Below are 54,859 nucleotides of genomic sequence, written 5' to 3'. Positions count from 1 at the left end.
GTCATGCCCTGGAGCATCATGCCCGCGGCCGTCCGGTCGTCGATGGCATCGGGCAGCTTCACCAGGCGGTGCGCGGGGATCAGGCGTGCTTCGGAATAGGAGCCCGGCGGGTTGGCCGCATAGGCCACGCGGTCGCCGGGAGCAACCTCGTTCACACCCTCGCCCACGGCCTCCACGACCCCGGCACCTTCCATGCCGATGGGGTGGGGCAGCTGCAGCGGATAAAGGCCGGTGCGGTGATAGACGTCGATGTAGTTGAGCCCCACCGCGGTGTGCTTGACCCGGGCCTCCCCGGGACCCGGCTCACCGACGGGGAAATCTTCCCACTTCAGGACGTCGGCGCCGCCGAACTCGTGGATGACAATGGCTTTGGACATGGATTGGCGGCTCCTTATGAGAGGTGCTGTTTGAAGAAGTCGAGGCTGCGGCGGTTCGCCTGCTCTGCAGCCTTGGGGTCGTAGTGCTGCCCGCCCTCGCGGGCGAAGGCGTGGTCGTTGCCCTGATAGTCGTGCAGGGTGACCTGCGGGTTGTCATCCAGGGTGGCGTGCACCTTCGCCTGGGCCTCCTTGGGCACGAAGCCGTCCTCAGTGGGAATGTGCAGCATCAGCGGCTTGGAAATCTTGCCGGCTTCGCCCATGAGCTCGTCCAGCCCCACGCCGTAATAGCCGACGCTGGCGTCCACATCGCTGCGCGTCGCCATCAGGTAGGCAAGTTTGCCGCCCAGGCAGTAGCCCACCGATCCGACCTTGCCGGTGCTGGCTTCGTGGCTGCGCAGCGCGGCCAGGGTGGCTTTCAGGTCCTCGATGCCGTTGTCCACATCGAAGGCCTGGAAGAGCTCGAAGGCCCGCTTCCACTCCTCGTCCGTCTTGTCGGTGATGTCGATACCGGGTTCGATGCGCCAGAAGATGTCGGGGCAGCAGGCGACGTAGCCTTCGCGCGCCAGCCAGTCGCAGGTGTCGCGCATCACCTGGTTCACGCCGAAGATCTCCTGGATCACCAGGATCGCGGGCGCGGGTGTCTGGGCGGGCAGGGCGAGGTAGGACGAGAAGCTGCCGCCGTCCGGCGCCTGGATCGTCAATTCGGGCATGGTCATGACCCTCCTGTCGTCATTGGGTTATATCCTTCCCGCGCGCCGCGGCTTTCGAGGTGGAGGAACGCAGGTGGTGTTTCGGATCGAAGTCTAGCTGCAGCAGCGGCGCGCTGTCATCCGCCGGCCTCGGGTTCTGTCGCCGATTCAGCCAGCGCCCGGGTCAGGGCGTGCGCCTCCGTCATGGGCAGCGAACAGGTGACCCCGCGACAGAGAAAGGCCGTGGCCTGGCCGGCAAGCGCGTCCTTTCCGGCCGCCGGATGTCCGGCGGGCAGGGCGCTGGTGTCGTCCACCACCTGGAGCACCAGGTCGGGGCGACCGCACTGGGCAGCCTGGATCAGGACATGCGTATCCTCGGCATCGCGCCGGCCGACAATGACCAGCTGAAGCGCGTCCTCCAGCAGCGCGCTGGACAGGATGATGCCGGGAAAGGCGAAGAGGCTGCGTTCCATCTCGCCGGAGAAGGCGGCAAGGCTGTGCTCGGCCGCCTCGCGCCAGCGCGGCTCGCCCGACAGGTGCCAGAGACGCGCCAGCACCGCGGCCATCGTGCCGTTGCCTGCCGGGGTCGCGTTGTCCTGGGCATGCTTCGGCCGCACGACGAGATCGCGCGCATCGTCGGCGGTGAGGAAGAAGCCTCCCCTTTCCTCATCCCAGAAGTGGGCCAGCGCCGTCTCGACCCAGACCAGCGCTTGCTCGCGATAGCGGGCCTGGCCGGTGGCCTCTTCCAGTGCCAGGGCGGCTTCGGCCATCTGGGCATAGTCGTCCAGGGTGGCCGCATGCTTGCGCTGTCCGTGGCGCCAGGCATGAAACAGCCGTCCGCCTTCATCCATTTCGCTCACCACGAAGTCGAAGGCTTCTTGCGCCGCCTGCAGCCATTCCGGCTGCTGGAAGGGGCCGGCCACACGGGCCAACGCGGCTATGGTCAGGCCGTTCCAGTCCGCAAGCACCTTGTCGTCCCAGGCCGGCCGCGGCCGGCCTTCGCGTGCCTCGAACAGGCGCGCGCGGCATTCGGCCAGCACCGCTTCCCCGGCCGGATCCAGCAGGTCGGGGCGGTGCGAACGGTTGAGGATGACCTTGCCCTCCCAGTTTCCAGCGGCGCTCACATCGTAGTGATCCTTGAATAAGGCCGCCTTCTCGCCGAGCAGGACGTCGATCTCCGCCTCGCTCCAGACGTAGAAACGGCCCTCTTCCCCCTCACTGTCGGCATCGAGGCTGGCGGCGAAGCCGCCGCTGGGCACCCCGCCGGGCCGGTCTTCGGCGCGCATCTCCCGGAAAATCCAGTCCACGGTCTCCTTGGCCCGCTGCTCGAACAGCGGATCCTTGCCGGCCTGCCAGGCCCAGTTCAGCAGGTCGAGCAGCTGCGCATTGTCGTAGAGCATCTTCTCGAAGTGTGGCACCAGCCAGCGATTGTCCGTGCTGTAGCGGGCAAAGCCGCCGCCCAAGTGATCGTAGATCCCGCCCTGGCTCATCTTGCGCAAGGAGAGTTCCACGGCCTGGCGGAAGGCCGGGTCGCCGCTGGCATGCCAGGCGTACCAGAGCAGCTTGAGGATCATCGGCTGGGGAAACTTGGGCGCCCGACCGAAGCCGCCTTCAAAGGGGTCGATCTCGCGCAGCAGCCGCCGGGCCTGCGCCATGCGCTGCTCGGCGGTGATCGCGGACCCGCCTTCGGGCTGCGCCAGGCGCTCCAGCGCCTCGGTGAGCGCCTCGACGTTCTGGCCCACGGCCTCCGGTCTTTGGTGAAAGGCCTCGGAGACGGCGTTCAGCACCTGGGCGAAGCCCGGCCGACCATAGCGCGGCTCGCGCGGGAAATAGGTTCCGCCCCAGAAGGGCGCGGCGCTGGGCGTGAGAAACATCGTCAGGGGCCAGCCCCCTTGCTCCCCAAGCAGCGCGAGGGCCTGCTGGTAGAGATGGTCGAGGTCCGGCCGTTCCTCGCGATCGAGCTTGATGTTGACGAAGTGGGCATTCATCAGCGCCGCGATCTCGGGGTTCTCGAAGCTTTCGTGCGCCATGACGTGGCACCAGTGGCAGGCGGCATAGCCCACCGAGAGCAGGATCGGTTTGTTCTCCTTGCGGGCCAGCGCCAGGGCCTCCTCGCCCCAGGGATACCAGTCCACAGGGTTGTCGGCGTGCTGCTGTAGATAGGGGCTGCTTTCCCATGCGAGGCGGTTGCGGCTCATGGCGACATCCCTTCGGCGGCTGGTGATTGGGTCGCCGGGCTTTGCCGACGGATCGCTAGAAGGTTATATGAGGGGCGGCACCGCCCGCTCTCAAGCCCGGGAGGCATCTGGTCATGAAGATCACCATCGATATCGACTGCACCGCCCAAGAGGCCCGCTCCTTTCTCGGTCTGCCGGACGTGGCGCCGATGCAGGAGGCCTTGATGGAGGAAATCCAGCAGCGCATGCGCAAGGCCCTGCAAGCCAGCGAGCCGGAAACGCTGCTCAAGACCTGGCTGCCGGCCTCGTTGCAGGGATGGGAAGAGTTGCAGAAGAACTTCTGGAACCAGATGGCTACGGCCGCCACGGGGGGCGGTGGCGGCGGGAAGGGTGGCAAGAGCGGCAAGAGCGGGGAGTGATCGCGCCTCTCTCCCGCGGTCAGTTTCCTGCTGCACCACCTCTGTGAAGTGCCGTGAGCGCTGAGGAGACGCTCTTTGCGCTGTCGAGCGGGCAGGGGCGCGCCGGTGTGGCGGTGGTCCGCTGCTCAGGACCCGCCACGGCGACTGCCGTCCGCGCGCTGGCCGGTGCCTTGCCGGAAGCGCGCCGGGCGAGCCTGCGGGCGCTGCGCCACCCCGGCGACGGGCGCGTGATCGATCATGGCCTGGTTCTCTGGTTTCCGGCGCCGGGTTCCTTCACCGGCGAGGATATGGCGGAGTTTCAGGTCCACGGCGGCCGTGCCGTTCTCGCTGTCCTGCTTGAGGCTCTGTCCGCCATGCCAGGATTGCGGCCGGCAGAGGCGGGCGAGTTCACCCGCCGCGCCTTCGACAACGGCCGGCTCGACCTGGCGGCGGTGGAAGGCCTGGCCGATCTCATCGACGCCGATACCGAAGCCCAGCGCCGCCAGGCCCTGGCGCAGGCGGAGGGGCTGCTGGGACGGGCGGTGGCCGACTGGTCGGAGCGTCTGACCCGCATCCTGGCCCGGGTGGAAGCGGCCATCGATTTCGCCGACGAAGAACTGCCGGACGACCTGCTGCCGGAGGCCGCGCGTGATGCCGAGGCGTTGCGGCGCGAGCTGGTCGCGCTGTTGGAGGCACCGCCGACGGGCGAGCGACTGCGCGAGGGGCTGCGCGTCGCCCTGCTGGGCCCGCCCAATGCCGGCAAGTCGAGCCTGCTCAATGCCCTGGCCCGGCGCGATGCCGCCATTGTTTCAGAACGGGCTGGCACCACCCGCGATGTGGTCGAGGTGGCCCTGGATCTCGGCGGCTATCCGCTGCTGCTGGCCGATACCGCCGGGCTGCGGGCTGCGCCGGAAACAAGCAAGCTGGATCCGGTGGAAGCCGAGGGGATCCGCCGCAGCCTGGCCCGGGCCGAAGCCGCCGACATCAAGCTGCTGGTTTTCGACGCCGCCGAGGCCGCGGCACCGGATCCGGCAAGCTTCGCGCTGCTCGATCGCGACAGCCTGGTGCTCTGGAACAAGGTCGATCTGGTCAAAGGGACACTGCCGGAGAGCCTGGACGGCATTCCCGCGCTGTCGCTGTCGGCGCGCAGCGGCGCCGGCCTGGCCGAACTGGAAAGCCGCCTCCTGGCCCTCGTGGAGGCTCGTTTCGAGCATGCTGGCGAGGCGCCGCTGCTCACGCGGGCGCGCCAGCGTGCGGCGGTGGCGGACTGTGCCGAGGCCCTGGCCCGGGCGGCGCAGGCGGGCGAAACCGCGCTTTTTGCCGAGGATCTGCGCCTGGCCTTGCGCGCACTGGGCCGCATTGTGGGTCGGGTCGATGTCGAGGCGCTGCTCGACATCATCTTTCGCGATTTCTGCATCGGCAAGTGATGCCCGCACTCACAGGCGTACGCACTGGCTGCCGGAATCACAATTCCGCCTTATTCGGAGCAAATGGGCACCACAATCGAGACCTAGCTTTAATCCTACGGAGACTTCCCCTCTCTGTCAGAGGTTTGCCGGTCGACCTCGAAATGCCCCCCAAGCATAGACCGGCTCGAGCGGCCGCCGGCTCCGACCCCCGGCGGCCGCTTTTTTCTTCAGCGCCTTCTCCCTTCCCAGCTGCAAGTTGCTCGGCGCTGCCCTCGAAGGGCGTCCGCCCCCTTTGGCCCAGGCCTTTGATCTGTTATCAGGCGCCGACGCGCGGCCAGAGTTTCCTGGCCAATGCAGCAAGGAGCCCGACGTGAGCCAGTTCGAAGGCTATGACCTCGGCTGCCTGCGGGGTGGCTGGCCGGTCTTTGCCCAGCTCGATTTTGCCCTAGAGCCCGGGGATGCGTTGCTGCTCGTCGGGCCCAACGGTTCGGGCAAGTCGAGCCTGCTGCGGCTTCTGGCCGGCTACATTCCGCCGGCCGTTGGCGAGCTGCGCTGGCAGGGCGTTCCCGTGGCCAAGGATCCCGACCTGCATCGCGCCCGCACGCGCTATCTCGGGCACCAGGATGCCATCAAGGCACCGCTCACCCCGCGCGAAGATCTGGCCTTCTGGACGAAGCTACATGCACAGCCCGGCCGTCTGGTGGAGGAGGCCTTGAAAGCCTTCGCCCTGGAGGTTCTGGCCGAGCGGCCCGGGCGTCTGCTCTCGGCCGGGCAGCGCCGCCGGCTGGCGCTGGCGCGCCTGACCGTATCACCCGGACCTTTGTGGCTGCTGGACGAGCCGACCGTGGGCCTCGACACGGCGTCCCAGAAGGCGCTGGTGGCAGCCATCTCCCGGCATCGGGCGGCCGGCGGCAATCTCGTCATGGCGACGCACCAAGCCCTGCCGGGCGTGACCGACCGGGCGCAGCGCCTGGATCTGGCCCACTATCGCCCCCAGGCCCCCGACGCCGAGGCGCTGCTGGCATGAGCCCCTGGTTTGCGCTCGTCGCCCGCGATCTGCAGCTTGCCTGGCGTCAGCGCGGCGATCTCTTCCTCGCCCTGTCCTTCTTCCTGCTGGTGGCAGCACTCTTTCCCTTCGCCCTGGGCCCGGAGCCCAACCTTCTGCTGCGCATCGGGCCGGGCGTGGTCTGGGTCGCCGCGCTGCTGGCCCTGCTGCTCTCGCTTGAGCGACTTTTTGCCCTGGAACAGGAGGACGGCAGCCTCGACCTGCTGCTGCTCTCGCCTCTGCCGGCGGAAGCCCTGGTGCTGGCCAAGGCCACGGCCCACTGGCTGACCACGGGGCTGCCGCTGGTGCTGGCGGCGCCGCTGGTGGGGCTGCTCTACACCCTGCCGCCGGAAGGCTATCTCGTGCTCCTGGCCAGCCTGCTCCTGGGAACGCCGGCGCTGTCGCTCTTCGGCGCCACCGGGGCCGCGCTCTGCCTCGGGGCGCGGCGCGGCGGCGTGCTGCTGCCCCTGCTGGTGCTGCCGCTTGCCGTGCCGGTGCTGATTTTCGGCACCGCAGCGGTGGATGCCACGCTTGCGGGGCTGCCGGCGCGTCCCCACCTGCTCTTGCTGGGTGCTCTCTTGCTGATCGCCCTGCCGGTGGCCGCCGTCGCCGGAGGGGCGGGGTTGCGTCAGGCGGCGGAATGACGCGGCCTTTTCTGCGGCATTTGGCTGGACCTGAGGGGTACAACAGGCCATTTTACGCCCCGAATGCGAAGCCCGATCCCCGGTTGGCCCGGACGGCTCCTCTGAGGAGCCTGCGATCGGGCCGGCTGCCGCCACGCGCTTGCAGGACTTCGGCTGAAAAGCAGTGACCGATACCACCACCGCCAGAAGCGCCAATCTGCACCGCCTCGCCAATCCGGGGCGCTTTTTGCGCTTTGCCAACCGCATCTATCCCTGGTGTTTCGGTGCCATGCTGGCTGCGCTGACCATTGGGCTGGTGGGAGCACTGTTTATCTCACCTGCCGACTATCAGCAGGGCCAGTCCGTACGCATCATGTACGTGCACGTACCCGCGGCCTGGATGGCGCTTTTCGTCTATCTCAATCTTGCGCTCGCCAGCGCCTCGCTGCTGATCTGGCGCCATCCCCTGGCCGGGGTGGCAGCCCAGGCCAGTGCGCCCATCGGCGCCGCCTTCACTCTTCTGGCGCTGGCCACCGGCTCCCTCTGGGGCAAGCCTATGTGGGGCACCTGGTGGGTCTGGGACGCACGGCTCACCTCGGTGTTGATCCTCTTTTTCCTCTATCTGGGCTACATGGCACTCTCTAACGCCTTCGAGAACGAGGAGCGCGGCCGCCGGGCCGGGGCCGTGCTGGCCCTTGTGGGTGTGGTCAACCTGCCGATCATCAAGTTCTCGGTGGACTGGTGGAACACGCTGCATCAGCCGGCCAGCGTCAGCCGGATCGGCACGCCGGCGATCCACAGCTCGATGCTCTGGCCGCTGCTGGTCATGGCGTTGGCCTTCACGCTGTTCTATGTGGTGGTGCTGATCCTGCGCATGCGCAGTGAGCTGCTCGCCGCGCGCCTGCGTGCACTGGGCCGCCTGGCCGTGGAGGGACGCTGATGAGCGGCTACCTCGCCATGGGCGGCTATGCGCTCTACGTCTGGGGCAGCTATGCCCTGACCGCCCTGGTCCTTGGGCTGTTGTTCTTCGGCGCGCGCCAGGGATTGAAACGGCGGGAGCGGGAACTGGACTCTCTGCGCGCCCTGGCGCCGCATCGCCGGCAGCGAACCGGCAGCGAGAAGGGGGAGGGCGCATGACCCGCAAGCGCCGCCGCATGATGGTCGTCGGCCTTGGGCTGCTGTGCCTCGGGGCCGCCTCGGCGCTCGCGCTGACCGCCTTCGAGGACAACCTGCTCTTTTTCTACTCGCCGTCCGACCTGCACAGCGAGGCACCGCCGCCCGGTCGCATGCTGCGCATCGGCGGCATCGTGGAGGAGGGCTCGCTCGAGCGGGACGGGGAGGGCAGCGTGGCCTTCCGGGTCACGGACTTTGCCGAAAGCGTGCCGGTCGCCTATCGCGGCATCCTGCCCGATCTCTTCCGCGAAGGGCAGGGCGTGGTGGCCCAAGGTCGCATGACCGATGGCGGGCTGTTCCAGGCGGAAGAGGTGCTGGCGCGTCACGACGAGAACTACATGCCCTCCGAGGTGGCCGATGCGCTGGAGCGCGCCGGGGTCTGGCGCCCGGAATCCGGCGAAGGCCCGCCCCGGGGCAGCGGGGGCTGAGCGGTGATTCCTGAACTGGGTCACTTCGCCCTGGTGCTGGCGCTGCTGGTGGCGCTGGTGCAGGGAACCCTGCCCATGCTCGGGGCCGCGCGCGGCCGTACTGACTGGATGGCAGTGGCCCGCCCGGCCGCTCTCCTGCAGTGCGCGGCGACGGTGCTGGCCTTCGCGGCACTGACCTGGGCCTACGTGGTCAGCGACTTCACCGTGCTGAACGTCGTGCAGAACTCGCACTCGGCCAAGCCGATGCTCTACAAGGTCACCGGCGTGTGGGGCAACCACGAGGGTTCCCTGCTGCTCTGGGTGCTGATCCTCACCATCTTCGGAGCGGCGGTGGCGGCCTTCGGGCACAATCTGCCGCCCAGCCTGAAGGCGCGGGTTCTGGGCGTGCAGGCCTGGGTCGCCATCGGCTTCTTCACCTTCATGCTCTTCACCTCCAACCCCTTCGAGCGGGTCTGGCCGGCGCCGCTGGACGGCAACGACCTCAATCCGCTGCTGCAGGACCCGGGCCTCGCCTTCCATCCGCCGCTGCTCTACCTGGGCTACGTCGGCTTCTCCATCGCCTTCTCCTTCGCCATCGCCGCCCTGCTCGAGGGGCGGGTCGATCCGGCCTGGGCGCGCTGGGTCCGGCCCTGGACGCTTGCGGCCTGGACCTTCCTGACCGGCGGGATCGCGCTGGGCAGCTGGTGGGCTTACTACGAGCTGGGTTGGGGCGGCTGGTGGTTCTGGGATCCGGTGGAGAACGTCTCCTTCATGCCCTGGCTGCTGGGCACGGCGCTGCTGCACTCGGCCATCGTGGTGGAAAAGCGCGACGCCTTGAAGGTCTGGACCATCCTCCTGGCCATCCTGACCTTCTGCCTGTCGCTGCTTGGGACCTTCGTGGTGCGCTCGGGCTTGCTGACCTCGGTGCATGCCTTTGCCGTCGACCCCACGCGCGGTCTCTACATTCTGCTGCTGCTCGTGATCGCCGCCGGCGGCTCTCTGGCGCTCTTCGCCTGGCGGGCACCCAGCCTGAAAGCGGGCGGCCTCTTCGCGCCGGTCAGCCGGGAAGGCGGGCTGGTGCTGAACAACCTGCTGCTGGCCACGGCCACGGCGACGGTGTTGCTCGGCACCTTCTACCCGCTCTTCGTCGAAGCCTTCGCAGGTGGGCGCCTCTCGGTGGGCCCGCCCTACTTCAATGCCACCTTCCTGCCGATCATGCTGCCTTTGGTGGCGGTGATGGCGATCGGGCCGATGCTGGCCTGGAAGCGCGCCGATCTGGCCGGGGTGCTGGGGCGGCTCAAGTTCGTGGCGCTTGCCGCCGTCCTGGCCGCGGCTGCCACCTGGTATATTCAGGAGGGCGGGCCGGTTCTGGCCGCCCTGGCCATGGGGCTGGCGGTCTGGCTCTTCCTCGGCACGCTGTGGGAACTGGCTGAGCGCCTGCGCCTCTTCCGGGTGCCCGCCGGGGATTCCTGGCGCCGGGCGCGCGGCCTGCCGCGCGCCGCCTGGGGCATGAGCCTTGCTCACGCCGGGCTTGCCGTGGCCATGGCCGGGATGATCGGCTCCTCGGCCTGGAAGCTGGAGGAGGTGCGGGTGGTGCGTCCGGGCGATGAGGTGGCGCTCGGCGGCTACAGCTTCCGCTTCGACGGCACCCAGCGCATCCAGGGCCCCAACTATCTCAGCGACACCGCGCCGCTCACCCTGCTGCGCGACGGGCGAGAGCTCGGCACGCTTTATCCGGAGCGCCGCTTCTATCCCGTGCAGGAAATGCACACCACCCAGGCCGCCATCCGCACCAACGGCCTCTACGATCTCTATGCTGTCATCGGCGACCCGCAACCCGGCGGCGCCTGGACCCTGCGGCTCTACCTCGAGCCGCTGGTGCCCTGGATCTGGTTCGGTTCGGCCTTCATGGCCCTGGGTGGGCTGGTGTCGCTCAGCGACCGTCGCCTGCGGGTCGGCGCGCCGCGCAAGGCGGCCAAGGCAGCGGTCCGGCCGGCGCCGGCGGAGTAAGGGGCTGACATGCTGGCACGACTGCTTTTCATTCTTCCGCTGCTGATCTTCGCCGTTGGCGCCTACTTCTTCTATCTCGGGCTCGATCCCGACCGTGATCCCTCGACCATTCCGTCCGTGCTGATCGACCAGCCGGCGCCGGCCTTCGAGTTGCCGGCGATCACTGGCGGCGACCAGGCGGGCTTCTCCACTGGGGATTTGGGCAATGGTGAGGTCACCCTGGTCAATGTCTTCGCTTCCTGGTGCCTGCCCTGTCGCGCCGAGCATCCCCTGTTCATGGAACTGGCCGCCGAAGACCGCGTGCGCATTCTCGGGATCAACTACAAGGACGAGCCGGAGGAAGCCCTGTCATGGCTGGAGGAACTGGGCAACCCCTATGAGCGCATCGGCGCCGATGAGGAGGGGCGTGTGGGGATCGAGTGGGGCATCTCTGGCGTGCCCGAGACCTTCGTCGTCGACCGCGAGGGCACCATCCGCTACCGGCACGTGGGGCCGATCCATCCGGTCGAGTTGGAAGAACTGATCCTGCCGATCCTGGAGCGGCTGCAGTGAAGCTTCTGCTGACCCTGCTGCTGTTCTGTTTCACCCTGCCGGCGCTGGCTCAGGAGCTGCGGCTCGAGGATCCGGAACTTGAGGAGCGGGCCCGGGCCCTGCAGCGCGAGATCCGTTGTGTCGTCTGCCAGAACGAGTCCATCGATTCCTCCCAGGCCGGCATTGCGCGGGACCTGCGGGTGCTGGTGCGCGAGCGCCTGGAGGCCGGGGACAGCGACGAGGAGATCAAGGCCTACCTCGTGGCCCGCTACGGTGACTATGTGCTCTTCCGCCCGCCCATGCGCCCGGAGACCTGGCTGCTCTGGTTCGGGCCGGCGGTGATCCTGGCCCTGGCCGGCGGCGGCCTGGCCCTGGCCGTGGTTCGCCGCCGCCGTCGGGCCGAGGGCGGCCCGGCAGCCTTGAGCGATGAGGAACGCACGCGCCTGCAGCGGCTGCTGCATGAGGACTCCGGAAAGGGTGGGCCCACATGAGTTGGCTCTTCTGGGCGGTGGCCGCCGTGCTCACGGCGCTGAGCGTCGGTGCTCTGCTGCACCCCTTGCTGCGCCGGCCGGCGGAGGCCTCCGGGGAGGCGGCGCCGGAGGACCGTGAAGCCTACGACCTGCACATCTATCGCGACCAGCTGTCGGAGATCGATCGCGATCTTGCCCGCGGTGTGCTGACCGAACGCGAGGCCGACGCCGCGCGGCTGGAAGTTCAGCGCCGGCTGCTGGCGGCTGACCGACGCCGCGAGGGCGGCAATACCAAGTCCGCCGGGGCTGCACCGCGCCGCAGCACCGCATCGCGAATGGCTGCCCTGGCGGTGGTCGTCGTGGTGCCGCTGGGCGTGCTGGCGACCTATCTCTCCGTCGGTCAGCCCGATCTGCCGAGCCAGCCGCTGGCCGAGCGCAGCGCCGAGGTGGAGCGCGAGGGAGAGATGCGCGAGATGGTCGCCGACCTGCAGCGCCGCCTGGCTGAAAACCCCGATGATGTGCGTGGCTGGCAGTTGCTGGGACGCGCACGCGCCGAGATGGGCGACTGGGAGGCGGCGGCGGAGGCCTATCAGGAGGCCGTGGCCCGCGGCGGCGCCGAACAGGCGGACCTGCAATCGGCCCTGGGCGAGGCCCTGACCGCTGCGGCCGGCGGCACCGTCTCACCCCGCGCTGCTGCAGCCTTTGCCGCTGCCCTGGAGGCCGATCCGCAGGAGCCGCGGGCGCGCTACTACACCGCTCTCGCTCTGAAACAGGGTGGCCGGGTGCGCGAGGCGCTGGATCTCTGGCTGGAGCTGGCGGAAACCACGTCGCGCGATGCCGGCTGGCGCCCGCTGCTGCGCGAACAGATCGTCATGGCGGCGGAGGACCTGGGGCTGCCGCTGGCGGAGCTGAGCATCCCGGCCGGTCCCGAGCCGCGCGGCGGTCCCATGGCGGAGCAGGAAGCCGCGGTGGAGGACATGAGCCCGGAGGAGCGCGAAGCCTTCATCCGCTCCATGGTCCAAGGCCTGGCCGACCGCTTGGAGCAGAACCCCGAGGACATCGACGGGTGGCTGCGGCTGGTCCAGGCCCGGCTGGTGCTGGGTGAGACCGATGCGGCTCTCGAGGCGTTGGAGCGGGCCGAACCTCTGGTGGCAGAGCTTCCGGCAGACGACCGTCGGCGCCAGGCCGTGGAAGAAGGCCTGCGCCTCCTGGGCGATGGCTCATAGGCTGGGCGCGGAGGCCGTGCAGCGGCTCGCTTTTCCCTTGTCGCCGGCCGTCCCTGGCGACTACCGTCGGCCTGATGCCCGCGCGCAGGCCAAGCGGCACGCAACGCGGACATCAGAGCAGGCGGAGCTTGCTCTCTGGATTGACGAGGGGGCTTAGGGGGATGGCGCAGACAGCGCCGGCGTTGGTCGTCGAGGACATTCACAAGGCCTTCGGTCCGCTGGAAGTGCTGAAGGGCGTGTCGCTTTCCGCCGCGGAAGGGGACGTGATCGCTCTGATCGGCGCCAGTGGCTCCGGCAAGTCCACACTGCTGCGCTGCATCAACCTCCTCGAAATCCCCGATTCCGGACGCATTCGGCTGCGTGGTGAGCTGCTGGAGATGACCCGGGATCGGCGCGGGCAGTCGCGGCCGGCGAACTGGCGCCAGGTTGACCGCATGCGCAGCCGCCTGGGCATGGTCTTCCAGTCCTTCAATCTCTGGACCCACATGACCGTGCTGCAGAATGTCGTCGAGGCGCCGGTACACGTACTCGGCAAACCCAAGCGCGAGGTGAGCGAGCAGGCCATGGCCCTGCTGGAGAAGGTTGGCATAGCGGATAAGGCGAGCGCCTATCCCGCGCACCTGTCGGGCGGCCAGCAGCAGCGCGCCGCCATCGCCCGGGCGTTGGCGATGGAGCCGGAGGTCATGCTGTTCGACGAGCCGACCTCGGCGCTTGATCCGGAGCTGGTGGGCGATGTCCTGCGGGTGATGCGCCAGCTGGCCGAGGAAGGCCGCACCATGATCATCGTTACCCACGAGATGGGCTTTGCGCGGGAGGTTTCCAGCGAGGTGATCTATCTCCACCAGGGTCGCATCGAGGAACAGGGTCCGCCGGAACAGGTCTTCGGATCGCCGCGATCCGAACGCTGCCGGCAGTTCCTGGCATCGCATTTGAGCCGGGACCGCAATGGTCCCACGGCCCCCGCAATGGCGGCGGCCGAACAACCAACGGCGTCGTGAAGACGTCCAAGAAGGGGGAGTAGGACAATGAAGAAACTGGTTCTGGGTTTGGCGGCGGCGGCGTTCGGCTTCGCTGCTGCGTCGGCCGCGGCCGACGAGCATACGGTGCGCATCGGCACGGAGGGCGCCTACCCGCCGTTCAACTACATCGACGCCGAAGGCAACCTCGTCGGCTTCGACATCGATATCGCCAATGCGCTCTGCGATGCGGCGGACTTCGAGTGCGAATTCGTGGTGCAGGATTGGGACGGCATCATTCCGGGCCTGCTGGCGCGGCGCTACGACGCCATCATCGCCTCCATGTCGATCACCGAGGAACGCAAGGAGGTGGTGGACTTCACCGACAAGTACTACGCCACGCCGGCGAAGTTCGTGAAGGCGGATGACCGCGATCTCGAAATTCCCGGCGAGATCGCCGAGGCGAATGACACCCTGTCCGACATGGCGATCGGCGTGCAGCGCGCCACGGTTCACGAGAACTTCCTGCGCGACAACTTCGGCGATGCGGACATCCGGGTCTACGCCACCCAGGACGAAGCCAATCTCGATCTGGTCAATGGCCGTGTCGATCTGGTGATGGCGGATTCCGTGGTGCTGCTGGAAGGCTTCCTGGAGACCGAGGAAGGCGAGGGCTACAGCTTCGTCGGCCCGGATTACATCGAGGAGCAGTGGCACGGGGAAGGCATCGGCATCGCGGTGCGCAAGGGCGAGGATGACCTGCGCGAGGCGCTGAACGCGGCAATTGAGGAGATCCGCGAGGAAGGCACCTATCAGGAAATCAACGCCAAGTACTTCGACTTCGACGTCTACGGCGACTGAGTGACCCGAGGCCGGGCCGTGGGCGTGTTTTCATTTGCAGCCGGTGCGGCCCGGCTTTCGTGGAGCCGGCAGCCACAGCATTCACCGACCGTGTTCAGCGGGAGGGCCTGAATGCTGCCCGACCTGCGCGGCTACGGCTGGATGCTCTGGGAAGGGCTGCAGCTCACCCTTCTGGTTGGCTTGGCATCGCTGCTGATGGCCATCCTCCTCGGCCTGCTCGGCGCCTGGGCCAAGCTGGGTGCTTCGCGGATCGCCCGGGGTGTGGCCGGGACCTATACGACCGTGGTGCGCGGCGTGCCCGAGCTGCTGCTCATCCTTCTGATCTTTTACGGCACGCCGACGCTGATCCAGAACACGGCGGCGCGCTGGGGCTACCCCGTCTACATTGACCTGAACCCGTTCGTGTCGGGGGTCCTGACCCTGGGCTTCATCTACGGCGCCTTTGCCACCGAGGTGTTCCGCGGCGCCTTTCTTGCCGTGCCGGCGGGGCAGATCGAGGCGGCGCGCGCCTGCGGCATGAGCCGGCGTCTGACCTTCCGGCGCATCGTGTTGCCGCAGGTCTGGCGCTTTGCCCTGCCGGGCCTGGGCAATGTCTGGATGGTGCTGATCAAGGCAACGGCGCTGATCTCGGTCATCCAGCTCGACGAGCTGATGCGCAAGACGCAGATCGCCGTGGGCGCCACCAAGCTGCCCTTTACCTTCTACTTCGTGGCCTCGCTCATGTACCTCGGGATCACCGTGGTCTCCATGCTGCTGCAGCAGCGTTTCGAGGCCATGGCCAATCGCGGCGTGCGGAGGGCCTGAGGCGGTGAACCTGGCGCTGGTGCTCGATTCCCTGCCGCAGCTGCTCTCCGGCCTGCTCGTCACCCTGGAGATCACCGCCTGGGCGCTGGCGCTGGGCTTTGCCGCCTCCATTCCGCTGGCGCTGATGCGGATCTCCACCAACCCGCTGCTGCGCCTGCCGGTGTTTAGCTTCATCTTCTATTTTCGCGGCACGCCGCTGCTGGTGCAGCTCTTCCTGATCTACTACGGCTCGGGGCAGTTCCGCACGGAGCTGGAGACCCTCGGGCTCTGGGTCTATTTCCGCGAGCCCTACTTCTGCGCCGTCCTGACCCTGACACTCAACACCGCGGCCTACACGGCGGAGATTCTCCGGGGCTCGATCCAGGCCGTGCCCTACGGCGAGGTCGAGGCCGCACGGGCCTGCGGCATGAGCCGCGGCCTGCTTTATCGCCGGATCATCCTGCCCAAGGCCTTTCGCCTGGCGCTGCCGGCCTATTCCAACGAGGTGGTCTTCCTCTTCCAGGCCACCTCCCTGGTCTCGATCATCACGCTGCTGGATCTCACCGGCGTGGCCCGGGTGATGGTGGCGCGCACCTTCGCGGTCTACGAGCTCTATATCGCGGCGGGCCTGCTCTATCTCGCCTGCACCTACCTGATTCTCTGGGTCTTGCGGAAGGTGGAGTATCGCCTCTCCGGGCACCTGCGCCCGCGCGAAGCGGAGCCGGCCCGGCCGGGCCTGTCGCCGGCGGGATTGCCCTAAGCATAGCTCCAGAAACGCAAACGCCCCGCCATCACGGATGATGACGAGGCGCCTGCGCAGGGAGAGACTTTGAAAAGGGCGTTTCGGCCCGGGGCTCAGGCGGCAGCCTGCTGGTCGGCCGGAAGTGCGGCTTCGCCGTCGAGCACCGCGGCGACCGCATGGATCACGCCGGCAATGCGCAGGGCGTCCTGCACGCCTTCCTTGGAGACACCCTTGGCCAGCACTTCGCGCTCATGGGCGTCCAGGCACATGCCGCAGCCATTGATGGCGGAGACGGCCAGCGACCAGAGTTCGAAGTCGACCTTGTCGGCACCGGGGTTGGCAATGATGTTCATGCGCAGGCGCGCCGGCATCTTGCCGTACTCCTTGTTGGAGATCAGGTGCACCGAGCGATAGTAGATGTTGTTCATCGCCATGATGGCGGCAGCAGCCTTGGCTGCCTGCTGCTCCTCGGCGCTCAGCTTGCCGGCGGCATCCTCGGCCACGGCGGCGATCACCTCGGCGTTGCGGGTCGCCAGCGCGGCGGCCAGGACGGCGCCCCAGACCTGCGATTCGCTGAGCGCGGTGGACTGGAAGATGTTGGAGAGGTTGAGCTTGATATCCTTGGCGTAGGCCGGGATGCGGGCCTTGAGGGCGTCGACAGCCATGGCGCGCCTCCTTTCTTGAGCGATCTGGGGAAAGCGGACAGCAACCCGGGGGCAGGGGCGCTGCCCCCGGGGCTGAGTGTGAGAAGGTGGCTCGCCTTAGGCGACCTTCAGGACCTCTTCGCCCTGCTGCCAGTTGCAGGGGCAGAGTTCGTCGGTCTGCAGCGCGTCGAGGATGCGCAACGTCTCCTGCGGGTTGCGGCCGACGCTCAGGTCGTTGACCGAGACGTGGCGGATGATGCCTTCGGGATCGACGATGAAGGTGGCACGCAGGCACACGCCCTCATTGACGTCGAGGATGCCGAGCGCCTCGGACAGTTCGCGCTTGAGGTCGGAGAGCATCGGGAACTTCAGGTCGCGCAGGTCTTCGTGGTCGCGCTTCCAGGCCAGATGGACGAACTCGTTGTCGGTGGAGAGACCCAGGATCTGCGCGTCGCGATCCTCGAAATCCTCGTTCAGCGCGGAGAAGGCTGCGATCTCCGTCGGGCAGACGAAGGTGAAGTCCTTCGGCCAGGCAAAGAGCACCAGCCACTTGCCGGGATGGGACTTGTCGTTGATGTCGACGAAGGCCTCGCTCGGCGACTGGGGCTGTCCGGCGGGAACGGCCTGGAGATTGAAGGAGGGGAGTTTATGACCAACGGTAAGCATATGAGAGATTCCCTTTGTGCTGCGTCAAGTTGGGCACCTGTCGGCGCCCACTGGGTTGGGCTCGCAAGCCCATTGTTTGGAACGCGTCTAATCTGCGTTGATACTGATGTAGTGTGGGGTCGCACCGCGGTCAAGGCGGTTTTAGAAATTCTTTAAGAAGCGCTCGCAACCCCAGCTCGCAGCGCACCTGAAGCGGGCCGAGAGCAGTGCAGCAGATCCAGCGCCCTCTTGCCTCATCCTGGCCCCTGGCAGAGCGGCACGCGCGGCACTACACTTCAGCTATGTCCGAAACCGCCACTTTCCACCCCCTGGGCGGGGCCAATCGTCCTGCCCTGCCCGATGGTCTCGAAAGCGCGCCGCCGCTGCGCATCCAGTCCGAGTACGAGCCGGCCGGGGACCAGCCCCAGGCCATTGTCGATCTCACCGGAGGCCTGCAGCAGCGCGAGCGTGACCAGGTACTCCTGGGCGTAACCGGCTCCGGCAAGACCTTCACCATCGCCCAGGTGATTCAGAACCTGCAGCTGCCGACGCTTGTGCTGGCACCCAACAAGACCCTGGCGGCGCAACTCTATGCGGAGATGAAGGCCTTCTTCCCGGAGAATGCGGTGGAGTACTTCGTCTCCTACTATGACTACTATCAGCCCGAAGCCTACGTGCCGCGCACCGACACCTACGTGGAGAAGGAATCCTCGATCAACGAGCAGATCGACCGGATGCGCCATTCCGCCACCCGGGCGCTGTTCGAGCGCCGCGACGTGATCATCGTGGCCTCGGTGTCCTGCATCTACGGCATCGGCTCGCCGGAAACCTATGCCACCATGACCCGGACCATCCGGCAGGGTGATCTGCTCGACCGCAAGAAGCTTCAGCGCGAGCTCACCGAACTTCAGTACAAGCGCAACGACATCAATTTCGTGCGCGGCACCTTCCGGGTGAGGGGTGACACCCTCGAGATCTTCCCGGCCCACTATGAGGATCGGGCCTGGCGCGTTTCGCTGTTCGGCGACGAGGTGGAGGGGATCTTCGAGTTCGATCCCTTGACCGGCGAAAAGACCCAGACTCTCGAGGCCATCAAGGTCTACGCCAACAGCCACTACGTCACCCCGCGGCCGACGCTGATCCAGGCGGCGGAGCAGATCAAACGCGACCTCAAGCTGCGCCTGGAGGAATTCGTCGAGGGCGGCAAGCTGCTGGAAGCCGAGCGTCTGCAGCAGCGCACCCAGTTCGATCTCGAGATGATCGAGGCCACCGGCTCCTGCGCTGGGATCGAGAACTACTCCCGCTATCTCTCGGGCCGCAAACCAGGGGAGCCGCCGCCGACGCTCTTCGAGTATCTGCCCGAGGATGCCCTGCTCATCGTCGACGAGAGCCACGTCACCGTGCCGCAGCTGGGCGGCATGTACCGCGGTGACTATGCGCGCAAGTCCACTCTGTCGGAGTACGGCTTCCGGCTACCCTCGTGCATCGACAACCGGCCGCTCAAGTTCGAGGAATGGGACTTGATGCGCCCGCCGACGATCTATGTCTCCGCGACGCCTGGGCGCTGGGAGCTGGAGCGCACCGACGGGGTTTTCGTCGAGCAGGTCATCCGCCCCACCGGACTGATCGACCCGCCCTGCGAGATTCGGCCGACGGAGCATCAGGTGGACGAGGTCATCGCCGAGTGCCGCGCCACCATCGAGCAGGGCGCGCGTGTGCTGGTCACCACGCTGACCAAACGCATGGCCGAGGATCTGACCGAGTACCTGCACGAAGCCGGACTGAAGGTGCGCTACATCCACTCGGACGTGGACACGTTGGAGCGCATCGAGATCATCCGCGACCTGCGGCTGGGTGTGTTCGACGTGCTGGTGGGCATCAACCTGCTGCGCGAGGGCCTGGACATCCCCGAGTGCGCGCTGGTCTGCATTCTCGATGCCGACAAGGAAGGCTATCTGCGCTCGACCACCTCGCTGATCCAGACCATCGGCCGCGCCGCGCGCAACGTCGATGGGCGGGTGCTGCTCTTCGCCGACAAGATCACGGACTCGATGCGGCGCGCCCTGGATGAAACCGAACGGCGGCGGGAAAAGCAGCTCGCCTACAACGCCGAGTACGGCATCACGCCCCAGACCATCCGCAAGCAGATCGCCGATATACTGGGGTCGGTCTACGAGCGCGACCATGTCACCGTGGACACCGGCGATGCCGGGCGCGGCGAGCTGGTGGGGCACAACCTCAAGGCCTACATCGCCGAACTCGAGGAGCGCATGCGCAGCGCAGCCGCCGACCTGGAGTTTGAGGAGGCCGCCCGCCTGCGCGACGAGATCAAGCGCCTGGAAGCGGCCGAACTGGAGTTGCCCGGCAGCGCCACGGTCGGCCTTGCCGAGGGTGCGGGCGGCTTCGCGGCGCGCATCGCCAAGGCGGACGCAAAGCAGAAGTCCCGCACAGGTAAAGGTCCCCGGCGCAAGGGCGGTGCTCGCCGGCGCTGAGGGCCCCGATGCCGACTGACCGCGCCGGCTTCCGCCGGTGGGTGGTCAGTACATGTGCTGACCGCCGTTGATCGACAGGGTGGAGCCGGTGATGAAGCCGGCGTCATCGGCCACCAGGAAGACCACGCCGCGCGCGATCTCTTCCGCTTCGCCGAGACGTCCCACCGGAATCCGCGCCACGATCTTTTCCAGCACATTGGCCGGGACGGCGCGCACCATGTCGGTTGCGATGTAGCCGGGGGCGATGGCGTTGACGGTGATGCCCTTGCCCGCGCCTTCCTGGGCCAGCGCCTTGGTGAAGCCGTGAATGCCCGACTTGGCGGCAGCGTAGTTCACCTGGCCGTACTGCCCGGCCTGGCCGTTGATCGAGCCGATGTTAACGATGCGCCCGAAGCCTTTCGCGCGCATGGCTTCGATCACGCAGCGCGAGAGGTTGAAGCAGGAGGTCAGGTTGGTGTCGATGACCGCCTGCCACTGCTCCGGCGTCATCTTGTGGATGGTGGTGTCGCGGGTGATGCCGGCGTTATTGACCAGCACCTCGACCGGGCCGTGTTCGTTGGTGACCTTCTCGATGCCGCTCTTCACCGCCTCAAAGTCGGAAACGTCGAACTTGACCGCGGGGATGCCGGTGCGCTCGGTGAAGGCCTGGGCCGCCTCGTCGTTGCCGCCGTAGTTGGCGACCACCTTATAGCCGGCCTCCTTCAGCGCGACACAGATCGCCTCACCGATGCCGCGGGTGCCGCCGGTGACCAGTGCCAGTCGTGCCATCAAAGCCTCCTCGTTCATGTTCGCTCCGCCCGGCGTTTCCGGGTCGGTTCCCGATATGAAAGCATTTTATCGGTCGGCAACGGAAGCCTTGTTGCGACGGATCAAAAGCGGGAACCGTCGGCCGGGCGTGCCTCGCGGCGGGCGATGTAGAGGGTGGAGGCCACCACGATGGCGCCGCCCAGGTAGGTGGCCCAGTCCGGCAGCTCGGCGAAGGCCAGCCAGCCGGCCAGCACCGCAATGGGCAGCTTGGCGTAGTCGAAGGGTGCGACGAAGGAGGCCTCGCCGCTGCGGTAGGCCTTGATGATGAGCGACTGCGAGACGAAGCCGGTCACGCCCACCGCGGCGAGGAGGATCCACTGTTCCTGGCTGGGTGTGATCCACTGCATCAGCGCCAGGGGTGCGGTCAGAATGATCGAGGCCAGGCAGAACCAGAAGACCATCACCGGCTGGCTTTCGCTGGCCGGAAAGCGCTTCACCAGCACGACGGACATGGCGATGCCGAAGGCCTGGCCCAGGCCTGCCAGCAGCGTCCATTCCAGCACGAAACCGCCGTCCTGCAGCAGGGTGGGCAGGGTCATGATCACGACGCCGCCGAAGCCTGTGAGCGTGGCCGTCCAGCGGCGCCAGCGTACCCGCTCGCCGAGCAGCAGCACCGAAAGCACCACGGCAAAGAGCGGCACGGTGAAGGTCAGCACCGTCACCGTCGCCAGCGGCAGGGCCGAGAGCGCGTAGAAGCCGCTGACCATGGCGCCTGCACCGAAGAGCGCGCGCAGCAGGTGGGTTCCGGGATGGCGGGTGCGGAAGGCGATGAATCCCCCGGCCAGCAGGAAGGGCAGCAGCGGCGCCAGGGCGAAGAAGGCGCGGGCAAAGGCGATCTGGAACACCGGCATGCCGCCCTGCGCCAGGGTCTTGGCGAAGGCCGCATTCAGGGTGAAGCCCAAAGCGGCCAGCAGCATCCAGAGCGCGCCGCGCTCATTGCCGCCGAGCCGGGCCCAACCCGCGGGCGCGCGCCCGGCGCGCAGCGCGGCGTAGGTGTGTCGCAGCCCGTCAGACATCGCGGCTGCTGGGTGAGGTGGAGGCAGCGCGCAGCACCGCGCGTTCGCGCTCGCGCGCCAGCTTGGCCTCGCGCTGACCGATGTAGACGGCCGAAGCGGCGATGATGCCCGCACCCACCCAGGTCCAGAGATCGGGCAGTTCGGTATAGAGCAGGTAGGCCAGCGCCGCGGAGAAGGGCAGGCGCATGTAGTCGAAGGGCATGACCGCGCTGGCATCCGCCAGGGCGTAGGCGCGGGTGAAGGCGACGTGTGAGATGGCGCCGGTGAAACCGACGAAGGCGCAAAGCGCCAGCGCATAGCCGCTCGGCCACTGCCAGACGAAGAGCGCCGGTACCAGCGACAGGGGCGTGAGCAGCAGGTTCATGTAGGCGACCACCGTGCCCGCGCCCTCGGTGCGGCTCAGGGACTTGACCATCAGCGCGCCCATGGCCTGGAAAAGGGCGGCGGCGATGGGCAGCAGCATGATCAGGCTGAGATCGGTGAAGCCCGGGCGCAGGATCACCAACACGCCGGCAAAACCCACAAGGGTGGCCATCCAGCGTCTGGCGCGCACGATCTCGCCCAGGAAGAGGGCAGCGCCCACGGTGGCGAAAAGCGGGACGGTGAAGTTGAGGGCCACCGCGTCGGCCAGGGGCAGCAGCGCCAGCGAGGTGAACCACATCATCATGGCGCAGAGCCCGACGGCGGCGCGCCAGAAATAGGTCTTGAGCCGGGTCGTGCGCAGGGCGGAGAAGCCGCCGGCCATCAGCCAGGGCATCAGGGTGACCGCGGCGAAGAAGTTGCGCAGGAAGGCGACCTGCAGCGGCGAGAGTTCCTGGGCCGCTTCACGGATCGCCACGTTCATCAAGGAGAAGCCGAAAGCGGCGGCACTCATATAAAGCGCAGCGGCAATGGGGGCGCTGGGACGCAAGGCTGCCGGGGGAAAACGATCGAAAAGGCCCATGGGGCAACCAGCATAGGCAGCCCTGCAAGCCGCCGCTACGCTCAGCCGTGCAAGCCTGCCTTGCGCGCCACGGGGCCTTCGCCATAGTGTTTGGCGCCCCGCCGCCAGGCGGGGAAATGACTGGAGCACAAGGGAGCCGTCGAGCCATGCCGACCACCGGGACCGAAGCCGAGATGACTGTTGCAAAGCCACTCTGGGAACCCTCGGCCGAGCGGATCGCCGAGGCCAACATGACGGCTTTCATGGCCTGGGTCGGCGAGCGGGAGAGCCTGGACCTGGCGGACTACGCCTCCTTCTATGGCTGGTCCGTCGACCAGTCCGAGACCTTCTGGCGCGCTTTCTGGGAGTGGAGCGGCATCATCGCGGACGGGCCGGGCGAGCTGACCCTGGTCAATGCCGATCAGATGCCCGGTGCCCAGTTCTTCCCTGAAGCAAAGCTGAACTTCGCCGAGAACCTGCTGCGCCGCCGAGACGGGGCCGATGCCATCGTCTTCCGAGCGGAAGATAAGGTGGAACGGCGGCTCAGTCACCGCGAACTGCACGAACAGGTGGCGCGCCTGGTGATCGCGCTGCGCGAGGAGGGCGTGGAGCCCGGCGACCGGGTGGCCGGCTTCCTGCCCAACATGCCGGAAACGGTCATCGCCATGCTGGCCACCGCCGCCCTGGGCGCCATCTGGTCCTCCTGCTCCCCCGATTTCGGGCATCAGGGCGTGCTCGACCGCTTTGGCCAGATCGAGCCCAAGGTGCTCTTTGTGCCGGACGGCTACTACTACGCCGGCAAGACCCTGCCGGTGCTCGACCGGGTCAAGGCCTTCGCTGCCGAGCTGCCCACGGTGCAGCGCATCGTGGTCTGCCCCCTGCTGGGCGACGGCAGCGCGGCGCTGGACTTCGACGAGCGCGGTGTCTGGCTGGAGGACTATCTGCCGCTGCCGCCGGTGGGCGAGATCGACTATGTGCGCATGCCCTTCAACGCACCGCTCTACATCATGTTCTCCTCCGGTACGACCGGGAAGCCCAAGTGCATTGTCCACGGCGCCGGCGGCACGCTGATCCAGCACCTGAAGGAGCACAAGCTGCACTGCGACCTGAAGCCGGACGACCGGGTCTTCTACTTCACCACCTGCGGCTGGATGATGTGGAACTGGCAGGTCTCGGCCCTGGCCAGCGAGTGCACGCTGCTGCTCTACGACGGCTCGCCCTTCCATCCCGACGGCAATGTGCTCTTCGACTATGCCGAGGCGGAGCGGGCGACGCTCTTCGGCACTTCGGCCAAGTACATCGACGCGCTGAAGAAGGCCGATCTCCGGCCCAAGGACACCCACGACCTCTCGGCCATGAAGGTCATGACCTCCACCGGCTCGCCACTGGTGCCGGAGAGCTTCGACTGGGTCTACGAGAACGTGAAGGAGGATCTCTGCCTCGCCTCGATCTCCGGCGGCACCGATATCGTTTCCTGTTTCGTGCTGGGCAATCCGATCAACCCGGTCTGGCGCGGCGAGATCCAGTGCCGCGGCCTGGGGCTGGCGGTCGAGGTCTGGAACGATGCCGGCGAGCCGGTGGTCGAGGAGAAGGGTGAACTGGTCTGCGTGAAGCCCTTTCCCTGCATGCCGATCTACTTCTGGAACGATCCCGACGGCAGCCGCTATCGCAGCGCCTATTTCGAGCGCTTCCCCGGTGTCTGGTGCCACGGTGACTATGTGGAACTGACCCGCCACGGCGGCATCATCGTCTATGGCCGCTCCGATGCCACGCTCAACCCGGGCGGGGTGCGCATTGGCACGGCGGAGATCTACCGGCAGGTGGAGCAGCTGCCCGAGGTGCTGGAATCCATCGTCGTCGGCCAGGACTGGGATAATGACGTCCGCGTCGTGCTCTTCGTGCGCCTCGCCGAGGGGGCTGCGCTGGACGACGAGCTGATCAAGCGGATCAAGACCACCATCCGCCAGGGCGCCAGCCCGCGCCACGTCCCGGCCCGGGTGCTGGCGGTGCCGGACATTCCGCGCACCAAGTCCGGCAAGATCGTCGAATTGGCGGTGCGCGACGTGGTCCACGGCCGCGAGGTGAAGAACCAGGACGCCCTGGCCAACCCCGAGGCGCTGGAGCACTTCAAGGGGCGTGACGAGCTGCAGAGCTGATCCTCAGCCGCTCATCAGCTGCTCCGTCTGCCAGCGCCGCAGCGCTTCAGCGCCTGCGCGTCGTCCACGTCATAGCGCTGCTCCAGCAGGGCCAGGCTCCCGGGCAGTCGCGCCCGGGTGTCCTGCAGCACGCTTTCGCTGCCCCAGGCGACACCGCTGAGATCGGGTCTTTGCCAGGGCCGGCAGCGGGCGCCGATGGCCCAGAAACCGCCATCTTCCGCCGGGCCCAGCACCCAGTCGTGGCGCCGCAGCAGGAAGAAGGCCCGGCGCACCGCTGCCGCGTCGATGCCGGGCACGTCGGCCCCGATCAGCAGCGCTGGGCCCTTTCGCCCGGGCCCCGGTGCCAGCAGGTTCAGCATGCGCTGGCCCAGGTCGCCGCGCCCTTGCAGACGTCGTGGGTGGTTAGATGCCCAGCGGCCCGACCCCCGTGCGGCGACATCCGGCGTCACCGCCACCTCCAGCCTCCACTCCCTCGGTGCCGTCACGCGGCGCAGCAGCTCCGCCAAAGCGATGCGCTGGAAGCGCCAGGCCGCAAGCTGGCCGACTTCGCGCGCCAGACGCTGCTTGCCCTGCCCGAAGCGGGGCTGCCGGCACATCACGATCAGGCGGTTGTGGCTGCGCGTCATGGCGGCGTGCCGCGGCGGCGTTCGTAGCGCTGGACCAGTCGCTCGGGCGGCACGCCGAGAAAGTAGAGCCCGAGGCAGGTGAGATTGCGCCAGGGCCGGCGCCACCAGCCCTCGCGCTCGTAGCGCTGTGCACTGGTGGAGATCGTGGCCGGAAGGGCGACCAGGCGCTTTCGGCCGATGCGCCGGACCAGCGCCACATCCTCCATCAGGGGCCAGTCCGGGTAGCCGCCCAGGTCCTGGTAGAAGGCGGCGGCAATCACCAGGCCCTGATCGCCATAGGGCAGGCCGAGCCAGGCGGCGCGCCAGGTTGCCAGGCGCTCGACCCTTCGGGCCTGCGGCGCCGGGCAGTCGAAACGCAGGCGCAGGTAGCCGGCGCGGCGGCGGTTGGCCGGATTGCCCATGAAACGGCGCAGCGCCTCGACCCAGGGGCCGGTGGGCCGGCTGTCCGCATGCAGGAAGAAGAGCCACTCGGCGCCGGTCGTGATCGCGGCTTGCGCCCCGGCTGAGAGTTGCCGGCCGCGGCCGGCGGGGCTGTTCAGGCAGCGACAGCCGAAGCTCTCGGCAATCGCTGGTGTGCCGTCATTAGAGCCGCCGTCGACCACGATGGTCTCCACTGCGATCTCCGCTGCCGGCCAGTCTTTGCGCAGGGATTCGAGCGTCGCTGGAAGGCTGGCGGCGGCGTTCAGCGCCGGGATGACAATTGCCAGCCGCGGCGCATCCCCCGCCACCGGATCAGGGAAAGGCGCAGAGGTCGTGGGTGACCTGCAGGAAGCCGCGGTTCTCGCCCTGCTGCGCAGCGAAGAGATGCTCGCTGCCATCATGGACGACGGAGAAGTGCAGCGGCAGCTCGCCTTCGAACTCCTGCGTCTCTCCGCCCAGGCGCGTGACAGTCAGCTGCAGCAGCGCTCCGGGATCGAACCAGGCTTCCGGGTTGCCGTCGGCGTTCATGGCCGTCGGGCCGGCTGCGGTGACGGTGAAGAGACCGTCGGCAAAGGAGGCGACATCGTTGCCGCCGCGATGAAGCGGCGTGCGCACCAGGAATCGCCGGGTGACCGGCTCGCCGCGGCACTCGCGCTCGGGCTCGACCGCGGAGATCACGAAGGTCAGGCGGGAAAGTTCGACCCCGTCCGCCAGCCGGGACTGCGCCTGGTCGAGCAGTTCGGCCATCTCGCCGGTGGGAACGTCCTGCTCATAGCGCTCCCGTACCTCGGCTTCGGCCTGGCGGGCGCTGGCGGCGTCGGCGGCAAGCCGGCCGTTCTCGGCCTGGATCGAATCGAGTCGTCCGCGGGTTTCTTCGAGTTGATGCGCGAGTGCGTCGATCTGGGCCTGGCCCACCTGGCGCCCGGCGCCATAGGCCATCCAGGCCGCAACGGCGATGCTGCCCAGCACCAGAAGTGTCTTGATGAGGGCCCAGCGGCGCTCACGCTTGCGCCTTTCGAGAGGGTCCCTTAATCCGAGTGACATGGCGAGTTGGTCCGTTTTCCTCGTCCGTGAGCTTGTCCGCAGGACGCAGTCGCCCGGACTTTTGCCCGCTGTTGGACGATAGGGCAAGCACCGCTGCACAGGAGATCAAGGCATGGGCAAGAAAATGCAATGGCAGGTAGAGCGCCCGGAGAGCATCGAGAGCGTCGTGGCGGCCCTGCGTTTCGACGAGCGCGGGCTGATTCCCGCCATCGCGCAGCAGCACGACAGCAAGGAGGTCTTGATGCTGGCCTGGATGTCGGCGGACTCGCTGCGTGAAACGCTGCACAGCGGTCGGGTGTGCTACTGGTCGCGCTCGCGTGCCGCGCTCTGGCGCAAGGGGGAAAGCTCGGGCCACGTACAGCAGCTGGTCGACCTGCGCTGGGATTGCGACGCCGACTGCCTGCTGCTGCTCGTGGAGCAGACGGGACCGGCCTGCCACACCAACCGGCGCAGCTGCTTCTACAACGCGCTGCGAGACGGCGAGCCGACGTTGATCGCCGAGCCGCAGTCCAACGCGTGATCGCCCTTGTCACGGCAGGGGTGCGCGTTCCAGCAGCTCGATCTGCTGCGGGGAGGCAACCTCGATCATGGCGCCACCACTGAAGAACACCCAACCGCGTACGCGTACGCGTCGCCCTTCGTAGGCGGACAGGAGCTGTCCCTGGCGCGCCAGGCGGCGCAGGACGGCACTGGGAAGTCGGATCGTGAAATCCTCGCGCCAGTCCACTTCGAAGTTCAGGTAGCCGGTGCCGCGCACGTCCGCAGCCGCCAGCACCCGGCCCTCGATCAGCGCGAATCGCCCCAGTGCGCGCCGCGCCTCGCTGTGATGCAGCGGCTGGTGCGCCGGATCGGCCCAGAGTCCCCGCTGCTCGTCACGCGCCGCCCGCTCCGCAGCAACCAGGGCCGCAGCCAGGGCCGGCGCTGGCAGTTCGGCTCCGCGCAGATCGAGCAGCACCGCACCCTCACGCAGCAGCCTTTCCTGCAGCCAAGCGCGGTCGACTGCGGCCTGGACCAGCAGGCGCCGGTGCCGGTCACTGCCCGGCGCCATCGGCTGGAATCTGAGCGCGCTGCCGGGCGGTGCCAGCCGTTCCAGCCAGGCGCGCGCCGCTTCGGCTTGGCGCCAGGGGGTACGATCGTCATAGGCGAGCGGGGCCTGCGGGCCGCGCACGCCGGCCAGCCGCAGCATGCGTCCATTTTCCAGGCGCAGTTCGGTCGCGGAGAGGACCGCGGCCACCTGGCCGGTTGCGGCGTCCTGCCAGTCCGGCGCAGCTGCCTCCGACGCACTCGTCAGCCGAGCAAACAGATAAGCAATCAGAAATAGCTTAAACATGCCGCAGAATAACGGATAGTGCCAAAGCAAGGCAAAGTGGTTGCGGCTGCTGCGCGCCTTCCCGACGCATGCTAAAGAGTGAGGGCCAGGAAGGAGACGCCCGCAATGCCGCCTTATGACCTTTTCCCGCCGATCGAGCCCTATGAAACCGGGCGATTGCGCGTCGATGACCTGCACGAGCTCTACTGGGAGCAGTCGGGCAATCCCGACGACAAGCCGGTGCTCTTCCTCCACGGCGGCCCGGGAGCCGGCGCCTCGGCGGATCACCGGCGCTTCTTCGATCCGGCGCACTACCGCATCGTGATCTTCGATCAGCGCGGCGCCGGGCGCTCCACCCCGCTGGGGGAGCTGCACGAGAACACGACGGATCACCTGATCGCCGACATCGAGCGCCTGCGCGACCTGTTGGGCATCGCCCGCTGGCAGGTCTTTGGCGGCTCCTGGGGCTCGACCCTGGCTTTGGCCTATGCCCAGCGCCACCCGGAGCGGGTGGCGGCGCTCGTGCTGCGCGGGATCTTCATGTCGCGCGTCCGGGAGATCGAGTGGTTCCTCTATGGCCTGCGCAACTTCTTCCCCGAGGCCTGGGAGCGTTTTGCCGGCCACCTGCCCGAGGCGGAGCGCGGCGACCTGCTCGGCAATTACCTGAAACGCCTGAGCGACCCCGATCCCGAGGTGCACCGCCCGGCGGCCCAGGCCTGGAGCACCTACGAGGGCGCCTGCTCCACCCTGCTGCCCAGCCCCGACACCGTCGCCGCCTTCGGGCGCGAGCGCACGGCAATCGGCCTGGCGCGCCTGGAGGCGCACTACTTCTCGCACGGCAGCTTCCTGGAAGAGGGTGCGCTGCTGCGCGGCGTGTCGCGCATCCGCCACATCCCGGCGGTGATTGTCCAGGGCCGCTACGACAATGTGTGTCCGCCCATCACCGCCTGGGAACTGGCCCAGGCCTGGCCGGAAGCGGGCTTCGAGATGATCGCCGACGCCGGCCACTCGGCCATGGAACCCAACATCCGCCGCGCCCTGGTCCGGGCCATGGAGCGCTTCAAGCGGCTGTAGACCGGATTGGAAAGCAAGCTTCTTGGGCGAGCAACCCGCCCCTGCTATAACCGACCCACAAGCGCCACACCGCAACGGCCCCGTAGCTCAGCAGGATAGAGCAACGGATTCCTAATCCGTAGGTCGCTGGTTCGAATCCAGCCGGGGTCGCCATCCTTGCGTTTCATCCATATATGGACTAGTCTCGGCTGAGACGCCACGCATGGAGCAGGGTGAATGGGCGCGCAAGCACATCCGGCTCTTGCGATCGATCGCAAGGGTCTCTCCGGCCCGGCGCTGCGGACCTTCTTTCGAATTGCGGAGCAGTGGGGCCTGTCGGTGAACGAGCAGATGACGCTGCTTGGCCTGACGGCACGCTCGACCTTCTTCAAGTGGAAGCGGGACCCCAATACCGCTCTGCCGAAAGACACCCTCGAGCGCATTTCCTACATTCTGGGCATCTACAAGGCACTCCAGATCCTGTTGCCCGATGAAAAGGGGGCCGACGCCTGGATCAGGCGGCCCAATGAGGCGCCGCTGTTTGCCGGGCGCTCGGCGCTCGATCGCATGCTTTCGGGCCAGGTGGCGGATCTCTTCCTCGTTCGGCAGTATCTGGACGCGCAGCGGGGCGGCTGGGGGTGACGCCTCCGGTCGTTTCCATCGAGTGGAAGCCGTGCTGGAGGATCATTCCCAGCCGTTTCCCGCCCATCCAGCTGTTCGAACGGGTTGCCGCGCCGGAAGATCTAGAGGCGGTTCTGGCGCTGGAATCGCTGACCAATCCGCGGCTGCGCGATGAGGTGGGCGACATTCGTCTCGTGCCGCCCGAGGAGCGAATCAGCGGACCCGGTACCAGCATCATCATGGCCGCCTTCACGCACCTGAACCCAGAGGGAAGCCGTTTCTCCGACGGCAGCTACGGCGTCTTCTACGCCGCCTACGACCTCGGAACGGCCATCGCGGAAACGAGGTATCACCGAGGGCGTTTCATGCGGGCAACGGCGCAGGACGCCATGGAGCTCGATATGCGGGTCTACGCCGTGGATCTCTCAGGCCGTCTCCACGACCTGAGGGGGCGACAGGAGAGCCATCCGCTCGTTTACCACAGCGAGGACTACGCATCTGCGCAGCACCTGGCCAAGGCGCTGCGAAAGGCCGGCTCGAACGGCATCGCCTATGGCAGTGTCCGGCGCGCCGCTGGGCAGTGTGCGGCGGTGTTCCGCCCACCGCTGCTCTCCAATGTGCGCCAGGAACGCCACCTCTGTTATGTCTGGGACGGCCGGGAAATCGCCACGGTCTACGAGAAGCGCGCGCTTGCAGGCAAAGAGTCCCGGCACTGATAGGCCGCCGGCAGAGATAGTGTCGCTGCCCGGCAGCGCGCTGTCCGCCCCCTCACACCACCGCCACCTCACGCAGCGGTCGGTTCTCGCGCAGGCGCGCGAAGTTGAAGGCGGAGAGGTCGAGGCTTTGCCAGCCGCCGTGGACAATGCACTCCATGAGGCCGCGGCCCACCGCCGGGCTCTGCTGCAGGCCGTGGCCGGAAAAGCCGTTGGCGAAGAGGAAGTTGGCGATCTCCGGGTGCGGGCCAAGGATGGCATTGTGGTCGAAGCTGTTGACGTCATAGTGGCCGGCCCAGGCGCCGGTGGGCTTGATCGCCTCGAACGCGGGCACCCGCTCGGCGAGCAGGGGCCAGAGCCGCTCCTCGAAGAGGGCGTGCTCCACCTCGAGATCCTCGCAGTCGGGATCGGCCTCGCCCTCGCCCGGTGAGATGCCGCAGATGAAGCCATCGCCCTCCGGCCGGAAATAGAGACCGCTGGGGTCGATCACCAGCGGGCAGTGCGGCAGCGGCGTGCGGCAGTCGAAGACGAAGACGTTGCGCTTGCGCGGAAAGACGGGGATTTCGATCCCGGCCATGGCGGCGACGCGGCGCCCTTGGATGCCGGCGGCATTGATCAGCCAGCCGCAGGCGAGCCGCTCGCCGGACGCCAGCTTCGCCGCCTGGATGCGGCTCGCGTCCAGTTCCAGCCCCACCACCTCGTCGCTGAGGTAGTCGACGCCCAGGCTGCGCGCCTTGGCGCGGAAGGCCTGCAGCAGGGCGAAGGGGTCGAACCAGCCTTCATCCGCCAGGCCGAGGGAGCCGCCGGCCAGATCCTCGATCCGCATCCAGGGGAAGCGTTCATGCAATTCGGCCGGGTCGAGCAGCGCGACATGGGCACCGCCCGCGCGCTGGACCACATGGTTGTGGCGAAGAATATCCAGCCCCGCCGGCCCGGCCAGAAAGAGATAGCCCTTTTCCTGGAACTGGGGATCGGGCGTCTGGCCCTCGACCGCGAGATGCTCCGGCAGGGACTTGAGGAAGGCGGCGCCGAAGCGCGAGATGGCGACGTTCTCCGGCGTGGAGAATTGTTGGCGGATCGAGCCGGCGGAGCGTCCCGTGGCGCCGCTCTGATAGGAGGGGTCCTTCTCGACCACGGCGATACAGCCGGTGAAGTCGGCGCTGGCGGCCAGGAAATAGGCGGCCGCGCTGCCGATGACGCCGCCACCCACGATCACCACGTCGTATGCCGTCGAACTCACCCTGCTTCTCCCTTTTGCCAGGCGGCGCGGATTGTGACGAAGTCGGGCCGGCGGGAAAAGGGCGTGCTGAGCGAGGGAGGACGCAACGCCATCTGCCGGTCGGTGCCGGTGGCTGTCGAGCGGGCAGGGGCCTGATCCTTCGACGGGCGCTGCCGCGGACTACCTGCCGTTCTTCCGATTGGCCGACCTCACTGCGCCGACGAACCCGCCACCGGACGGACCTGCTCCGGCAGCCAGGTGGCCAGTTCCGGAACGGCGATGATCAGGAAGACCATTGCGAACATGATCAGGAACATCGGCAGGGCCGCGCGGGCGATGAAGCTCATCGAATGCCCGGAGATGCCTTGTAGCACGAAGAGATTGAAGCCGATCGGTGGCGTTATCTGGGCCATCTCCACGACGATGACCACGAAGATGCCGAACCAGATGAGATCAATGCCTGCCTGCCGCACCATCGGCTCCACGATCGCCATTGTCAGGACCACGATCGAGATGCCGTCGAGGAAGCAACCCAGCACGATGTAGAAGATCATCAGCATCATGATGAGCTGGAAGGTGCTGAGCTCGAGCGTGGCGATCGTGGTGGCAAGGGCGCGGGGCAGGCCGGTGAAGCCCATCGCCATGGTGAGGAAGGCGGCGCCGGCAAGGATCAGCGCAATCATGGCGGAGGTGCGGGTCGCGCCGAGCAGGCTTTCGAAGAAGACCTTCCGGTTGAGCGAGCCCTGGGCGGCGGCCAGAATCATCGCGCCGATGACACCGATCGCGGCAGCCTCGGTCGCCGTCGCGACCCCCAGGTACATCGAGCCGATGACCAGCAGGATCAGCAGAAAGATTGGAATGAGAAAGCGCGATCGCTGGAGCTTCTCCCTGAAGCTGATCCGGGGCTCGGGGCTCGGGTTGTAGTTCTTCGAGAGTTGCGAAACCAGGATCACGTAGAGGCTGAAGAGGCCCCCCAGCACGAGGCCCGGGATGATGCCGGCAATGAAGAGGCTGGTGATCGACTCGTTGATCGAGACGCCGTAGACGATCAGCGTCAGCGAGGGCGGGATCATGAGGCCGAGGGTTGCGGCGCCCGCAAGGGTACCGATGACCATGGTTTCGGGGTAGTTGCGCTGGCGCAGTTCCGGAATGGTCATCTTGCCGACGGTGGTGAGGGTTGCTGCCGAGGAGCCGGAGACGGCGGCGAACACGGTACAGCCGGCAATATTGGTGTGCATCAGGCCGCCCGGTAAACGCGTCATCCAGGGCGAGAGCCCCTTGAACATGTCCTCGGACAGGCGCGTGCGATAGAGGATTTCGCCCATCCAGATGAACATCGGCAGGGCGGTCAGGGTCCAAGAAGACGACTGCCGCCAGATCGCCGTCATCATGGCGTCGCCGGTGGGGCGGGCGGCGAAGATCTCCATGCCGATGTAGGCCGTGCCGAGCAGCGCCAGACCGATCCATACGCCGGAGCCGAGCAGCAGGAAGAGGACAAAGAGGAAAAGGCCGATCGCGTAGAGTTGTTCCACGAGTTCTACTCCACGCGGCTCGGTTCGGTGGCACCGGCACGGATGTTGTCGCGCCCGGTGAGGAGCAGCGTAACGAGATTGTCAACGAGGCAGATCGCCAGAATGACGGCCCCGACGGCAATCGGCGTCTGAGCGATCCAGAGCGGGGTGGCGTCCTGCCCCTGGCTGACATCTCCCAGCAGCCAGGACCAGTAGACGGTCCTGATCGCATACCAGGCGACATAGATGCCGCCGGCGGAGGCAACCAGGAGGCACCAGAGCTCACCCCAGAAGCGTTTTTCCCCGAGGAAGTTGAGCAGGATCCCGACGCGGATGTGCGCCCCGTGGTTGAGGGTGTGCGCGAAGGCGAGGAAGGAGGCTGCCGCCATCAGATAGCCTGCTATCTCGGCAGGCCCGTGCAGCGGGATACCGAACCACCGCGCTGCAACCTGCAGGGTGATGGCGACCAGAATGAGGATAAGACAGAGCGCGGCGAGCCCACCTGCTGCGTAGTAAAGCGCGTCGAGCAGGCGGCGGATCATGCGACCCACTTCATTCACGGATGCAGCCCCCACGGCTGGGAAGAGGTATGGGAGGGACCCGGTCGCTTTCGGCCGGGCCCCTCTTGTTCCCTACTGCGCCCGATAGGCTTCAATGATGGCGGCACCATCATCGCCGGCGCTGGCGATCCACTCCTCGGTCATGGTCTCGCCGAAGACGGCCAACTCCTCGCGCAGCTGATCGGAGGGCGGTTCCACCGTCATGCCATTGGCACGCAGTTCGTCCAGATAGCCGCCAGTCAGCTCCTCTGCCATGCGCGTACCCTCTTCGCCGGCGGTCTCACCGCATTCGAGAAGGACATTCTGCGTCTCTTCGTCGAGCCCTTCAAAGGCGCTCTTGTTGACGAACACGAGGTTGCGCGGCAGCCAGGCCTGGACATCGTAGAAGTGAGAAACGCTCTCCCAGACCTTGGAATCGACGCCTGTCGAACCCGAGGTGATCATGCTGTCGACCACACCGGTGGCCAGCGCCTGGCTGAGTTCGGCAGCCTCGATCTGCACGGGGGCCATGCCCGCAAGCTCGGCGATGCGCGCTGTGGCGGTGTTGTAGGCCCGGAACTTCACGCCCTGCAAGTCCTCGGTGCCGCTGATCTCCTGCTTGGCGTAGAGCCCTTGGGGCGGCCAGGCGGCCGCATAGATGTAAACGAGGTTCTGGCTCTCCAGGACCTCCTTCATCTTGTCCTCGGCCGCCGCCCAGAGCTTCTCGGAGGCCTCGAAGGAGGTCGCGAGGAAGGGGATGGAATCGATGCCAAACAGCGGATTCTCATTGGCGTGCGCCGAGATCAGGCGCTCGCCGATCGGTGCCTGGCCTGTCTGAACAGCGCGCTTGATGTCGGAGCCGTTGAAGAGGGAGCCGTTTGGATGGGTGACGATCTCCAGTTCTCCGCTTGTGCCCTCGGTGACGCACTGCGCGAATTTGGCCGCGTTCTCAGAATGGAAGTTGGACGCCGGATAGGCGAGCGGCATGTCCCAGGTTTCGGCCGCAAGGGTTCCGGCAGACAATGACAGCGCAGCGCAGGCTGCGAGCAAAGACGTAATTCTTTTCATCTTTTTGTCCCTCATGACGTGACGTGAAGTGGATGCTTCCCTCCGGATCGCGCCTGCTGAAATGAAAGATTTCCTAACGCGGCGTGTCTCCAGTCTCCTCTTGTAGCAGCACGCTACCAGAGCAGCGGGACGTCGAAAAGTTCACACGCGGGAGACTGTCGCCAACATGGTGCTCGTCCGGGAAAAGTAGTGGCCATAACGCGGACAGCTTGGTTCGCTACCGACAGGGCGTGCTGAGAGCCTGCGTCAGCGTTGCAGCACCAGCAAGATGCCGGCGAGCAGCAAGAGGGTGCCCAGCCACTCGCGCGGACTGGGGCGCTCGCGGAAGATCAGCAGGGAGACGAGGAAGGTGAAGACCAGTTCGATCATGCCCAGGGTGCGCACATAGGCCACCTGCTGGATCGTCATGGCGGTGAACCAGCAGGCCGAGCCCAGCACCCCGGTGATGCCGACCAGTCCGGAAAGGCGCCAGCTGGCGAAGACCGCCCGGAGCTGCCCCGGCTCGCGCAGGTAGAGCCAGAGCCCCAGCATCAGGGTCTGCAGCAAGACTGCGGCCAGTAGGGTCCAGCCGGCGGCCATGAGGAAGGAGGGATGGCCGGTGGAAAGAGCAGCCCCCCTGAAGGCAACGGAGGAGATAGCGAACAGCGCACCCGAAAGCAGGCCGAGCCCGGCGGCTCGGCCGCCCAGGCCCGCCAGCAGGCCGTGCCAACTCAAACGACCCTTCTCCACCGCGATCAGCATGACTCCGGCGGTGCCCAGGGCGATGGCCGCCACCCCCAATCCCGTGACCGCTTCGCCGAGGAAGATCAGAGCGAAGAGCGCTGCTTGCACAACTTCGCTCTTCGACAGCGCGGTACCGACGGCGAAGTTGCGCTGGCGGAAGCAGGCCAGTAGGGCCGCGGTGGCGAGGATCTGCGTCAAACTGCCCAGCATTACCCAGGGCAGAAAACCGCCGCCGGGTTGCGGCAGGGCCTGGCCGAGGCCCTGGTTTAGCAGCACCACGTAGCCCAGCGCCAATGGCACGCCATAGACGAAGCGGGTGAAGGTGGCGCCATAGGTCGACAGGCGTCCCGTCAGGTGCTTCTGCAGGGCGGTGCGGACGTTCTGAAACAGAGCCGCGGCAATGGTGATGGGAATCCACAGCCACTCCAAGGCGGGTCTCCACTGTTGATTGGTCCCCACTCTTAGCCGCTGTCCCGTTCCGCGATAAGGCGCGCGCGGCGGGAAGCAGCCATGAGGCGCGCGCCGGTTGTTCGCTGTGCCCTTTCCTCTTAGGGTCGCTGCGGTTTCCACGCCGCGGCAGGGCTGCAGCGCGCCAGGGCTGGCCGAGGGGCCGCTTTCGGCGCAGGAGATCTGTGGTGCGCCACGGTTGCGAGGGATCGGGACGGACATGACGACAGAGGCGCAGCTGGGTTCCGGCCGCAGCGCGGAACAGGAGGAAACCCCGACCTTGGGGTTGCTGCGCATCGCGCTGGTGGTGGCTCTGCCCTTTGCCGGCGGCTATTTCCTCTCCTACCTGTTCCGCTCGGTCAATGCTGTGATCTCGGGTCGGCTGCTTTCGGAGCTCGGCCTCGATGCCTCGGCGCTCGGCCTGCTGACGGCCGCCTATTTCCTTGCCTTTGCCTGTTTCCAGCTGCCGCTCGGCCTGCTGCTGGATCGTTTCGGTCCCCGACGGGTCCAGGCGGGACTGCTGCTTTTTGCTGCGATCGGTGGCGTCGTCTTTGCCCTGGGCGAGTCACTCACCACCCTGATGATCGGGCGAGCACTAATTGGGCTGGGCTGTGCCGGGGGCCTCATGGCCTCGCTCAAGGCGCTCAGCCTCTGGTTCCCGCCGCAGCGCTGGGCCTTGGTCAATGGCTGCTTTCTCATGGTCGGCGGGCTGGGTGCGGCCACCGCCACGGCCCCGGTCGAGGCGGCGCTGCACCTGGTGGATTGGCGCACGCTCTTCCTCATTCTGTCCGGCGCCACCCTGCTGGTTGCCTCCCTGATATTCCTGGTGGTGCCGCCGCGCGGCGAGCAGGGGGCGGCGCAGTCCAGTCTGCGCGAGCAGATCGCCGGCCTGGGGCGGATCCTGAGCAGCCGGCTCTTCTGGGCCGCCGTACCGCTCAGCGTCACGACCCTGGCCGCGGGCCTGTCGCTGCAGGGCCTTTGGGCCGGACCCTGGCTGTCCGATGTGGGCGGGCTTTCCTCCTCGGCCGTAGCGGGCGTGCTGCTCGCCCTGGCGCTCTCCATGACGGTGGGTTTCTTCTTCGGCGGCCTGCTGGCCGATGGCATGGAACGCATCGGCCTGGGACTGGATGCAGCCATGGTGCTCGGGGCGATCCTCTTCATCCTGCCGCAGTTGGCGATCGTGCTGGAACTGGCGCCGCAATCGGCCCTGCCGTGGATGGCCTTCGGCTTCACCTCCAACCTCTGCATGGTGATCTACCCGCGGTTGGCCCGGTCCTTTCCCTTATCGCTCAGCGGCCGGGTGAACACCTCGCTGAACCTCATGGTCTTCACCGGAGCCTTCGCCATGCAGTACGCCATCGGCGGTCTGCTCGACCTGGCGGCGCCGGAGGCCCAGGGCCGCTATCCGGCCGAAGCCTACCAGCTCGCTTTTGGTGGCGTGGTGGGACTGCAGCTCCTCTCCCTGCTCTGGTATCTCGTTTTCCTGCCGCGCGGGCAGCGGATATGAGCCGTTCCCTGGGCGAGGCGCCGGCCGACTGGTATCGCAGCTTCTTCGAGGGCCTGGCGGCCGAGCTTTGGCGCGCGGCCTGCCCGCCGGAGCGCACAGCCCAGGAAGCAGCCCTGGTCGCCGATGCGCTTGATGTGGACCCAGGCGACGCGCTGCTGGACCTGGCCTGCGGCGATGGGCGGCTGGCCGTGCCGCTGGCGGCCGTGGGCTATCGCATCACCGCCGTCGATCTCTCGCCGCGGGCCCTGGTGGCGGCGCGTGCGGGGGCTGCGGCGGCAGAGGTCGATCTCGAACTCTGTCAGCGGGACCTGCGCGACCTGCCCTGGCCCGGGCGCTTCCACGGCGCCTACTTCCTGGGCAATTCCCTGGGCTACGAGGATGCCGTGGCCACCGGCGCCATCTTCTCCGCCGTGGCAGCCTGCCTGCAGCCGGGCCGGCGTCTGCTGCTGCACAGTGCGAACCTGGCGGAAACGCTGCTGCCCTTCCTGGAGCCGCAGGTGCGGGTGCAGCGCGGCGGCATCGAGATGCGCGCGCAGAATGCCTATGACCCGGAACGCCGGGTGCTGACCACGCGCTATCGCTTCCGGCGCGGCCAGGCGCAGGAAGAGCATCTGGCCCGCCACCATGTCTTCACCCTGGCGGAAGTGGAGGGGCTGCTGCGGGCCGCCGGCCTGGAGACCACCGCCTGCTGGTCCAGCCTGGACGGCGAGCCCTTCGCCGGCGAGGCCGAGGAGGTCTGGATCCTGGCGGAGAAGCGCGAGGCCTAGCCGCTTGAGGCTCGGGCGCGCGCTTGGGCCGGCGTCAGTCTCTTCCCATCGCCCCCGCCCCCGGCTACAACCGATGGCACCGACGATCCACTGCTCAGAGGAAGCTGCGCCGATGTCCCTGCTTGTTCTCCTGCGTCATGGCCAGAGCCAATGGAATGCGGAAAACCGCTTCACCGGATTCGTCGACGTCGGCCTGACCGAGCTCGGTCGCGAAGAGGCGCGCAAGGGTGGCCGCGCCCTGGCGGGCACGCGCTTTGACCGCGCCTTCTCCTCCACCCTGAAGCGCGCCATCGAGACCACGGAAATCGCCTTGGCGGAAAGCGGAAGCAACGAGCATCTGCGCCGCGACGGGGGCTGGGATATCACCTGCCATGACGATCTGCGCGAGCGCGACTACGGCGACCTTGCCGGGCTGAACAAGGCGGAGACGGCCGAGAAGTACGGCAAGGAGCAAGTGCACATCTGGCGCCGCAGCTACGACATCGCGCCGCCGGGCGGCGAAAGCCTGAAGGACGTGGTGGAGCGCTCCGGGCGCTACTACGAGGCCGAAATCGCGCCCTGCCTTGCACGCAGCGAGGCCGTACTGGTCGGCGCCCACGGCAACACGGTGCGCGCCCTTCTGGTGGCCCTGGGCTGCCACAGCCCGGAGGAGATCCCCACCGTGGAGATTCCCACCGGCGTGCCGATGGTCTTCGAGGTCACCGACGGCAAGCCAGGCCGCTACCGCTTCCTCGAGGGCTGAGGCGGGCTTCCAAAGACAAGCCCAGAGCCTTTGCGCCAATAGATTGCGAATTTTTGCAATTTGATCCTCTTAAGGCTGCTGCTAAGCTGGCGTCCGCCGACTGAAGCGGCGGAGGAAGTGGGGGCGCCTCTTGGGCTATACCTTCCGGTTTGAGCCGGTATTCGAACGGTTTGATCAGCTCCTGGAAGGCGCTTGGCTGACCATTCAGCTCTCGGGTAGCGCGATGCTGGTCGGCCTTCTGGTCTCCGTTCTTTGCGCCCTGCTGAAAACATCCGGTCCGCGGCCGCTGGCCTGGGTTGTGAATGCTTACGTAGAGCTGATCCGCAACACCCCCTTTCTCGTCCAGATCTTCTTTATCTTCTTTGGCCTGCCGGCGCTGGGTTTGCGGCTCACGCCCAACTCCGCAGCGCTGCTGGCCCTGATTATCAACTTTGGGGCCTATGGAACCGAGATCATCCGGGCCGGTATCGAATCAATCGCCAAGGGGCAGATCGAGGCCGGCTCCGCCCTGGGCCTGAAGCGCCTGCAGATCTTCCGCTACATCATCCTGAAGCCTGCGATGCGCGCGATCTATCCGGCGCTCACCAGCCAGTTCATCTACCTGATGCTGACATCGAGCGTGGTCTCGGCAATTTCCGCGGACGACCTGACGGCCATCGGCAACAACATCCAGTCCGCGACCTTCGCCGCCTTTGAGGTCTATCTCGTTATCACGCTGATCTACCTGTTCCTCTCGATAGGCTTCTCGAGCCTGTTCAAGCTGGTGGAACGGTTCGCCTTCAACTATCCGCTCAGCCGCTAGGGACAATGCGATGATCCGTCCCTTCGGCTTCAATGAGTTTCTCTTCATCCTCACGGCGGCGCAGTGGACGATCGCGCTCTCCGCCATCGCCTTTTGCGGCGGCGGACTGGGAGGCTTGGCGATCGCACTTGCGCGGACCTCCTCGATGAAGGTGCTGCGCCTGGTGACGACTGGCTACATTCGCCTCTTCCAGGGCACGCCCCTGCTGATGCAGCTCTTCCTGGTTTACTTCGGCGCCAACATCTTCGGCTTGCCGCTGAACGCCTGGATCGCGGCGCTGCTGGCGCTTTCCCTGCATGCCAGTGCCTTTCTCGGTGAAATCTGGCGCGGCTGTATCCAGGCCGTGGCGCCGGGCCAGAACGAGGCGGCGACGGCGCTGGCGCTGAACTATCGCGACCGCATGCGCTACGTGATCCTGCCTCAGGCGGCGCGTATCGCTGTGGCGCCGACCGTCGGTTTCCTGGTGCAGCTGATCAAGGGAACCTCGCTGGCCTCGATCATCGGCTTCATGGAGCTGACCCGCTCGGGGCAGATCATCAACAACGCCACTTTCGAGCCTTTTAAGGTCTTTGGCGTCGTCGCCCTGATCTATTTCAGTCTATGCTGGCCGCTGTCGCTCTTGGCGCGGCGGTTGGAGCGCCACTTCGCGCGCTCGACAGCCCGATGAACCAACTGCGATTCACGCAAGGGAGGAGTAAAAGAACATGAAGATGATGAAATCAGCCTTTTCACTGGCAGCCGGTGCGGCCCTGGCCATCGGTCTCTGGAGCGCGCCGCTTCAGGCACAGACGGTCGAGGAGATTCAGGAGCGGGGGACGGCCAACATCGGTATGCTGGTCGACTTCCCGCCTTTCGGCATCATGAATGAGCAGAACCAGCCCGATGGTTTCGATGCCGACGTGGCGAAGCTCTTGGCTGAAGATATGGGGGTCGAGGTCAATCTCGTGCCCGTGACCGGCCCCAATCGCATCCCCTATCTGGTCAGCAATCAGGTCGATCTGCTGGTGGCCTCTCTGGGCATCACGGAAGAGCGGGCCAAGAGCGTCGACTTCTCCGAGCCCTATGTGGGCATCCAGATTTCCGTCTATGGCGAAAAGGGTGTCGAGGTCGCGGAGCCCGAGGATCTCGAGGGCATCACGATCGGCGTTGCCCGGGCCAGCACCCAGGACACCGGCATTACCGCGCTGGCTCCGGAAGGCGCCCACATTCAGCGTTTCGATGACGATGCTTCGGCGGTGCAGGCCCTGCTCTCGGGCCAGGTCGACGTGATTGGCTGCTCGAATACTGTCATTGCTCAGCTGGAGCAGATGGCGCCGGGGCGCTTCGATGTGAAGTTCGACATCTCCGAACAGGTGCAGGGCATCGCGGTGCGGCCCGGCTCCAGTGAGTTGCTGGGCTACATCAACGATTTCTTGCAGCGGGTGAAGGACGACGGTCGCCTGGATGAAATCCACCAGAAGTGGCTCGACTCCCCGCTGCCCGAGTTCGTCCGCAATTCGGCAGGTTAAGGAAAGGCTTCGCGATGCCGACGGAACTCCAGACAGGAGCAACGGGAGCTTCGCGAGGCTCCGAAACTGCCGTGCGCATGGAAGGGGTCGACAAGCATTACGATAACTTTCATGCGCTCAAAAAGATCGACCTGGATGTCCGCAGTGGCGAGAGGATCGTCATCTGCGGGCCATCGGGCTCCGGAAAGTCGACACTGATTCGCTGTATCAACCGCCTGGAAGCGATTCAGGGCGGTCGCATCCTGGTGTATGGCCGTGACCTGACTTCGGGCAGTGCCGCTGTGGAGGCGATCCGCCGTGAAGTCGGGATGGTGTTCCAGCAGTTCAATCTCTTCCCGCACATGACGGTGCTGGAGAACTGCACCCTGGCCCCTCGCCGGGTACGAGGCGTGTCACGCGAAGAGGCCGAGGCGACGGCGCGCCGTTACCTGGAGCGGGTGCGTATCCCCGAGCAGGCCGACAAGTATCCGGCCCAGCTTTCCGGTGGCCAACAGCAGCGAGTGGCGATCGCCCGTGCGCTCTGCATGAACCCCAAGATCATGCTTTTCGACGAACCGACCTCGGCGCTCGACCCGGAGATGGTGCAGGAGGTCTTAGACACCATGATCGATCTTGCGGAAGGCGGCATGACGATGCTTTGCGTCACCCACGAGATGGGTTTCGCGCGCAAGGTGGCTGACCGCGTGGTCTTCATGGACGAAGGCGAGATCGTAGAAATCGCCCCGCCCAGCGAATTCTTCACCCGTCCGCAACACCAGCGGACCCGCAAGTTCCTCGGTCAGATCGGCATTCAGCAGCAAGACGTCAGCGTGTAGCGTTTCGCACCTGAGCGATGCCGAGAGCTGTCGCTGCTACGGACGGGCTGCATCGGCTTGCAGGACCCACTCACCGTGATCGAGCTGGCGCTACAGGATGAACTTCGAGAGATCGGCGTCCTTGGAGAGGATGCCGACGCGCTCGTGCACCATGTCGGGGGTGATCTCGACGCGCTCACCGCTGCGGTCGCTTGCGGTGAAGGAGATCTCTTCCAGCAGCTTTTCCAGCACCGTGTGCAGCCGGCGCGCGCCGATGTTCTCCACCGTGGAGTTGATCTCGGCGGCCAGGTCGGCCAGGGCCTCGATGGCTTCGTCGGTGAAGATAAGCTCGACCTCCTCGGTCTCCATCAAGGCCCGATACTGGCGGATCAGCGAATTCTCGGGCTCCGTCAGGATGCGCTTGAAGTCGTCGCGCGTCAGCGCCGCCAGCTCGACGCGGATCGGCAGGCGGCCTTGCAGCTCCGGCAGCAGGTCGGCGGGCTTGGCGAGATGGAAGGCGCCGGAAGCCACGAAGAGGATGAAGTCGGTCTTCACCTGGCCGTGCTTGGTGGCGACCGTGGTGCCTTCGATCAGCGGCAGCAGGTCACGCTGCACGCCCTCGCGGCTGACGTCGGCGCCGCCGCGCTGGTCGGAGCGGGCGGTGATCTTGTCGATCTCGTCCAGGAAGACGATGCCGTTCTGCTCCACGGCGGCGATGGCTTCGCTGACCACCTGCTCCTCGTCCAGCAGCTTGTCGCTCTCCTCGGCCATCAGCAGGTCGTAGCTGTCCTCCACCGTCACCTTGCGCTTGTGAGTGCGGTTGCCAAAGGCTTTGCCGAAGATGTCGTTCAGGTTGATCATGCCCATCTGCGCGCCGGGCATGCCGGGGACGTCCATGGTCGGCATCTGCATGCCGCCGCTTTCCTGGAGTTCCAGCTCGACCTCGCGGTCGCCCAGTTTGCCGTCGCGCAGCATGCGCCGGAACTTGTCCTTGGTCTCTTGGCTGGCGTTGGCGCCCACAAGGGCGTCCACCAGGCGCGATTCCGCGTTCAGCTCGGCCTTGGCCCGCACCGCCTTGCGCAGGCGCTCGCGCGTCATGTGGATCGAGATCTCCACGAGGTCGCGCACGATGGATTCCACGTCACGCCCCACATAGCCCACCTCGGTGAACTTGGTGGCCTCCACTTTCAGGAAGGGGGCCTGGGCCAGCTTGGCCAGCCGGCGGGCGATCTCTGTCTTGCCCACGCCGGTGGGGCCGATCATCAGGATGTTCTTGGGCAGCACCTCGTCGCGCAGGTCGTCGGGCAGCTGCTGCCGACGCCAGCGATTGCGCAGGGCAATGGCGACGGCGCGCTTGGCCTCGCGCTGGCCGACGATGTAGCGGTCGAGCTCGGAGACGATCTCGCGCGGGCTGAAGGCGTAGGCGCCGGTGACTTCCGGTGCGGGGGCTTCAGAGGCTTTCAACTGTGACGTTGTCATTCGTGTAAATACAAATCCCTGCTGCGATGCCCATGGCCTTGCGGGCGATGGCCTCGGAGTCGAGGCTGTCGATGTCCACCAGTGCGCGTGCGGCGGAAAGCGCGTAGGCGCCGCCGGAGCCGATGCCGATGAGCCCGTCCTCGGGCTCCAGCACGTCGCCGTTGCCGGTGAGCACCAGCGAATGGTCCTTGTCCGCCACGGCCATCATGGCCTCGAGGCGGCGCAGGTAGCGGTCGGTGCGCCAGTCCTTGGCCAGCTCGACGCAGGCGCGCAGAAGCTGTCCCGGATGGCTCTCCAGTTTGCCTTCAAGCCGCTCGAAGAGCGTGAAGGCATCGGCGGTGGCCCCGGCGAAACCGGCGATGACGTCATCGCCGCGGCCGAGCCGGCGGACCTTGCGGGCGTTGGACTTCATGACGGTGTGGCCGAAGCTCACCTGGCCGTCACCAGCGATCACCACTTTTCCCCCTTTGCGCACCGAGAGGATGGTGGTGCCGTGCCAGGACACGGATTGTGAGGAAGACTGTTCGTCGGACATGCAGGCTAGATGGCGAAGCCGAGGGGACGGGTCAAGCAGCGAGGCGACTTTTGCGGACGCTTGGCAGGGATTCGCGGCCGCGCGCGCGGTATCAAACGTCGGCCAGCCGCTTGCCGCTTTCGGGATCGAAGAGGTGCAGCAGGCCGTCCTGCGCCTTCACTGGCAGGCGGTCGCCCTCGGCAATCTTGGCGTGGCCGGGCAGGCGCACGGCGACGATGCCGGCCCCGCCTTCGCCCTCGACCTGCCGGGCGGCCGCGCCGGCGGCTTCCACCAGCCGGCCATGCACCAGCACGTCGGCACCCAGGGTCTCCACGACCCCGGCTTCCAGGTGGAAGTCCTGCTCGCCCTCGGCCACGGGCTGCAGGTGCTCGGGACGCACACCCAGGGTGATGGAGCGTCCGGCGTGGTTGCCAAGCTTCTGGCTGATGCTGCGCAGGCGCGGGCCCTGCGCCAGTGCGATGGCCTCTCCCTTGGCATCGACCTCGCCGGGCAGGAAGTTCATGGAGGGCGAGCCGATGAAGCCGGCGACGAAAACGGTGGCCGGCCGGTCGTAGATGTTGATCGGCGTGTCGATCTGCTCGGCCACGCCCTGGTTCATCACCACCAGCCGGTCGGCCAGGGTCATGGCCTCCACCTGATCGTGGGTCACGTAGAGCGAGGTGGTGGCGAGCGAGCGCTGCAGCTGCCTGATCTCAAGGCGCATTTGCACCCGCAGCTTGGCGTCGAGGTTGGACAGCGGCTCGTCGAAGAGGAAGACCGAGGGGTTACGCACGATGGCCCGGCCCATGGCCACCCGCTGGCGCTGGCCGCCGGAGAGCTGCCGCGGCCGGCGCTCAAGCAGGGCGCTCAGTTCCAAAAGCTTGGCGGCCTTTTCCACCCGCTCGCGGATCTCCTCCTTCGGCCGGCCGGCGATCTTGAGACCATAGGCCATGTTGTCGAAGACGCTCATGTGCGGGTAGAGCGCATAGTTCTGGAACACCATGGCGATGTCCCGGTCCTTGGGCTCCAGGCGGTTGACCACGCGCCCGGCGATCGAGATTTCGCCGCCGCTGATCGCCTCGAGCCCGGCCACCATGCGCAGCAGCGTGGACTTGCCGCAGCCGGAGGGGCCGACGATGACGATGAGTTCGCCGTCGTTGATGTCGATGGAAACACCATGGATGACCTGGGTGTCGCCGTAGCGCTTGATCACGTTCTTGATGGCAATGTCGGCCATGGGAGGAGGTGGCTCCGTTACTTCTCGGTCTCGACCAGGCCCTTCACGAAGAGCCGCTGCATGACGACCACCACGATCACCGGCGGCAGCAGCGCCAGCACCGTGGTTGCCATGGCGAGATGCCAGCGGGGATAGGAATCGGCGACGGTCACCATGCGCTGGATGCCCATGACGATGGTGTAGAAGGACTCGTCGGTGGTTACCAGCAGGGGCCAGAGGTACTGGTTCCAGCCGTAGATGAACATGATGACGAAGATGGCGGCGATGTTGGTGCGCGAGAGCGGCACCAGGATGTCCTTGAAGAAGCGGAAGGGCCCGGCGCCATCCATGCGCGCGGCCTCCGTGAGTTCATCCGGCACGGTGAGAAAGAACTGGCGGAAGAGGAAGGTGGCCGTGGCCGAGGCGATCAGCGGGATCGACAGTCCGGCGTAGCTGTTCAGCATGCCCAGATTGGCCACCACCTCGAAGGTCGGCAGGATGCGCACCTCCACCGGCAGCATCAGGGTGGCGAAGATGATCCAGAAACAGAACATGCGGAAGGGAAAGCGGAAGTAGACCACCGCAAAGGCCGAAAGCAGCGAGATCGCGATCTTGCCCACCGCGATGGACAGCGCCATCACCAGCGAGTTGAACAGCATGAGCCAGACCGGCCCGCCGCCGCTGCCCGCCATGCCCTCGGAGAGCAGCGTGCGGTAGTTCTCGAAAAAGAGATCGCCGGGCAGCAGCGGGATGACGCCCGACACCAGGCTGCGGCCGTCGTGGGTCGAGGCGACGAAGGCAATCCAGATCGGAAAGACCACCAGCGCCACGCCGCAGAGCAGCACCAGGTGCTGCAGGAAGGTCAGCCAGGGACGATTTTCAACCATCGGCGCGCCCCATCAGTACTGCACCCGCCGCTCGATGTAGCGGAACTGGATGGCGGTCAGGAGGATGACGATCAGCATCAGGATCACCGACTGGGCCGCCGAGGAGCCGAGGTTCAGCGCCACAAAGCCGTCGGTGAAGACCTTGTAGACCAGGATGGTGGTGGATTGGCCCGGCCCGCCCGAGGTGGTGGCATGGATGACGCCGAAGGTCTCGAAGAAGGAGTAGACCACGTTCACCACCATGAGGAAGAAGGTGGTGGGCGAGAGCAGCGGGAAGATGATCGAGGTGAAGCGCTTCCACGGCCCCGCGCCGTCGATGGCCGCCGCCTCGATCAGGGACTTGGGGATCGCCTGCAGGCCGGCCAGGAAGAAGAGGAAGTTGTAGCTGATCTGCTTCCAGACCGAGGCGATGATGACCAGGATCATGGCGTCGGTGCCGCTGGTCTGGTGGTTCCACGCGTAGCCCATGCCGCGCACCAGGTAGGCCAGGATGCCGATCGAGGGGTTGAAGAGAAAATACCAGAGCACGCCGGCCACGGCGGGCGCGACGGCGTAGGGGATGATCAGGAGGGTCTTGTAGCCGGTGGCGCCCTTGATGGTGCGGTCGGCCATGACCGCCAGCAGCAGCGCGATCGCCAGTCCGGCCAGGGTCACCGAGGCGCTGAAGACCATCGTGACCTTGAAGGAGCCGAGATAAGAGGAGTCGCTCAGCAGCCGCGCAAAGTTGTTGAGCCCGACGAAGGTCGTGCGCAGGCCGAAGGCGTCCTGGCGCAGCACCGACTGATAGAGCGCCTGGGCCGCGGGCCAGATGAAAAAGACGAGTGTGATCGCAAGCTGCGGCAGGAGCAGCAGCAGGGGGAAACCGAAACCCCCGAAGGTGACCTTCTTGTGCATCCAGGGCCCTCGAGTGCCAGGGACCGGTCGCCGGGAGACGGATCACCCGGAGACCGGTCGGCAGGCAAGCGGGGCGCCGCTTGGCGGCGCCCCGTTACGCTAGATCAGGAGTTGTCTTCCTCGAACTGACGCAGCAGCGCGTTGCCGCGCTCCGCCGCCGCTTCGAGGGCTTCGTCGGACGACTTGTTGCCGGACCAGACTTCCTCAAGCTCCTCGTTGATGACGTCACGGATCTGCACGAAGTTGCCCAGCCGCAGGCCGCGGGAGTTATCCGTCGGGTCGTTGAGGGTCATCTGCTTGATCGAGACGTCCGTGCCCGGGTTCTCGTCGTAGAAGCCCTGCTCCTGCGAGAGCTCATAGGCGGAATAGGTGATCGGCAGGTAGCCGGTGTCCTGGTGCCATGAGGCCTGCACCTCGGGAGAGGAGAGGTACTGGAAGAAGGCGGCAACGCCTTCATACTCTTCCGCATCGTGCCCTTCGAGCACCCACAGGGTGGCGCCGCCGATGATGGAGTTCTGCGGCGCGCCCTCCACATCGTCGTAGTAGGGCAGCATGCCCACACCGAATTCGAAATCGGCGCCGGCGCTGACGGCGGCGTAGGAGCCCGAGGAGTCCATGTAGACGCCGCACTCGCCGGAGAGGAACTTCGGCCGGGAGTCGGAGCGCCGACCGCCATACTCGAAGATGCGGTCTTCCTGCCAGGCTTCCATGTTGCCGATGTGGCGCTTGTGCAGGTCGCTGTTGAACTGGAACTCGGTTTCCAGACTCTCGAAGCCGTTGGCATGCGTGGAGAGCGGGACGTTGTGCAGGGCCGAGAAGTTCTCGATCTGCACCCAGGACTGCCAGCCGGTGGTGAAGCCGCACTCGGTGGCGCCGGCCTCGATCATGGCCTCGCTGGCCGCGACCAGGTCATCCCAGGTCTCGGGCGCTTGCTCCGGGTCCAGGCCGGCGGCCTCGAAGGCATCCTTGTTGTAGTAGAGCACCGGGGTGGAGCTGTTGAAGGGCATGGAGAGCATGTTGCCGTTCGGATCGGCGTAGTAGCCCGCCACGGCCGCCAGATAGACGCTGGGGTCCCAGTCGACGCCGTGCTCTTCCATGAGCTGATAGACCGGGTAGATGGCGCCCTCGGCTGCCATCATGGAGGCGGTGCCGACCTCGAAGACCTGCACGATGTGCGGCTGCTCGCGCGCGCGGAAGGCTGCGATGGCGGCGGTCATGGTCTCGGTGTAGTTGCCGCGATAGACCGCATTGACCTGATAGTCGTCCTGGCTGGCATTGAAGCCTTCGGCGATTTCGTTCACGCGGTCGCCCAGCTCGCCACCCATGGCGTGCCACCAGTTCACCTCGACCTGGGCCTGAGCGGCCTGGGTCATGCCGAGCAGCGCGACGACTGCGGCTCCGGCCAGCGCCTTTGACTTGAATGTCATTTCTGTCTCCCTCATTTTCATGGCCCTCCGCACCTGACGGAGCGCCGACGAATGTTCTCACGCGGAACCCCGGCAGCCTGTTCTGAGCCGCGCCCAACTGTTGCGCAGGCGCGACGCTTCGGCTCGACCGGGGCGTCCTTGCTCCCCATTAGTCGTCATGGACGACCCTGATGTGAACCTATTGTTGCTCTTCGATGACAAAGGACAAGCCTTTTCGTATGCGAACAGAGGCCTTGGCGGCATTTCCGCTCTCGGCTTTCGTTTCCGCACATTATCGTTCGTAGCCGCTCAATCTTCGTGGCGCAAGCGGCGGCTGCGCCCCAGTGCCGCAAGCTTCGGATAGCGACCGCATCGAGGGGTCGCTAGTCTGCCGATCAGCCTGAGGAACGAGGAAGGCGGACGATGATGACGGTCCACGAAACGACGCAGCAGGGCAGGGTAGAGCGCGACGCACTGGAAACGGTTGAGCAGGCCTGCCGGTTGCTCGACAGCCAGATGGAACCGCTGTCCCTGGAGCGGCTTGCGGCGCAACTGGGCTGCAGCCCCTGGCAACTGCACCGCCGCTTCCGCAAGCATCTTGGCGTCAGTCCGCGGGACTGGGCCGCGGCGCGGCGCGAAGCACGCTTTCGCGGTGAGCTGCGCAGTGGGCAGGGCGTGGCCGATGCGCTCTACGGCGCCGGCTACGGCTCATCCAGCCGCGTCTACGAACAGGCCGGCGAGCGTCTGGGCATGACTCCCGCCAGCTATGCCCGTGGCGGCAAGGGGGCGCGCATCGTTTGGGGCAGCGCGAACTCGCCGCTCGGGCGCCTGCTGGTGGCGGCCACCGACAAGGGCATCTGTTTCGTGGCACTGGGAGACAAGGACGAGGAACTGGAAGCGCAGCTGCGTTCAGAGTTCCCGGCGGCCGATGCCCTTATGCGCGACCCTGCCGCCGTGGATGTGGCACTGGACCTGTTGGTGGAGCACCTGAAGGGCCATGAGCCCCATCTCGACCTGCCACTGGACATCCGGGCCACGGCCTTTCAGCGACGGGTATGGAATGAGTTGGCCGCCATTCCCTGCGGCGAGACCCGCAGCTACGCCGAACTTGCCGCCCGCCTCGGGCTGCCGAAGGCGGCCCGGGCCGTGGGCGGTGCCTGCGGCGCCAATCCCGTGGCGCTGATCCTGCCCTGTCATCGGGTCCTGCGTGGCGACGGGGCTCTGGGCGGCTATCGCTGGGGTGTTGCGCGCAAGAAGGCGCTGCTGCGCCAGGAGGCCTCGGGCCAGGGCGCTTCTTCAGGCCGTGCGTGAACCGCTTTGCACCGGCATGACGTGCGTCTCCGCGCGCCGGATCAGGCCGCGCAGGCCTTCCAGGCTGCCCGGCGACAGTTCCAGCACCTGGAAGCGTCGGGGATCCACCGGTCCGGGCAGCACCAGGCCGTAGGGCGATGCGGCCGCGAAGCCGTAGGGCCGATAGTATTCCGGCTCACCCACCACGATGCAGAGGCGGTGACCCAGCCGGCGGGCTTCGTTCAGGGCATGGCGAACCAGGGCGCGCCCGGCGCCACGGCCCTGATAGGCCGGCTCCACCGCCAGAGGGCCCAACAGGATGGCGGGCGTCTCCTCGATCAGGATCGGCCAGAAACGCAGCGAGGCGAGCAGGGAACCGTCGGGGTGCACGGCGGCAAAAGACATGCCGGGCAGGGGCGCGATGCCTTCGCGCAGGCGATAGACGGTGCGGCTCTTGCGATCCGGCCCGAAGGCCCGGTCCAGCAGCGGTTCGATCAGGGGAGCGTCGGCGGGCCGCTCAGGAAGAATCTCGAAGTCCATGGGGGAGGTTCCGTCGTCAGGATGTCCGGGCGGGCTGGCGCCCGGGGAGCAGGAGCGGCGACGGACCATTGCGGTACGCGCAGCTAAGCCTCGGCAGCAAGCCGGCTTCGTCGTCGCGGCGCGTAGGTCATGGCCAAGCCCTCTGAACCTCATCCTTACAAAATTGCCTATAGCACGGCTTTGGCGCGAAAGCCAATTCCCTCGAAAGGTGCCTGACCCGACCCGGTCTAGGCAAAGAGCGGGCGGGCAGAGGCCTTGCGCCAGGCCCATTCGAAGGGGCCGACCTTGAAGTGCTTCAGGTACCAGATGGAGAGCAGGATCTGTGTGATCCAGATGCCCAGGACCACCAGGAGCAGCATCGGCCGATCCAGTTTCCCATAGAGGCCGAGCCCGAAGCCATAGAAGAGCGAAGCGCAGATCAGGGTCTGCAGCAGGTAGTTGCTGAGTGCCAGACGACCCACGGCGGTGAGCCACAGAGAGATGCGGCCGAGCAGGTTGAACTGAAACAGCAGGGCCAGCAGCGCGATCCAGCCGATCGCCACCAGGGCGCTGGCCCAGTAGTTTGCGATGTCCCCCAGGTAGAGGGAATAGCGCAGATCCCAGCCGAACACCTCGTTCAGCAGCACGCCCAGTGCCACCACGGGCAGGCCAATGGCCAGCGCGCGCAGGCCGATGCGGCGGTACTGCTGCGGTTCCCACTGTCCCCTGAGGAAACCGATGCGCAGGAGCGCCATGCCGATGAGCATCAGCGCCAGCACGCGCCAGAAGCGTTCGGTGATCAGCATCCAGCCCTGGATGGTCAGGCCGTCCAAGGCCCGCGCGCCCATGGTGCTGAGCCAGGGGCCGGTGTAGAGCGCGACCTCGTCGCGGATGACCTCGCGACTGGGCAACCAGTGGGCGTTCGCGATCTCCTGCAGGCGCTCCGGCGGCAGGAGCTGCAGGCCGACGGTCATCAGTATGGCGATGACCGTGGGCACGAGCAGCAGCACAAGAGCGATCTTCAGCAGTTGCCAGGGGGCCCGGTCGCGGAAGTAGACCGCCGCCATGGCGCAGATGGCGTAGCTGGTCAGGATGTCGCCGCGCCAGAGCAGCAGGCCGTGCGCCAGGCCGATGCCGAGCAGCCAGAGCATGCGCCGGCGGAAAACCCGTTCGAACTCCTGGGCCTCCAGCTTCGAGCGCTCAGCCATCAGTACGATGCCGGCGCCGAACAGCAGGGTCAGGATGGTGATGAACTTCTCGTCCACCAGCAGATGGGTGATCAGCCAGACTGAATAGTCGGCGACCGGCGGTTCGCCCAGGGCCTTGGGATTGAGGAAGGCGCTGGAGAGCAGGCCGAAGGACTGCACGTTGATCAGCAGGATGCCGAGAATGGCGAAGCCGCGCAGGCTGTCGAGAAGCCCGACGCGCCCGTCGCCACTCGGCGCCGCCGCCCTATTTGGCGTCTTCTCTTGCTGCATCGAACCTGCTTTGCCCCAACGTTTCCGGGAATCGCCCACGCAGACCGGCGGCCCGGCACGCTCCTGCAAAGATACCGGCCGCCTCCATGGAGGTCCCGCCTCTAAAATGTGACAGCTTTGTGCCGCCCCTGGTTCCCGGCCGCGACAAATAAATCCCGCGACAAATAGAAACGGCCCGGCGCAGGGCACCGGGCCGGCTTTTGGAGGCGGTAAATCGCCCCCACGGCGGTTGCCGATCAGACCGCGCGCACCTCGGTCACTTCCGGGATGTAGTGCCGCAGCATGTTCTCGATGCCCATCTTCAGCGTCGCCGTGGAGGAGGGGCAGCCTGAGCAGGCGCCCTGCATGCGCAGGAAGACCACGCCGCGCTCGAAGCCGTGGAAGAGGATGTCACCACCGTCCTGGGCCACGGCCGGACGCACGCGGGTGTCCAGCAGTTCCTTGATCTGGGAGACCACCTCGTTGTCGTCCTCACCCTCGGCGTGGCCGTCGGCGCCGGCTTCGAGGATCAGCGGCTGCCCGGAGACGAAGTGCTCCATGATCACGCCGAGAACGCTCGGCTTCAGCAGATACCACTCCCGTTCCTCGTCCTTGCTGACCGAGATGAAGTCATGGCCGAAGAACACGCCGCTCACGCCCTCGACCTGGAAAAGGCGGTTGGCCAGCGGCGAGCGTTCGGCCTCGTCGGCATCTGCAAAGCTCGCCGTGCCCTCGGGCATGACCGTGCGGCCGGGCAGGAACTTGAGAGTCGCCGGGTTCGGCGTCTGCTCGGTCTGAATGAACATGGGGTGCTCCGCTAATCCTGGCAATCAACAGCAGTCTCACGAATGCTGTTTGAAAGATGGTCGAGATGGCACAGCAGTTCAAGCGCGCCGGGCGCTTCCCGGCCGGCGCCAGCGCAAGGCAGCCATGTTCAGGAGATGGCGTCGATGTCCTCGCTGGACAAGTTGCCGGGCACGATGGTCACCGGGATGCGCAGCCTGCCCACCATCTTGCCAGTCAGGGCCGAGACCAGGGGGCCCGGGCCGCCCGGGTCGGTGTTGGCGCCCAGGATGAGGATCGAGATCGAGGGCTCTTCCGAGATCAGCCGCATCAGTTCGTCGCTCTGCTTGCCTTCGCGCAGGTAGAGGATCGGCATGTTGCCGACCTGCTCCATCACCCGCTTGGCAACCCGCTGCATCAGGCGTTCGGCCTGCTCGCGCGCCTCCTTGGCCATGAGGTCGCCCACGCCCAACCAGGTCTGGAACTCGGTGCGCTCGATGACGTGCAGCAGGGCGACGCGCCCCGCGGCATGACGCGCCCGGCGGCAGGCATAGCGCAGGGCCACCGGCATCTCGAGGCTGTCGTCGACCACCACGAGCATCACCCGCTCGGTGGGTTTTGCCTCGCCGGTCTTGGTCCCCCCGTCGGCTCGTTCGTCGTCCGCTGGTTTGTCGTTCGCTCGTTCGTCAGCCATGACTGCGTTCGCTGTTAAGTCGCTGTCCCACTGCCGGCCTCAGGAGCGCCGGAACAGCAGGTGGGCCAGCCATCCTGCCACCAAGGCGGCCAGCACGGCAATCGCGCCGTAAGCGGCAGGCTGCTCGTGGGCATAGGCGTAAAGATCGGCTTCTACCCCCAGTTTGCTGATGGACAGGGGCGTGGTCTGGGCCGCGACGACCTGCCCGTCCTGCAGCACGTAGGTCTCGGCACGATAAAGGCCCGGCGGCACGTTGGAGGGCAGATGTACCGAGGTGCGGAACAGCCTTTGGCCCAGCAGGGCCACGCTGGCGGTCTCGCGCACATAGAGGCCCTGGCGCTGCTTGTTGCGAATCAGGGCCTCGCGCCACTCCGTGGCGGCCCGGCCGCCGGCGCGTGCGGAGGGCAGGGCGATGCCGAGATTCTCCACCCCGAACTGATTGGCGCGCAACACCGGCTCCGAGGCGATCTCGGACAGCGGCCGGTTCGAGGCCACGAAGTAGAAACTGGGCACCCGCTCGAAGGTCATGCGCGCGGTGTTCATCCAGATGCCCGCGACGTTGGATTTGCGCATCACCGGCTGGGTGCGCTCGGGCCCGCGCACCACCACCACCAGGTCGCCCGGCTCGTCGATGGCGCCGAAGAGCAGCACGTCGACGCCGGCGAAACCGCTGGTGATGGCGACCAGGTGATTGGAGAGGTCGGCGATCAGGCCGGCCGAACGCGCGGGCAGGCCGGTCCCGCCCAGCACCAGCAGGCAGAGCAGCAGGGCGCGCAGCGACCGGCTCACGACGGAATCCCCAGGCTGTAGCGGTCATCCGGCGGCACGACCAACTCCAGGCTGAGCCGCACGGCCACGCCCAGGATCAGGATGCCCAGCAGCAGCCGCAGCGTGTCCCCGGGCAGGCGCGCGCCGAAGCGGCCACCAAACTGGGCACCCACGACGCCGCCGATGGTCAGCAGCAGCGCCAGCACGATGTCCACGGTCTGGTTCTGGATGGCCTGCAGGAAGGTGACGTTGACCGAGACGAAGATGATCTGGAACAGCGAAGTGCCCACCACGATGGCGGTCGGCATGCCCAGCAGGTAGATCATCAGCGGCACCAGGACGAAGGCGCCGCCCACGCCCATGATGGCGCTGAGGATGCCCACGGCAAACCCGATGACGAAGGGCAGCAGGGCGGAAATGTAGAGCCGGGAGCGTCGGAAACGCGTCTTGAGCGGCAGGCCGTGCAGCCAATTGTGGGTGTGCAGCTTACCCGGCTTGATCTTGCGGCGGCGGCGCAGCAGTGCCCGGGTGCCCTCGAGCAGCATCAGCACGCCCACCGTGCCCAGCAACACGACATAGGACAGATTGATGACCAGGTCGATCTGGCCGAGCGCCTGCAGCAGGGAGAAGATCGCCACGCCGATTGTCGACCCGGCGAAACCGCCGCCCAGCAGAATCAGACCCATCTTGAAATCGACGTTGCCCAGGCTCCATTGCGAGAAGCTGCCGGAGACCGACGAGGCGATGACGTTGTTGGCCTGGGTGGCGACGGCGATGGGGGGCGGAATGCCGATGAAGATCAAGAGCGGCGTCATGAGAAAGCCGCCGCCGACCCCGAAGACCCCCGACAGAAACCCGATCGCACCGCCAAGACCGAGCAGCAGGAAAACGTTCACGGACATTTCGGCGATCGGCAGGTAAATCTGCATGGGGCTCAGGCGCGCTCCCTTCGGCAGCGGTGAACCAGGCAAGACTCCGGG

58 protein-coding genes and 1 tRNA gene (1 of these 59 cut by a window edge) are annotated in these 54,859 nt (G+C 66.7%); 30 read left to right on the top strand and 29 right to left on the bottom strand.

The annotated features are described in order from the left end of the window. The 3 genes from ABZ720_RS06435 to ABZ720_RS06425 all read right to left on the bottom strand — a co-directional run. Positions 1–377 carry the 5' portion of a quinone oxidoreductase family protein gene (locus ABZ720_RS06435; protein ID WP_366554683.1) on the bottom strand. It extends 598 nt beyond the left edge of the window, so only the first 377 of its 975 coding nucleotides appear in the window; the start codon lies at positions 375–377; the stop codon falls past the left edge of the window. Positions 378–391: 14 nt separating this feature from the next. Next, the gene (locus tag ABZ720_RS06430) at positions 392–1,093 is read right to left on the bottom strand and encodes a dienelactone hydrolase family protein (RefSeq protein WP_366554682.1); all 702 of its coding nucleotides are present in this window, start codon (positions 1,091–1,093) and stop codon (positions 392–394) included. Between the two features lie 110 nt (positions 1,094–1,203). After that, positions 1,204–3,264 (bottom strand): thioredoxin domain-containing protein, encoded by a 2,061-nt coding sequence (locus ABZ720_RS06425; protein ID WP_366554681.1) that lies wholly within the window; start codon positions 3,262–3,264, stop codon positions 1,204–1,206. A gap of 113 nt (positions 3,265–3,377) precedes the next feature. Here ABZ720_RS06425 and ABZ720_RS06420 point away from each other — a divergent pair, with 113 nt between their 5' ends. From ABZ720_RS06420 to ABZ720_RS06350, 15 genes are all read left to right on the top strand, one after another. Next, a complete protein-coding gene (locus ABZ720_RS06420) occupies positions 3,378–3,662 on the top strand; it encodes a DUF6489 family protein (RefSeq protein ID WP_366554680.1) in 285 nt (94 codons plus the stop codon). A 53-nt stretch (positions 3,663–3,715) separates the two neighbouring features. Next, the gene (gene mnmE, locus ABZ720_RS06415; protein WP_366554679.1) at positions 3,716–5,068 is read left to right on the top strand and encodes a tRNA uridine-5-carboxymethylaminomethyl(34) synthesis GTPase MnmE; all 1,353 of its coding nucleotides are present in this window, start codon (positions 3,716–3,718) and stop codon (positions 5,066–5,068) included. Positions 5,069–5,420: 352 nt separating this feature from the next. Then, positions 5,421–6,077, top strand: a complete 657-nt coding sequence (gene ccmA, locus ABZ720_RS06410) for a heme ABC exporter ATP-binding protein CcmA (protein WP_366554678.1) — start codon at positions 5,421–5,423, stop codon at positions 6,075–6,077. Continuing rightward, a complete protein-coding gene (gene ccmB, locus ABZ720_RS06405) occupies positions 6,074–6,739 on the top strand; it encodes a heme exporter protein CcmB (protein ID WP_366554677.1) in 666 nt (221 codons plus the stop codon). The genes ccmA and ccmB overlap by 4 nt, the downstream gene beginning before the upstream one ends. 196 nt (positions 6,740–6,935) lie before the next feature. After that, the gene (locus tag ABZ720_RS06400; protein WP_366554831.1) at positions 6,936–7,658 is read left to right on the top strand and encodes a heme ABC transporter permease; all 723 of its coding nucleotides are present in this window, start codon (positions 6,936–6,938) and stop codon (positions 7,656–7,658) included. Beyond that, positions 7,658–7,855, top strand: a complete 198-nt coding sequence (ccmD, locus tag ABZ720_RS06395; RefSeq protein WP_366554676.1) for a heme exporter protein CcmD — start codon at positions 7,658–7,660, stop codon at positions 7,853–7,855. The genes ABZ720_RS06400 and ccmD overlap by 1 nt, the downstream gene beginning before the upstream one ends. Then, a complete protein-coding gene (gene ccmE / locus ABZ720_RS06390; protein WP_366554675.1) occupies positions 7,852–8,319 on the top strand; it encodes a cytochrome c maturation protein CcmE in 468 nt (155 codons plus the stop codon). The genes ccmD and ccmE overlap by 4 nt, the downstream gene beginning before the upstream one ends. A 3-nt stretch (positions 8,320–8,322) precedes the next feature. Next, positions 8,323–10,308, top strand: coding sequence for a heme lyase CcmF/NrfE family subunit (locus ABZ720_RS06385; protein ID WP_366554674.1), 1,986 nt, complete (start codon positions 8,323–8,325; stop codon positions 10,306–10,308). A 9-nt stretch (positions 10,309–10,317) separates the two neighbouring features. Beyond that, positions 10,318–10,860, top strand: coding sequence for a DsbE family thiol:disulfide interchange protein (locus tag ABZ720_RS06380; protein WP_366554673.1), 543 nt, complete (start codon positions 10,318–10,320; stop codon positions 10,858–10,860). Next, positions 10,857–11,330 (top strand): cytochrome c-type biogenesis protein, encoded by a 474-nt coding sequence (locus ABZ720_RS06375; RefSeq protein WP_366554672.1) that lies wholly within the window; start codon positions 10,857–10,859, stop codon positions 11,328–11,330. The genes ABZ720_RS06380 and ABZ720_RS06375 overlap by 4 nt, the downstream gene beginning before the upstream one ends. Next, a complete protein-coding gene (gene ccmI, locus ABZ720_RS06370; protein WP_366554671.1) occupies positions 11,327–12,535 on the top strand; it encodes a c-type cytochrome biogenesis protein CcmI in 1,209 nt (402 codons plus the stop codon). Before ABZ720_RS06375 ends, ccmI begins: the two co-directional genes overlap by 4 nt. A 161-nt stretch (positions 12,536–12,696) precedes the next feature. Next, positions 12,697–13,533, top strand: a complete 837-nt coding sequence (locus tag ABZ720_RS06365) for an ABC transporter ATP-binding protein (RefSeq protein ID WP_366554670.1) — start codon at positions 12,697–12,699, stop codon at positions 13,531–13,533. 27 nt (positions 13,534–13,560) lie between these two features. Beyond that, entirely contained in the window at positions 13,561–14,352 is a 792-nt protein-coding gene (locus tag ABZ720_RS06360; RefSeq protein ID WP_366554669.1) for an ABC transporter substrate-binding protein, read from the top strand. 111 nt (positions 14,353–14,463) lie between these two features. Beyond that, complete coding sequence (locus ABZ720_RS06355; protein ID WP_366554668.1) at positions 14,464–15,156, top strand: ABC transporter permease; 693 nt, start codon at positions 14,464–14,466, stop codon at positions 15,154–15,156. Positions 15,157–15,160: 4 nt separating this feature from the next. Next, the gene (locus tag ABZ720_RS06350) at positions 15,161–15,895 is read left to right on the top strand and encodes an ABC transporter permease (RefSeq protein WP_366554667.1); all 735 of its coding nucleotides are present in this window, start codon (positions 15,161–15,163) and stop codon (positions 15,893–15,895) included. A 95-nt stretch (positions 15,896–15,990) separates the two neighbouring features. Here the strand turns inward: ABZ720_RS06350 and ahpD are convergent, their stop codons facing one another. Both ahpD and ABZ720_RS06340 read right to left on the bottom strand, forming a co-directional pair. After that, a complete protein-coding gene (gene ahpD, locus ABZ720_RS06345; RefSeq protein WP_366554666.1) occupies positions 15,991–16,542 on the bottom strand; it encodes an alkylhydroperoxidase, AhpD family in 552 nt (183 codons plus the stop codon). A 96-nt stretch (positions 16,543–16,638) separates the two neighbouring features. Further along, positions 16,639–17,187, bottom strand: a complete 549-nt coding sequence (locus ABZ720_RS06340) for a peroxiredoxin (protein ID WP_366554665.1) — start codon at positions 17,185–17,187, stop codon at positions 16,639–16,641. Between the two features lie 281 nt (positions 17,188–17,468). Between ABZ720_RS06340 and uvrB the strand changes: the two genes are divergently transcribed. Beyond that, positions 17,469–19,658 (top strand): excinuclease ABC subunit UvrB, encoded by a 2,190-nt coding sequence (uvrB, locus tag ABZ720_RS06335; RefSeq protein ID WP_366554664.1) that lies wholly within the window; start codon positions 17,469–17,471, stop codon positions 19,656–19,658. A 45-nt stretch (positions 19,659–19,703) separates the two neighbouring features. Here uvrB and phbB read toward each other — a convergent pair whose 3' ends face one another. The 3 genes from phbB to ABZ720_RS06320 form a co-directional block, all read right to left on the bottom strand. After that, entirely contained in the window at positions 19,704–20,426 is a 723-nt protein-coding gene (gene phbB / locus ABZ720_RS06330; protein WP_366554830.1) for an acetoacetyl-CoA reductase, read from the bottom strand. Between the two features lie 101 nt (positions 20,427–20,527). Next, the gene (locus tag ABZ720_RS06325) at positions 20,528–21,481 is read right to left on the bottom strand and encodes a DMT family transporter (protein ID WP_366554663.1); all 954 of its coding nucleotides are present in this window, start codon (positions 21,479–21,481) and stop codon (positions 20,528–20,530) included. Beyond that, positions 21,474–22,424: a DMT family transporter gene (locus ABZ720_RS06320; protein ID WP_366554662.1), complete on the bottom strand. Its 951-nt coding sequence runs from the start codon at positions 22,422–22,424 to the stop codon at positions 21,474–21,476. The genes ABZ720_RS06325 and ABZ720_RS06320 overlap by 8 nt, the downstream gene beginning before the upstream one ends. 146 nt (positions 22,425–22,570) lie before the next feature. Between ABZ720_RS06320 and ABZ720_RS06315 the strand changes: the two genes are divergently transcribed. Further along, a complete protein-coding gene (locus ABZ720_RS06315) occupies positions 22,571–24,559 on the top strand; it encodes an acetoacetate--CoA ligase (RefSeq protein WP_366554661.1) in 1,989 nt (662 codons plus the stop codon). Between the two features lie 14 nt (positions 24,560–24,573). On the opposite strand, the gene ABZ720_RS06310 is transcribed toward ABZ720_RS06315, so the two are convergent. From ABZ720_RS06310 to ABZ720_RS06300, 3 genes are read right to left on the bottom strand one after another with little or no spacing between them, the layout of a single operon-like run. Next, positions 24,574–25,185, bottom strand: a complete 612-nt coding sequence (locus ABZ720_RS06310; RefSeq protein ID WP_366554660.1) for a TIGR04282 family arsenosugar biosynthesis glycosyltransferase — start codon at positions 25,183–25,185, stop codon at positions 24,574–24,576. Then, positions 25,182–25,913 (bottom strand): TIGR04283 family arsenosugar biosynthesis glycosyltransferase, encoded by a 732-nt coding sequence (locus ABZ720_RS06305; RefSeq protein ID WP_366554659.1) that lies wholly within the window; start codon positions 25,911–25,913, stop codon positions 25,182–25,184. Before ABZ720_RS06305 ends, ABZ720_RS06310 begins: the two co-directional genes overlap by 4 nt. Before the next feature lie 4 nt (positions 25,914–25,917). Then, positions 25,918–26,649 (bottom strand): hypothetical protein, encoded by a 732-nt coding sequence (locus ABZ720_RS06300; RefSeq protein ID WP_366554658.1) that lies wholly within the window; start codon positions 26,647–26,649, stop codon positions 25,918–25,920. A 112-nt stretch (positions 26,650–26,761) separates the two neighbouring features. On the opposite strand from ABZ720_RS06300, the gene hisI reads away from it, so the two are divergent. Further along, entirely contained in the window at positions 26,762–27,169 is a 408-nt protein-coding gene (hisI, locus tag ABZ720_RS06295) for a phosphoribosyl-AMP cyclohydrolase (RefSeq protein ID WP_366554657.1), read from the top strand. Between the two features lie 9 nt (positions 27,170–27,178). On the opposite strand, the gene ABZ720_RS06290 is transcribed toward hisI, so the two are convergent. Further along, positions 27,179–27,979, bottom strand: coding sequence for a hypothetical protein (locus tag ABZ720_RS06290; protein WP_366554656.1), 801 nt, complete (start codon positions 27,977–27,979; stop codon positions 27,179–27,181). Positions 27,980–28,084: 105 nt separating this feature from the next. Between ABZ720_RS06290 and pip the strand changes: the two genes are divergently transcribed. From pip to ABZ720_RS06270, 4 genes are all read left to right on the top strand, one after another. Next, entirely contained in the window at positions 28,085–29,032 is a 948-nt protein-coding gene (gene pip, locus ABZ720_RS06285; protein WP_366554655.1) for a prolyl aminopeptidase, read from the top strand. 76 nt (positions 29,033–29,108) lie between these two features. Then, positions 29,109–29,185: transfer RNA gene (locus tag ABZ720_RS06280), tRNA-Arg, on the top strand. 63 nt (positions 29,186–29,248) lie between these two features. Continuing rightward, a complete protein-coding gene (locus tag ABZ720_RS06275) occupies positions 29,249–29,653 on the top strand; it encodes an MbcA/ParS/Xre antitoxin family protein (RefSeq protein ID WP_366554654.1) in 405 nt (134 codons plus the stop codon). Beyond that, complete coding sequence (locus ABZ720_RS06270) at positions 29,650–30,348, top strand: RES family NAD+ phosphorylase (RefSeq protein ID WP_366554653.1); 699 nt, start codon at positions 29,650–29,652, stop codon at positions 30,346–30,348. Before ABZ720_RS06275 ends, ABZ720_RS06270 begins: the two co-directional genes overlap by 4 nt. A gap of 52 nt (positions 30,349–30,400) precedes the next feature. Here the strand turns inward: ABZ720_RS06270 and ABZ720_RS06265 are convergent, their stop codons facing one another. From ABZ720_RS06265 to ABZ720_RS06245, 5 genes are all read right to left on the bottom strand, one after another. Continuing rightward, complete coding sequence (locus ABZ720_RS06265; protein ID WP_366554652.1) at positions 30,401–31,585, bottom strand: NAD(P)/FAD-dependent oxidoreductase; 1,185 nt, start codon at positions 31,583–31,585, stop codon at positions 30,401–30,403. 188 nt (positions 31,586–31,773) lie between these two features. Then, the gene (locus ABZ720_RS06260; RefSeq protein ID WP_366554651.1) at positions 31,774–33,096 is read right to left on the bottom strand and encodes a TRAP transporter large permease; all 1,323 of its coding nucleotides are present in this window, start codon (positions 33,094–33,096) and stop codon (positions 31,774–31,776) included. A gap of 5 nt (positions 33,097–33,101) precedes the next feature. Next, positions 33,102–33,617: a TRAP transporter small permease gene (locus ABZ720_RS06255; RefSeq protein WP_366554650.1), complete on the bottom strand. Its 516-nt coding sequence runs from the start codon at positions 33,615–33,617 to the stop codon at positions 33,102–33,104. A gap of 90 nt (positions 33,618–33,707) precedes the next feature. After that, positions 33,708–34,682, bottom strand: coding sequence for a TRAP transporter substrate-binding protein (locus tag ABZ720_RS06250; RefSeq protein ID WP_366554649.1), 975 nt, complete (start codon positions 34,680–34,682; stop codon positions 33,708–33,710). Positions 34,683–34,928: 246 nt separating this feature from the next. Continuing rightward, a complete protein-coding gene (locus ABZ720_RS06245; RefSeq protein WP_366554648.1) occupies positions 34,929–35,834 on the bottom strand; it encodes an EamA family transporter in 906 nt (301 codons plus the stop codon). Between the two features lie 238 nt (positions 35,835–36,072). On the opposite strand from ABZ720_RS06245, the gene ABZ720_RS06240 reads away from it, so the two are divergent. From ABZ720_RS06240 to ABZ720_RS06210, 7 genes are all read left to right on the top strand, one after another. Next, positions 36,073–37,359 (top strand): MFS transporter, encoded by a 1,287-nt coding sequence (locus ABZ720_RS06240; RefSeq protein WP_366554647.1) that lies wholly within the window; start codon positions 36,073–36,075, stop codon positions 37,357–37,359. Further along, complete coding sequence (locus ABZ720_RS06235; RefSeq protein ID WP_366554646.1) at positions 37,356–38,126, top strand: SAM-dependent methyltransferase; 771 nt, start codon at positions 37,356–37,358, stop codon at positions 38,124–38,126. Before ABZ720_RS06240 ends, ABZ720_RS06235 begins: the two co-directional genes overlap by 4 nt. A 112-nt stretch (positions 38,127–38,238) precedes the next feature. Further along, positions 38,239–38,868, top strand: coding sequence for a 2,3-bisphosphoglycerate-dependent phosphoglycerate mutase (locus ABZ720_RS06230; protein WP_366554645.1), 630 nt, complete (start codon positions 38,239–38,241; stop codon positions 38,866–38,868). Positions 38,869–38,998: 130 nt separating this feature from the next. Further along, positions 38,999–39,670 (top strand): amino acid ABC transporter permease, encoded by a 672-nt coding sequence (locus ABZ720_RS06225; RefSeq protein ID WP_366554644.1) that lies wholly within the window; start codon positions 38,999–39,001, stop codon positions 39,668–39,670. A 10-nt stretch (positions 39,671–39,680) separates the two neighbouring features. Next, positions 39,681–40,337, top strand: coding sequence for an amino acid ABC transporter permease (locus ABZ720_RS06220; RefSeq protein WP_366554643.1), 657 nt, complete (start codon positions 39,681–39,683; stop codon positions 40,335–40,337). A gap of 37 nt (positions 40,338–40,374) precedes the next feature. After that, positions 40,375–41,178: a transporter substrate-binding domain-containing protein gene (locus ABZ720_RS06215; RefSeq protein WP_366554642.1), complete on the top strand. Its 804-nt coding sequence runs from the start codon at positions 40,375–40,377 to the stop codon at positions 41,176–41,178. A 14-nt stretch (positions 41,179–41,192) separates the two neighbouring features. Further along, on the top strand, positions 41,193–41,993 hold the full coding sequence (locus ABZ720_RS06210; protein WP_366554641.1) for an amino acid ABC transporter ATP-binding protein: 801 nt from the start codon (positions 41,193–41,195) through the stop codon (positions 41,991–41,993). A gap of 90 nt (positions 41,994–42,083) precedes the next feature. Here the strand turns inward: ABZ720_RS06210 and hslU are convergent, their stop codons facing one another. From hslU to ugpB, 6 genes are all read right to left on the bottom strand, one after another. Next, positions 42,084–43,436 (bottom strand): ATP-dependent protease ATPase subunit HslU, encoded by a 1,353-nt coding sequence (hslU, locus tag ABZ720_RS06205; protein WP_366554640.1) that lies wholly within the window; start codon positions 43,434–43,436, stop codon positions 42,084–42,086. Then, positions 43,423–43,986, bottom strand: coding sequence for an ATP-dependent protease subunit HslV (gene hslV / locus ABZ720_RS06200; RefSeq protein ID WP_366554639.1), 564 nt, complete (start codon positions 43,984–43,986; stop codon positions 43,423–43,425). The genes hslU and hslV overlap by 14 nt, the downstream gene beginning before the upstream one ends. 91 nt (positions 43,987–44,077) lie before the next feature. After that, entirely contained in the window at positions 44,078–45,202 is a 1,125-nt protein-coding gene (locus tag ABZ720_RS06195) for a sn-glycerol-3-phosphate import ATP-binding protein UgpC (RefSeq protein ID WP_366554638.1), read from the bottom strand. Positions 45,203–45,219: 17 nt separating this feature from the next. Next, positions 45,220–46,068 (bottom strand): sn-glycerol-3-phosphate ABC transporter permease UgpE, encoded by an 849-nt coding sequence (gene ugpE, locus ABZ720_RS06190; protein WP_366554637.1) that lies wholly within the window; start codon positions 46,066–46,068, stop codon positions 45,220–45,222. Between the two features lie 12 nt (positions 46,069–46,080). Then, the gene (gene ugpA / locus ABZ720_RS06185; protein WP_275821058.1) at positions 46,081–46,962 is read right to left on the bottom strand and encodes a sn-glycerol-3-phosphate ABC transporter permease UgpA; all 882 of its coding nucleotides are present in this window, start codon (positions 46,960–46,962) and stop codon (positions 46,081–46,083) included. Positions 46,963–47,066: 104 nt separating this feature from the next. Then, positions 47,067–48,389, bottom strand: coding sequence for a sn-glycerol-3-phosphate ABC transporter substrate-binding protein UgpB (gene ugpB, locus ABZ720_RS06180; RefSeq protein WP_366554636.1), 1,323 nt, complete (start codon positions 48,387–48,389; stop codon positions 47,067–47,069). Between the two features lie 402 nt (positions 48,390–48,791). Between ugpB and ABZ720_RS06175 the strand changes: the two genes are divergently transcribed. Continuing rightward, a complete protein-coding gene (locus ABZ720_RS06175; RefSeq protein WP_366554635.1) occupies positions 48,792–49,679 on the top strand; it encodes a methylated-DNA--[protein]-cysteine S-methyltransferase in 888 nt (295 codons plus the stop codon). On the opposite strand, the gene ABZ720_RS06170 is transcribed toward ABZ720_RS06175, so the two are convergent. The 6 genes from ABZ720_RS06170 to ABZ720_RS06145 all read right to left on the bottom strand — a co-directional run bounded on the left by ABZ720_RS06170 (position 49,665) and on the right by ABZ720_RS06145 (position 54,808). Next, positions 49,665–50,198: a GNAT family N-acetyltransferase gene (locus ABZ720_RS06170; RefSeq protein WP_366554634.1), complete on the bottom strand. Its 534-nt coding sequence runs from the start codon at positions 50,196–50,198 to the stop codon at positions 49,665–49,667. The genes ABZ720_RS06175 and ABZ720_RS06170 overlap by 15 nt on opposite strands. A gap of 227 nt (positions 50,199–50,425) precedes the next feature. Beyond that, positions 50,426–51,655 (bottom strand): DUF418 domain-containing protein, encoded by a 1,230-nt coding sequence (locus tag ABZ720_RS06165; RefSeq protein WP_366554633.1) that lies wholly within the window; start codon positions 51,653–51,655, stop codon positions 50,426–50,428. A gap of 236 nt (positions 51,656–51,891) precedes the next feature. Beyond that, positions 51,892–52,440 carry a NifU family protein gene (locus tag ABZ720_RS06160; RefSeq protein ID WP_366554632.1) on the bottom strand — a complete coding sequence of 183 codons (549 nt, stop codon included), beginning with the start codon at positions 52,438–52,440 and terminating at the stop codon, positions 51,892–51,894. A gap of 128 nt (positions 52,441–52,568) precedes the next feature. After that, positions 52,569–53,111 (bottom strand): universal stress protein, encoded by a 543-nt coding sequence (locus ABZ720_RS06155; RefSeq protein WP_366554631.1) that lies wholly within the window; start codon positions 53,109–53,111, stop codon positions 52,569–52,571. A gap of 39 nt (positions 53,112–53,150) precedes the next feature. Beyond that, positions 53,151–53,900: a TIGR02186 family protein gene (locus tag ABZ720_RS06150; protein WP_275821043.1), complete on the bottom strand. Its 750-nt coding sequence runs from the start codon at positions 53,898–53,900 to the stop codon at positions 53,151–53,153. Beyond that, positions 53,897–54,808, bottom strand: a complete 912-nt coding sequence (locus tag ABZ720_RS06145) for a sulfite exporter TauE/SafE family protein (protein WP_366554630.1) — start codon at positions 54,806–54,808, stop codon at positions 53,897–53,899. The genes ABZ720_RS06150 and ABZ720_RS06145 overlap by 4 nt, the downstream gene beginning before the upstream one ends. Between the last annotated feature and the right edge of the window lie 51 nt (positions 54,809–54,859).

The sequence above is a fragment of the Aquibaculum sediminis genome, assembly GCF_040712085.1.
Taxonomy (GTDB): Bacteria; Pseudomonadota; Alphaproteobacteria; order Kiloniellales; family DSM-21159; genus Aquibaculum; species Aquibaculum sediminis.
Note: the sequence above shows the minus strand (reverse complement) of the source record. Positions and strands in the feature narration are given on the sequence as shown.

Excerpts from the sequence above, each read along its gene's own strand:
- ABZ720_RS06360 (WP_366554669.1), top strand. The coding sequence starts at position 13,561 with ATGAAGAAACTGGTTCTGGGTTTGGCGGCGGCGGCGTTCGGCTTCGCT.
- ABZ720_RS06320 (WP_366554662.1), bottom strand. The coding sequence starts at position 22,424 with ATGGGCCTTTTCGATCGTTTTCCCCCGGCAGCCTTGCGTCCCAGCGCC.
- phbB (WP_366554830.1), bottom strand. The coding sequence starts at position 20,426 with ATGGCACGACTGGCACTGGTCACCGGCGGCACCCGCGGCATCGGTGAG.
- ABZ720_RS06145 (WP_366554630.1), bottom strand. The coding sequence starts at position 54,808 with ATGCAGATTTACCTGCCGATCGCCGAAATGTCCGTGAACGTTTTCCTG.
- ABZ720_RS06300 (WP_366554658.1), bottom strand. The coding sequence starts at position 26,649 with ATGTCACTCGGATTAAGGGACCCTCTCGAAAGGCGCAAGCGTGAGCGC.
- ABZ720_RS06165 (WP_366554633.1), bottom strand. The coding sequence starts at position 51,655 with ATGCAGCAAGAGAAGACGCCAAATAGGGCGGCGGCGCCGAGTGGCGAC.
- ccmD (WP_366554676.1), top strand. The coding sequence starts at position 7,658 with ATGAGCGGCTACCTCGCCATGGGCGGCTATGCGCTCTACGTCTGGGGC.
- ABZ720_RS06340 (WP_366554665.1), bottom strand. The coding sequence starts at position 17,187 with ATGCTTACCGTTGGTCATAAACTCCCCTCCTTCAATCTCCAGGCCGTT.
- ugpE (WP_366554637.1), bottom strand. The coding sequence starts at position 46,068 with ATGGTTGAAAATCGTCCCTGGCTGACCTTCCTGCAGCACCTGGTGCTG.
- ABZ720_RS06380 (WP_366554673.1), top strand. The coding sequence starts at position 10,318 with ATGCTGGCACGACTGCTTTTCATTCTTCCGCTGCTGATCTTCGCCGTT.
- ABZ720_RS06420 (WP_366554680.1), top strand. The coding sequence starts at position 3,378 with ATGAAGATCACCATCGATATCGACTGCACCGCCCAAGAGGCCCGCTCC.
- ugpA (WP_275821058.1), bottom strand. The coding sequence starts at position 46,962 with ATGCACAAGAAGGTCACCTTCGGGGGTTTCGGTTTCCCCCTGCTGCTG.
- ABZ720_RS06235 (WP_366554646.1), top strand. The coding sequence starts at position 37,356 with ATGAGCCGTTCCCTGGGCGAGGCGCCGGCCGACTGGTATCGCAGCTTC.
- ABZ720_RS06240 (WP_366554647.1), top strand. The coding sequence starts at position 36,073 with ATGACGACAGAGGCGCAGCTGGGTTCCGGCCGCAGCGCGGAACAGGAG.
- ABZ720_RS06325 (WP_366554663.1), bottom strand. The coding sequence starts at position 21,481 with ATGTCTGACGGGCTGCGACACACCTACGCCGCGCTGCGCGCCGGGCGC.
- ABZ720_RS06160 (WP_366554632.1), bottom strand. The coding sequence starts at position 52,440 with ATGTTCATTCAGACCGAGCAGACGCCGAACCCGGCGACTCTCAAGTTC.
- ABZ720_RS06155 (WP_366554631.1), bottom strand. The coding sequence starts at position 53,111 with ATGGCTGACGAACGAGCGAACGACAAACCAGCGGACGACGAACGAGCC.
- ccmE (WP_366554675.1), top strand. The coding sequence starts at position 7,852 with ATGACCCGCAAGCGCCGCCGCATGATGGTCGTCGGCCTTGGGCTGCTG.
- pip (WP_366554655.1), top strand. The coding sequence starts at position 28,085 with ATGCCGCCTTATGACCTTTTCCCGCCGATCGAGCCCTATGAAACCGGG.
- ABZ720_RS06230 (WP_366554645.1), top strand. The coding sequence starts at position 38,239 with ATGTCCCTGCTTGTTCTCCTGCGTCATGGCCAGAGCCAATGGAATGCG.
- ABZ720_RS06195 (WP_366554638.1), bottom strand. The coding sequence starts at position 45,202 with ATGGCCGACATTGCCATCAAGAACGTGATCAAGCGCTACGGCGACACC.
- ABZ720_RS06365 (WP_366554670.1), top strand. The coding sequence starts at position 12,697 with ATGGCGCAGACAGCGCCGGCGTTGGTCGTCGAGGACATTCACAAGGCC.
- ABZ720_RS06425 (WP_366554681.1), bottom strand. The coding sequence starts at position 3,264 with ATGAGCCGCAACCGCCTCGCATGGGAAAGCAGCCCCTATCTACAGCAG.
- ABZ720_RS06290 (WP_366554656.1), bottom strand. The coding sequence starts at position 27,979 with ATGTTTAAGCTATTTCTGATTGCTTATCTGTTTGCTCGGCTGACGAGT.
- ahpD (WP_366554666.1), bottom strand. The coding sequence starts at position 16,542 with ATGGCTGTCGACGCCCTCAAGGCCCGCATCCCGGCCTACGCCAAGGAT.
- ccmI (WP_366554671.1), top strand. The coding sequence starts at position 11,327 with ATGAGTTGGCTCTTCTGGGCGGTGGCCGCCGTGCTCACGGCGCTGAGC.
- ABZ720_RS06315 (WP_366554661.1), top strand. The coding sequence starts at position 22,571 with ATGCCGACCACCGGGACCGAAGCCGAGATGACTGTTGCAAAGCCACTC.
- ABZ720_RS06170 (WP_366554634.1), bottom strand. The coding sequence starts at position 50,198 with ATGGACTTCGAGATTCTTCCTGAGCGGCCCGCCGACGCTCCCCTGATC.
- ABZ720_RS06275 (WP_366554654.1), top strand. The coding sequence starts at position 29,249 with ATGGGCGCGCAAGCACATCCGGCTCTTGCGATCGATCGCAAGGGTCTC.
- ABZ720_RS06430 (WP_366554682.1), bottom strand. The coding sequence starts at position 1,093 with ATGACCATGCCCGAATTGACGATCCAGGCGCCGGACGGCGGCAGCTTC.
- ABZ720_RS06210 (WP_366554641.1), top strand. The coding sequence starts at position 41,193 with ATGCCGACGGAACTCCAGACAGGAGCAACGGGAGCTTCGCGAGGCTCC.
- ABZ720_RS06310 (WP_366554660.1), bottom strand. The coding sequence starts at position 25,185 with ATGACGCGCAGCCACAACCGCCTGATCGTGATGTGCCGGCAGCCCCGC.
- ABZ720_RS06175 (WP_366554635.1), top strand. The coding sequence starts at position 48,792 with ATGATGACGGTCCACGAAACGACGCAGCAGGGCAGGGTAGAGCGCGAC.
- ABZ720_RS06250 (WP_366554649.1), bottom strand. The coding sequence starts at position 34,682 with ATGAAAAGAATTACGTCTTTGCTCGCAGCCTGCGCTGCGCTGTCATTG.
- uvrB (WP_366554664.1), top strand. The coding sequence starts at position 17,469 with ATGTCCGAAACCGCCACTTTCCACCCCCTGGGCGGGGCCAATCGTCCT.
- ABZ720_RS06255 (WP_366554650.1), bottom strand. The coding sequence starts at position 33,617 with ATGATCCGCCGCCTGCTCGACGCGCTTTACTACGCAGCAGGTGGGCTC.
- ABZ720_RS06355 (WP_366554668.1), top strand. The coding sequence starts at position 14,464 with ATGCTGCCCGACCTGCGCGGCTACGGCTGGATGCTCTGGGAAGGGCTG.
- ugpB (WP_366554636.1), bottom strand. The coding sequence starts at position 48,389 with ATGACATTCAAGTCAAAGGCGCTGGCCGGAGCCGCAGTCGTCGCGCTG.
- hslV (WP_366554639.1), bottom strand. The coding sequence starts at position 43,986 with ATGTCCGACGAACAGTCTTCCTCACAATCCGTGTCCTGGCACGGCACC.
- ABZ720_RS06220 (WP_366554643.1), top strand. The coding sequence starts at position 39,681 with ATGATCCGTCCCTTCGGCTTCAATGAGTTTCTCTTCATCCTCACGGCG.
- ccmB (WP_366554677.1), top strand. The coding sequence starts at position 6,074 with ATGAGCCCCTGGTTTGCGCTCGTCGCCCGCGATCTGCAGCTTGCCTGG.
- ABZ720_RS06215 (WP_366554642.1), top strand. The coding sequence starts at position 40,375 with ATGAAGATGATGAAATCAGCCTTTTCACTGGCAGCCGGTGCGGCCCTG.
- hisI (WP_366554657.1), top strand. The coding sequence starts at position 26,762 with ATGGGCAAGAAAATGCAATGGCAGGTAGAGCGCCCGGAGAGCATCGAG.